This is a genomic window from Flagellimonas algicola, assembly GCF_005937185.1.
GTDB classification, from domain to species: Bacteria; Bacteroidota; Bacteroidia; order Flavobacteriales; family Flavobacteriaceae; genus Flagellimonas; species Flagellimonas algicola.
The window spans coordinates 922741-980411 of the sequence record NZ_VCNI01000002.1 but is presented as its reverse complement, the minus strand read 5'-3'; the positions used below and the strand labels follow the sequence as shown (position 1 = coordinate 980411).

The 57671-nt window shown below is 41.6% G+C and carries 54 protein-coding genes and 1 tRNA gene (2 of these 55 only partly in view); 43 read left to right on the top strand and 12 right to left on the bottom strand.

Features of this window, described 5'->3' with window-relative positions; genetic code table 11:
* The 15 genes from FGG15_RS13285 to FGG15_RS13215 all read left to right on the top strand — a co-directional run.
* Window positions 1-106, top strand: partial view of a glycoside hydrolase family 16 protein gene (locus FGG15_RS13285; protein ID WP_138837011.1) — the 3' end only. The gene continues 902 nt to the left of window position 1, outside the view; the window shows 106 of its 1008 coding nt (coding positions 903-1008); the start codon falls outside the window, past its left edge; its stop codon occupies window positions 104-106.
* Between the two features lie 19 nt (window positions 107-125).
* Window positions 126-1679 carry a sugar porter family MFS transporter gene (locus FGG15_RS13280; protein WP_138837009.1) on the top strand — a complete coding sequence of 518 codons (1554 nt, stop codon included), beginning with the start codon at window positions 126-128 and terminating at the stop codon, window positions 1677-1679.
* Window positions 1676-3295: a glycoside hydrolase family 43 protein gene (locus tag FGG15_RS13275; RefSeq protein WP_138837007.1), complete on the top strand. Its 1620-nt coding sequence runs from the start codon at window positions 1676-1678 to the stop codon at window positions 3293-3295. Before FGG15_RS13280 ends, FGG15_RS13275 begins: the two co-directional genes overlap by 4 nt.
* A complete protein-coding gene (locus tag FGG15_RS13270) occupies window positions 3282-5171 on the top strand; it encodes a right-handed parallel beta-helix repeat-containing protein (protein ID WP_161991969.1) in 1890 nt (629 codons plus the stop codon). The genes FGG15_RS13275 and FGG15_RS13270 overlap by 14 nt, the downstream gene beginning before the upstream one ends.
* Window positions 5168-6295, top strand: coding sequence for a glycoside hydrolase family 26 protein (locus tag FGG15_RS13265; protein WP_138837004.1), 1128 nt, complete (start codon window positions 5168-5170; stop codon window positions 6293-6295). Before FGG15_RS13270 ends, FGG15_RS13265 begins: the two co-directional genes overlap by 4 nt.
* A 12-nt stretch (window positions 6296-6307) precedes the next feature.
* Window positions 6308-7009, top strand: coding sequence for a phytanoyl-CoA dioxygenase family protein (locus FGG15_RS13260; RefSeq protein ID WP_138837002.1), 702 nt, complete (start codon window positions 6308-6310; stop codon window positions 7007-7009).
* Window positions 7010-7018: 9 nt separating this feature from the next.
* A complete protein-coding gene (locus FGG15_RS13255) occupies window positions 7019-8005 on the top strand; it encodes a Gfo/Idh/MocA family protein (protein ID WP_138837000.1) in 987 nt (328 codons plus the stop codon).
* Between the two features lie 6 nt (window positions 8006-8011).
* Window positions 8012-9034: a LacI family DNA-binding transcriptional regulator gene (locus tag FGG15_RS13250; protein ID WP_138836999.1), complete on the top strand. Its 1023-nt coding sequence runs from the start codon at window positions 8012-8014 to the stop codon at window positions 9032-9034.
* A 281-nt stretch (window positions 9035-9315) separates the two neighbouring features.
* Complete coding sequence (locus FGG15_RS13245; RefSeq protein WP_161991968.1) at window positions 9316-10638, top strand: TolC family protein; 1323 nt, start codon at window positions 9316-9318, stop codon at window positions 10636-10638.
* A gap of 18 nt (window positions 10639-10656) precedes the next feature.
* The gene (locus tag FGG15_RS13240; RefSeq protein ID WP_138836995.1) at window positions 10657-11670 is read left to right on the top strand and encodes an efflux RND transporter periplasmic adaptor subunit; all 1014 of its coding nucleotides are present in this window, start codon (window positions 10657-10659) and stop codon (window positions 11668-11670) included.
* Window positions 11671-11682: 12 nt separating this feature from the next.
* Window positions 11683-14796, top strand: a complete 3114-nt coding sequence (locus FGG15_RS13235; RefSeq protein ID WP_138836993.1) for an efflux RND transporter permease subunit — start codon at window positions 11683-11685, stop codon at window positions 14794-14796.
* Window positions 14777-15022 carry a hypothetical protein gene (locus tag FGG15_RS13230; protein ID WP_138836991.1) on the top strand — a complete coding sequence of 82 codons (246 nt, stop codon included), beginning with the start codon at window positions 14777-14779 and terminating at the stop codon, window positions 15020-15022. The genes FGG15_RS13235 and FGG15_RS13230 overlap by 20 nt, the downstream gene beginning before the upstream one ends.
* A gap of 153 nt (window positions 15023-15175) precedes the next feature.
* Window positions 15176-16288 carry a helix-turn-helix domain-containing protein gene (locus FGG15_RS13225; protein WP_138836989.1) on the top strand — a complete coding sequence of 371 codons (1113 nt, stop codon included), beginning with the start codon at window positions 15176-15178 and terminating at the stop codon, window positions 16286-16288.
* 138 nt (window positions 16289-16426) lie between these two features.
* A complete protein-coding gene (locus FGG15_RS13220) occupies window positions 16427-16828 on the top strand; it encodes a hypothetical protein (protein WP_138836987.1) in 402 nt (133 codons plus the stop codon).
* 6 nt (window positions 16829-16834) lie between these two features.
* On the top strand, window positions 16835-17740 hold the full coding sequence (locus FGG15_RS13215) for an ABC transporter six-transmembrane domain-containing protein (protein WP_138836985.1): 906 nt from the start codon (window positions 16835-16837) through the stop codon (window positions 17738-17740).
* A 164-nt stretch (window positions 17741-17904) separates the two neighbouring features.
* On the opposite strand, the gene FGG15_RS13210 is transcribed toward FGG15_RS13215, so the two are convergent.
* The gene (locus FGG15_RS13210) at window positions 17905-18198 is read right to left on the bottom strand and encodes a T9SS type A sorting domain-containing protein (RefSeq protein ID WP_138836984.1); all 294 of its coding nucleotides are present in this window, start codon (window positions 18196-18198) and stop codon (window positions 17905-17907) included.
* 803 nt (window positions 18199-19001) lie between these two features.
* On the opposite strand from FGG15_RS13210, the gene FGG15_RS20215 reads away from it, so the two are divergent.
* From FGG15_RS20215 to FGG15_RS13200, 3 genes are all read left to right on the top strand, one after another.
* Window positions 19002-19163, top strand: coding sequence for a DUF5777 family beta-barrel protein (locus tag FGG15_RS20215; protein ID WP_202619581.1), 162 nt, complete (start codon window positions 19002-19004; stop codon window positions 19161-19163).
* 22 nt (window positions 19164-19185) lie between these two features.
* Entirely contained in the window at window positions 19186-19443 is a 258-nt protein-coding gene (locus FGG15_RS13205; protein WP_138836982.1) for a hypothetical protein, read from the top strand.
* A gap of 86 nt (window positions 19444-19529) precedes the next feature.
* The gene (locus FGG15_RS13200; protein WP_138836980.1) at window positions 19530-21467 is read left to right on the top strand and encodes a hypothetical protein; all 1938 of its coding nucleotides are present in this window, start codon (window positions 19530-19532) and stop codon (window positions 21465-21467) included.
* Between the two features lie 585 nt (window positions 21468-22052).
* Here the strand turns inward: FGG15_RS13200 and FGG15_RS13195 are convergent.
* The 7 genes from FGG15_RS13195 to mce all read right to left on the bottom strand — a co-directional run bounded on the left by FGG15_RS13195 (window position 22053) and on the right by mce (window position 27619).
* The gene (locus FGG15_RS13195; protein WP_138836978.1) at window positions 22053-22961 is read right to left on the bottom strand and encodes a helix-turn-helix domain-containing protein; all 909 of its coding nucleotides are present in this window, start codon (window positions 22959-22961) and stop codon (window positions 22053-22055) included.
* 9 nt (window positions 22962-22970) lie between these two features.
* Complete coding sequence (locus FGG15_RS13190; RefSeq protein WP_138836976.1) at window positions 22971-23456, bottom strand: SRPBCC domain-containing protein; 486 nt, start codon at window positions 23454-23456, stop codon at window positions 22971-22973.
* Window positions 23453-24331 (bottom strand): alpha/beta hydrolase, encoded by an 879-nt coding sequence (locus FGG15_RS13185; protein ID WP_138836974.1) that lies wholly within the window; start codon window positions 24329-24331, stop codon window positions 23453-23455. The genes FGG15_RS13190 and FGG15_RS13185 overlap by 4 nt, the downstream gene beginning before the upstream one ends.
* A gap of 1008 nt (window positions 24332-25339) precedes the next feature.
* Complete coding sequence (locus FGG15_RS13180) at window positions 25340-26596, bottom strand: tyrosine-type recombinase/integrase (RefSeq protein WP_138836972.1); 1257 nt, start codon at window positions 26594-26596, stop codon at window positions 25340-25342.
* Window positions 26597-26690: 94 nt separating this feature from the next.
* On the bottom strand, window positions 26691-26966 hold the full coding sequence (locus tag FGG15_RS13175) for a hypothetical protein (RefSeq protein WP_138836970.1): 276 nt from the start codon (window positions 26964-26966) through the stop codon (window positions 26691-26693).
* Between the two features lie 113 nt (window positions 26967-27079).
* Window positions 27080-27153 (bottom strand) — tRNA-Ile (locus tag FGG15_RS13170).
* A gap of 58 nt (window positions 27154-27211) precedes the next feature.
* A complete protein-coding gene (gene mce, locus FGG15_RS13165; RefSeq protein ID WP_138836968.1) occupies window positions 27212-27619 on the bottom strand; it encodes a methylmalonyl-CoA epimerase in 408 nt (135 codons plus the stop codon).
* 103 nt (window positions 27620-27722) lie between these two features.
* Here mce and rbfA point away from each other — a divergent pair, with 103 nt between their 5' ends.
* Window positions 27723-28115 carry a 30S ribosome-binding factor RbfA gene (gene rbfA / locus FGG15_RS13160; RefSeq protein WP_138836966.1) on the top strand — a complete coding sequence of 131 codons (393 nt, stop codon included), beginning with the start codon at window positions 27723-27725 and terminating at the stop codon, window positions 28113-28115.
* A 2-nt stretch (window positions 28116-28117) separates the two neighbouring features.
* Window positions 28118-29326 carry an FtsX-like permease family protein gene (locus tag FGG15_RS13155; RefSeq protein WP_138836964.1) on the top strand — a complete coding sequence of 403 codons (1209 nt, stop codon included), beginning with the start codon at window positions 28118-28120 and terminating at the stop codon, window positions 29324-29326.
* Here FGG15_RS13155 and dusB read toward each other — a convergent pair.
* Window positions 29323-30315 (bottom strand): tRNA dihydrouridine synthase DusB, encoded by a 993-nt coding sequence (gene dusB / locus FGG15_RS13150; protein ID WP_138836962.1) that lies wholly within the window; start codon window positions 30313-30315, stop codon window positions 29323-29325. The two genes, FGG15_RS13155 and dusB, sit on opposite strands and share 4 nt — an antisense overlap.
* A 51-nt stretch (window positions 30316-30366) precedes the next feature.
* Window positions 30367-32784 carry an outer membrane beta-barrel family protein gene (locus FGG15_RS13145; protein ID WP_138836960.1) on the bottom strand — a complete coding sequence of 806 codons (2418 nt, stop codon included), beginning with the start codon at window positions 32782-32784 and terminating at the stop codon, window positions 30367-30369.
* Window positions 32785-32938: 154 nt separating this feature from the next.
* Here FGG15_RS13145 and lepA point away from each other — a divergent pair, with 154 nt between their 5' ends.
* Window positions 32939-34735, top strand: a complete 1797-nt coding sequence (lepA, locus tag FGG15_RS13140; protein WP_138836957.1) for a translation elongation factor 4 — start codon at window positions 32939-32941, stop codon at window positions 34733-34735.
* Between the two features lie 6 nt (window positions 34736-34741).
* Here lepA and FGG15_RS13135 read toward each other — a convergent pair whose 3' ends face one another.
* On the bottom strand, window positions 34742-35062 hold the full coding sequence (locus FGG15_RS13135) for a hypothetical protein (RefSeq protein WP_138836955.1): 321 nt from the start codon (window positions 35060-35062) through the stop codon (window positions 34742-34744).
* A gap of 155 nt (window positions 35063-35217) precedes the next feature.
* Window positions 35218-37044, bottom strand: a complete 1827-nt coding sequence (locus FGG15_RS13130; RefSeq protein ID WP_138836953.1) for a cation:proton antiporter — start codon at window positions 37042-37044, stop codon at window positions 35218-35220.
* Window positions 37045-37160: 116 nt separating this feature from the next.
* On the opposite strand from FGG15_RS13130, the gene FGG15_RS13125 reads away from it, so the two are divergent.
* The 22 genes from FGG15_RS13125 to dcm all read left to right on the top strand — a co-directional run.
* The gene (locus FGG15_RS13125; RefSeq protein ID WP_138836951.1) at window positions 37161-38015 is read left to right on the top strand and encodes a universal stress protein; all 855 of its coding nucleotides are present in this window, start codon (window positions 37161-37163) and stop codon (window positions 38013-38015) included.
* A 29-nt stretch (window positions 38016-38044) separates the two neighbouring features.
* Window positions 38045-40234, top strand: a complete 2190-nt coding sequence (locus FGG15_RS13120) for a SulP family inorganic anion transporter (RefSeq protein ID WP_138836949.1) — start codon at window positions 38045-38047, stop codon at window positions 40232-40234.
* Window positions 40235-40321: 87 nt separating this feature from the next.
* Window positions 40322-41188 (top strand): MBL fold metallo-hydrolase, encoded by an 867-nt coding sequence (locus tag FGG15_RS13115; RefSeq protein WP_138836947.1) that lies wholly within the window; start codon window positions 40322-40324, stop codon window positions 41186-41188.
* A 29-nt stretch (window positions 41189-41217) separates the two neighbouring features.
* Window positions 41218-42867, top strand: a complete 1650-nt coding sequence (locus tag FGG15_RS13110) for a S8 family peptidase (RefSeq protein ID WP_138836945.1) — start codon at window positions 41218-41220, stop codon at window positions 42865-42867.
* Between the two features lies 1 nt (window position 42868).
* A complete protein-coding gene (locus FGG15_RS13105) occupies window positions 42869-44713 on the top strand; it encodes a M1 family metallopeptidase (RefSeq protein ID WP_138836943.1) in 1845 nt (614 codons plus the stop codon).
* Between the two features lie 66 nt (window positions 44714-44779).
* Window positions 44780-45163, top strand: a complete 384-nt coding sequence (locus FGG15_RS13100) for a ribonuclease P protein component (protein WP_138836941.1) — start codon at window positions 44780-44782, stop codon at window positions 45161-45163.
* Window positions 45144-46769: a S41 family peptidase gene (locus FGG15_RS13095; RefSeq protein ID WP_138836939.1), complete on the top strand. Its 1626-nt coding sequence runs from the start codon at window positions 45144-45146 to the stop codon at window positions 46767-46769. The genes FGG15_RS13100 and FGG15_RS13095 overlap by 20 nt, the downstream gene beginning before the upstream one ends.
* Window positions 46770-46772: 3 nt before the next feature.
* Window positions 46773-47963 carry an alpha/beta hydrolase gene (locus tag FGG15_RS13090; RefSeq protein WP_138836937.1) on the top strand — a complete coding sequence of 397 codons (1191 nt, stop codon included), beginning with the start codon at window positions 46773-46775 and terminating at the stop codon, window positions 47961-47963.
* A 44-nt stretch (window positions 47964-48007) separates the two neighbouring features.
* A complete protein-coding gene (locus tag FGG15_RS13085; protein ID WP_202619560.1) occupies window positions 48008-48343 on the top strand; it encodes a 7(1) septoil knot domain-containing protein in 336 nt (111 codons plus the stop codon).
* Between the two features lie 56 nt (window positions 48344-48399).
* Window positions 48400-48978: a Crp/Fnr family transcriptional regulator gene (locus tag FGG15_RS13080; RefSeq protein WP_138836935.1), complete on the top strand. Its 579-nt coding sequence runs from the start codon at window positions 48400-48402 to the stop codon at window positions 48976-48978.
* Window positions 48979-49051: 73 nt separating this feature from the next.
* Window positions 49052-49591, top strand: coding sequence for an NADPH-dependent FMN reductase (locus FGG15_RS13075; protein ID WP_138836933.1), 540 nt, complete (start codon window positions 49052-49054; stop codon window positions 49589-49591).
* A 12-nt stretch (window positions 49592-49603) separates the two neighbouring features.
* Window positions 49604-50017 (top strand): nuclear transport factor 2 family protein, encoded by a 414-nt coding sequence (locus FGG15_RS13070; protein WP_138836931.1) that lies wholly within the window; start codon window positions 49604-49606, stop codon window positions 50015-50017.
* A 4-nt stretch (window positions 50018-50021) separates the two neighbouring features.
* Window positions 50022-50747: a GNAT family N-acetyltransferase gene (locus tag FGG15_RS13065; protein WP_138836929.1), complete on the top strand. Its 726-nt coding sequence runs from the start codon at window positions 50022-50024 to the stop codon at window positions 50745-50747.
* A 17-nt stretch (window positions 50748-50764) separates the two neighbouring features.
* On the top strand, window positions 50765-51316 hold the full coding sequence (locus tag FGG15_RS13060; RefSeq protein WP_138836927.1) for a DUF7010 family protein: 552 nt from the start codon (window positions 50765-50767) through the stop codon (window positions 51314-51316).
* Between the two features lie 108 nt (window positions 51317-51424).
* Window positions 51425-52384: a DUF2157 domain-containing protein gene (locus FGG15_RS13055; protein WP_138836925.1), complete on the top strand. Its 960-nt coding sequence runs from the start codon at window positions 51425-51427 to the stop codon at window positions 52382-52384.
* Complete coding sequence (locus FGG15_RS13050) at window positions 52363-53427, top strand: DUF4401 domain-containing protein (protein ID WP_138836923.1); 1065 nt, start codon at window positions 52363-52365, stop codon at window positions 53425-53427. Before FGG15_RS13055 ends, FGG15_RS13050 begins: the two co-directional genes overlap by 22 nt.
* A complete protein-coding gene (locus FGG15_RS13045) occupies window positions 53424-53912 on the top strand; it encodes a GDYXXLXY domain-containing protein (RefSeq protein WP_138836921.1) in 489 nt (162 codons plus the stop codon). Before FGG15_RS13050 ends, FGG15_RS13045 begins: the two co-directional genes overlap by 4 nt.
* A gap of 27 nt (window positions 53913-53939) precedes the next feature.
* On the top strand, window positions 53940-55289 hold the full coding sequence (locus FGG15_RS13040; protein ID WP_138836919.1) for an amidohydrolase family protein: 1350 nt from the start codon (window positions 53940-53942) through the stop codon (window positions 55287-55289).
* A 67-nt stretch (window positions 55290-55356) separates the two neighbouring features.
* Window positions 55357-55659: an ArsR/SmtB family transcription factor gene (locus FGG15_RS13035; protein WP_138836917.1), complete on the top strand. Its 303-nt coding sequence runs from the start codon at window positions 55357-55359 to the stop codon at window positions 55657-55659.
* Window positions 55660-55700: 41 nt separating this feature from the next.
* Window positions 55701-57098: a pyridoxal phosphate-dependent decarboxylase family protein gene (locus FGG15_RS13030; RefSeq protein ID WP_138836915.1), complete on the top strand. Its 1398-nt coding sequence runs from the start codon at window positions 55701-55703 to the stop codon at window positions 57096-57098.
* A gap of 2 nt (window positions 57099-57100) precedes the next feature.
* Window positions 57101-57628, top strand: coding sequence for a DinB family protein (locus FGG15_RS13025; RefSeq protein ID WP_138836913.1), 528 nt, complete (start codon window positions 57101-57103; stop codon window positions 57626-57628).
* Window positions 57629-57646: 18 nt separating this feature from the next.
* On the top strand, window positions 57647-57671 hold the start of the coding sequence (gene dcm, locus FGG15_RS13020) for a DNA (cytosine-5-)-methyltransferase (RefSeq protein ID WP_138836910.1). Its footprint extends 1208 nt past the window's final position; only the first 25 of its 1233 coding nucleotides appear in the window; its start codon is at window positions 57647-57649; its stop codon lies beyond the right edge, outside the window.

Genomic DNA, 57671 nt, shown 5'->3' with positions numbered 1-57671 from the left:
TGCACTATCAGTTGGTGGAAATTTGCCTAATGTGGCCCCAGTTCCTTCAAATTTCCCGGCATTTTTGCTAGTGGATTACATTCGGGTTTTTAAAGCAAATGAATAATTTATAAGACTTCCCAATTATGACAGGCACAACAAAAAAAACATGGTTTATCGCTTTTGTCGTTTCATTGGGAGGCTTTTTGTACGGTTTTGATGCTGCTATCATTTCTGGGGTCATGAACTATGTGACGCCAGAGTTTGACCTCAACACATCAGAACAAGGATGGGTGCCCAGTTCACCCTTGTTTGCCGCTATGTTTGCTATGCTTGTTTCGGGAAGGGCAAGTGATGTTTTAGGAAGGAAAAAGATGCTTTTGATCATCGCTTTTACCTATGCTTTGTCAGCTTTGCTTTCCGCATATGCAACCGGATTTCATATGCTTTGGATTGCACGTATGATTGGAGGTGTTGCTTTTGGAGCAGCCCTGATCATTGCGCCTGTATATATTGCGGAGGTTTCAACGGCCGAAGCCCGCGGAAAATTGGTCTCTATCCAGCAACTGAATATAGTTTTAGGGTTTTTTGCGGCTTTTTTAAGCAATTATTATATCAATAGTGCCTTTACTTCTGGTGCTTCATCTTTCTTGACGGTGTCCAATGTTTGGCGTTCTATGTTGGCCGTAGAACTCATTCCGGCGCTACTGTATTTTAGCTTATTGTTCTTGGTGCCCCGAAGCCCAAGATGGCTGTTTATCAAGGAAAGAGATCAAGAAGCGGAAATGGTTTTGGCATCAATCCATGGTTCGGAAAAGGCATCTTTGGAAGCCTCCCATATTGTTAAAAGTCTTTCTGAAGCCAGAAAAAATAAGGACAAGGTTCATCTGAAGAGTTTGTTTAAGAAATCCTTGCGGTTTGTTCTTGGTGTGGGAATTGGGCTGGCAATTTTGCAACAGGTCACAGGGATAAATGCAGTTTACTATTACGCAACTTCCATATTTAAACAAACTGGAATTGGAACCGATGCCGCTTTTGCCTCTGGAATTCTTCTAAGCCTTACAACGGTACTTTTTACCTTCGTAGCCATTTTTCTTATTGACAAGATTGGAAGAAGACCGTTACTTCTGGTGGGCGTGGGAGGTATTGCCATTAGCATGCTGCTCTGCGGCTATGGTTTTCAACAGGCCACTTACACCCTTACTTCGGATAAGCTGGTCACTTTGGAACAATCAATCCAGCCTAAGCTAGCGCATTATGTTTCCAAGGAATACCACAATGATATAGATTTCAAAAATGATATGCTCGCAGCCCTGGGATCTCGTGAATATGCAAATAACGAAGGTCCAATCCTGGAGGCGGCAACACAAATGAACCCCACTTTGGTTCTTATTGGTATCCTAGGCTTCATAGCCTGCTTTGCTTTTTCTTTGGGACCGGTCATGTGGGTTATGCTCTCTGAGTTGTTCCCAAATCGGTATCGGGGTTTGGCCATTGGATTTGTGGGTTTTTTGAATGGCCTATCCAGCTGGCTGGTGACCCAGGTTTTTCCATGGGAATTGGCCACTTTAGGGAATGCAGCGTCTTTTTACATCTATGGTGTAATTGCCCTTGTGGGCTTCTTTATTTTCCTAAAAACACTTCCTGAGACCAAGGGAAAATCCCTTGAAGAATTAGAAAAAGATTTGATTACGCAATGAGTTACATACAAAATCCAATATTAAAAGGCTTTAATCCCGATCCATCCATTTGTCGTGTTGGTGATGACTATTTTATCGCCACTTCAACTTTTGAATGGTTTCCGGGGGTTCAAATCCACCATTCCAAGGATTTGAAAAATTGGCGTTTGGTTGCACGACCACTTAACCGGACCTCTCAACTACAAATGAAGGGCATTCCAGATTCTTGCGGAGTCTGGGCCCCCTGTTTAACTTATGACAATGGCGTTTTCTATTTGGTTTACACCAATGTAAAATCCTTTGATGGTGTGTGGAAAGATACTCCCAACTACATGGTCACCACAACGGATATCTATGGAGATTGGAGTGAGCCCATTTATCTGTCCTCACGCGGTTTCGACGGTTCCTTGTTTCATGATAGGGGTAAAAAATGGTACGTCAGCATGTTGGTGGACCATAGAAATGGAAGGTTTTTTGGAGGAATAGAAATGCAAGAATACGATCCGCTCCAAAAAAAGCTGGTCGGAGACGTTCATTACCTAACGGAAGGAACCGACTTGGGGTTAACAGAAGGACCACATCTATATAAAAGAGGTGATTATTACTATATAGTGCTTGCGGAAGGCGGCACGGAATACGGCCATGCAATGAGTATCGGTAGAAGTTCTTCCATATTTGGCCCATATGAATTTCATCCCAAACATCCTTTTATCTCGGCTGCGGAAAGCGAGGGAAATCCTTTGCAAAAATCAGGACATGGGGATTTAGTGGAGACCCAAAATGGGGATTGGTATGCGGTGTTTTTGGTGGGCAGACCGCTGACTACTAGAGGTAATTGCACCCTAGGCAGGGAAACTGCTATTGAAGAATTGGAATGGAAAGATGGGTGGCCGTGGCTTAAAAGTGGAGGTCGGGTTCCTAGGGAACGAATTCCCAAACCCAATTTGCCAGAACACACTTTTTCGCACAATGGAAGTATGGTCAATTTTGATGCCCATATGGTCCCTATTGAATTCCAATCTTTAAGGATACCCATGACGGAAGATTGGTGCAGCCTTACCGCAAGAAATGGCTACCTGAGATTATACGGTAAAGAGTCATTGACTTCACTGCATCAACAGAGTTTGTTGGCAAGAAGAATACAGGATTTTCATATTGTGGCGAGTACCGAGGTTGAGTTTCAACCCCAAAACCTGCACCATATGGCAGGCCTGGTCTTTTACTACAATGCAGGTCATTACCATTATGTTTGCATCACGTCCAACCCAGACGGTTCCAAAAAAATGCTTAACGTGATCTCTTCAGATAACTATAAAATGAGTTTTCAGGAAGAATTGGAAGATGTCACAGGGGTAGAATCGGTTGTTTTAAAAGGAGAAATGAACAGGGAAATACTTCAGTTTTCTTGTAGCACTGATGGTAAAACCTTCAAAAAAATTGGTCGAGAGCTAGATGCCAGTATTCTGTCTGACGATCATGTGAGGGATGGAAGAAGTCGTTATAGACCTGCTTTTACTGGAAGTTTTGTTGGCATCTGTTGCCAAGACCTAGCTATGAATGAGCATCATGCCGATTTTAAATGGTTCGATTATCAAGAAATTAAATATTTACAGAATCAATCAAATGAAAAGAAATAATTATAGCATACAATTCATCCTTGTTGTTTTAATGTGCATACAGTTTTTCCATTCAAATGCCCAAAGCTCCAATCAAAACTTTGATTGGGACAGTTATTCGGCATGGGCAAACGAAACGGAATATACCAGGACCTATGTGGTTGATCAAAGGCACCCGAATGCATCAGACAGTAATGACGGTAGCAAAGAAAATCCTTTTGAAACCATCAACAAGGCGGCATCCGTGGTAAAATCTGGCGAACGGGTTTTAGTCTATGGGGGCATATATAGGGAAACCATTCATCCTTTGCAAGGTGGTACATCCATTGACAAAATGATATCTTATGAAGCTGCCCCCGGTGAAAAGGTTGTGGTAAAAGGCTCAAGAATTTTAAATGCCGAATGGAAGCAAAATAAGGTGTATACCGATGTGTTGTCAGACCCGTCCCTTCAGTATACCTGGTCCAGAAAAATTTGGGTGACCACAGTGCCAGACACTTTTTTTGATGGCAGGTACTATCCGTTTCAACTTCCCAATATCTTACCGGAAGAACATGCATTGATGCCCTGGGCCAATTTGGTAAAAGAAATTGCACCTTACACTTCCAGACGTGCCTTGGTATTTCAAAATGGTAGACGAATGACCCAACTGGAGGATTACGGAGATTTGGCGAAAATCCCAGGTTCATTTTGGGTTGATGTGGATGGAAAGACGTTGCACGTTCATGGTTTTGATGGCAAGAACCCAAACACCTCGGTCATTGAGATTGCTACCCAGCAACATTTGTTCAAGCCTTCTAAAGTTGGGCTTAATTACATTCAGCTCCGTGGTTTCACTTTTGAACACTGTGCCAATGGGTTCTTACGAACCAGTACCGGAGCGGTAACGGCTTTGGGCGGGCATCATTGGATTATTGAGGATAATACCATTAGACAAATAAATTCCTCTGGGCTGGAGTTTGGTTATTTGGCTTACGAGACCAATGACCCAAATCCAGAGAATATTCGAAGAGATAGAAAAGATAGTCAAGGCTTTATGATCGTACGAAACAACCATATCCATGATTGTGGCACGGCCGGAATTCGAAGTTTCGTGGTTTCGGATGGCATAATCCAAAACAATCACATCCATCACATTGGTTGGCAAGATGCCGAAAATTACTGGGAATGTTCGGGGATTAAAATGTTGGTCACCCATAGAACCCTGGTCAAGGGAAACCATATCCATAACATTCAGGGTGGAAATGGAATTTGGTTGGACTGGGATATACGCTATTCCCGGACCACCCAAAATGTAATTCACGATGTACAAAACATACAAGGGGGAATCTTTGTTGAGGCCAGTCACTTCCCAAATTTGGTGGATAACAACTTTGTTTGGAACATAGATGGCAACGGCATTTATGCCAACGATACCGATTACTTAAAGGTATATCATAACCTGGTGGCCAATACAACTGGTAATGCCGTACATGCTATAGTTCAGACAGACCGCTATCAAAATGGGCGAAAGCTGACGGCTGAGGAAAATAGAGTCTACAACAACATTTTTATAAATGTGCGACCTTTTAGATTTAGCTCAGACAGTAATACTGCCAACCACAATGTTTACATAAGTACTTCGGAACCCAATTTTATAGACCCGGGGACTTTTGGCAAAAGCAATTTGGATCAGAATAGCTCCTTTTTAAGAGTGCCTGTTGAATTCAATAGGGAAGCCCTGTTTTTATTTTGGAACAGTTCCAATACCTTGGAATTAGTGCCCTCCTTAAAAGAAGTCTCCATGGATTTCCATAATAATCCAAGAAAACAAGAAACCTTGCCAGGGCCGTTTGTTGAAATGCATACTCCCGGAATAAGTTTAAATGAAAATCAATCACTAAAAATAACTCCATGAAAAAGTTACTCATTTTGATCTTGGCCATCTTGGCATTTGGATGCAAACAACAGCCAGATGCAGAACAAGCAGTGGAATCCACACAAGAAGAAACTCCAAAAAGAAAGCTGGCAAAATTTGAACCCAAAGATGGTGAGGTATTACTGTTTGTAGGACAGGAGTTGGAAGCAGTGGGTGGTTTGGAGGCGTTTAATGATGGATATTTAGATCATTTTGACAGGCCGGCAGGTTGGACCACCTATTCAAATATCAATCCGGGTGAGAATTCATTTGGACGCACGCAAGAAGGTTTGGATGGACTTTTTGATACCCATGATTGGGGCGACAATGATTACAACGCCACCATGCAGCTCAACAGTCCCAACTATGAAAATATGGCACTGGCCATTGGTCTCCAGTTTGTAAACCACGAGGAAAAAGTGGCGGATGGCACCCATGATGCCCATATCAATAAATTGGCTGATTTTCTACTTTCCTTAGGTAAAAGACCCGTCTTCCTACGAATTGCTTACGAATTTGATGGTGATCCTTGGAATCATTATAATCGGGAAACTACTATTAAGGCGTATAAGCGCATTGTGGACATGCTAAGGGCCAAAGGTGTTGAAAACACAGCTTATGTATGGCAATCAACAGGATTTATTTCTGGACAAGAGCATTTGGAAGGGTGGTATCCTGGAGATGATTATGTGGATTGGTGCGGTGTTTCCTTTTTTAATAGATGGAAAGAAATTGAAATGTTTGAGTTTGCCCGCAAAAAAAGCAAGCCGGTCTTTATTGCTGAGGCCACCCCTACAATATCTGATTATGGCGGAAAATTGTATGGCCTGACCAAAGAAACGCAGCTAAGTGACCCAATACAGGCGGAGGAAGCTTGGGAAAAGTGGTTTATTCCCTTCTTCAGTGCCATAGATGATAATCCCGACGTGGTTAAAGCGGTACACTATATCAATTGCCATTGGGATTCCCATCCTATGTGGGTGAATAACCCAACATTTAAAGGAATCGATGCCCGATTGCACTTGAGTGATTCCATTAGTGAGCGATGGAGGAAAATTACCTCTCAATCGAAATACATCAAGTCCACTGCGGATTTATACGAAAAACTGTACAATAACAATTAAATACTTGGTTCTATGGATATTCATGGATTGACCACTAAATTTTGGCAAGAAGGATACATTGTACTGGAGAATTTTTTTGACGAAAAATTAATGGATGAGTACAATGATTTGATATTGGAACATTACGGGGTAAATCCTAATTGGGAGCATACAGATGAATTTATAGCGAAATCTGCCGTAGAGGTGATTCCTTGGTTTCCCTATCGTGAGGACAAACCTTATTTTGATGGGATTGACAAGGATAAAAAATTCAACGGTATTACAGATGCTATCCTAAGGGATGGTTGGCAAAATCTCTATTGTATGATGATGTTTTCCAAGGCCGGCTCCAAAGGACAGGCCTGGCACCAAGACTGCCCTCCGGAAGATGAGAAAAAATTCAATCTGAATAGATTGGTGTACACCCATGACATTACGGATGAAACAGGTGGGGAAATCGTAGTGATGCCCGAGGCCCACAAGGCCGGAGTACTTCCAGTGGGTAAACCTCATGACGATTTGGAAGGTCAATTGGTCTTTCAACCCAAAAAAGGTACTGTGATTTTCCTACATGGTCATTGTTTTCACAGAGTAATGCCCGTTAAAAAAGACAGGATATCATCCAATTTTAGGGCAGTTCCCCTAGGTACTCCTGAGGATATAACCGATGTCTGCGTTTATCGCAACATGCGTTACCGATTTTCGACATCAGAGGTTATTGAGGAGCGCAACTAATTTATCGCCATGAAAAAAAAGATTCGTTGGGGTATAGTTGGATTGGGGAGAATTGCCAAATTATTTGCCGAAGATCTTCAACTTGTAAAAGATGCGGAGTTGGTCGCCGTGGCTTCGAATAACATGGACAGGGCCAGAGATTTTGCAGAGATTTTCGGTGTTCAAAACTATTACGAGAATTACGAAAATCTGTTCAAAGATAAGCTTGTGGATATTGTTTATGTGGCAACATTACACCATACCCATGCAAGGGTAAGTATCGCCGCAATGAACCACGGAAAACACGTGCTTTGTGAAAAACCAGTTGCCATCAATCAAAGGGAGACCAAGGAAATGGTTGCTACTTCAAATGTTAACAGGGTATTTTTCATGGAAGCCTTTTGGACCCGCTTTAATCCTTCCATTTTAAAAATTAAGGAATTGATCGATTCAGGGGAAATTGGGAGGTTAAGATATATCAATGCAGAATTCACTTTTTATAAATTGGACGATGATCCTAATGCACGGTCATTGAATGTTGATTTAGCAGGTGGTTCCCTATTGGATATGGGGGTTTATCCTATATTTTTGTCTTATCTTATGTTGGGTGTGCCCAAGGACATAGTTGCCAAATCAAAGTTTTTTGATACGGGAGCTGAAATTCAAACCGCTATGATCTTCGATTATCCGGAAGCTCAAGCCGTTTTATACAGCGGCTTTGCCAACAATACGGATATGAAGGCTAAAATTTGCGGCGAGGAGGGAGAGATATTCATTCACCCTATATGGCATGAAACCCAAGGATTCACTCTGGTGAAAAACGGCTGGCAGAAAACGTATGACCTGCCAACTATTGGAAAAGGCTTTACCTATGAAATCTTGGAAACCCATAAGTGCATTGGCCAGGGTGAAATAGAGAGCAAGATATGGAGTCATAATGATTCCAGTTCACTTATGGAGGTGGTAGATTCGGTTAGAAAATTGGCGGGAATTGAATTCCCATTTGAGCATCAATAAAATGGTATGTCGAAATTGACCCTAAAGGAAATAGCATCACATTTTAATGTATCCATTGCTACGGTTTCAAAAGCCTTAAAAGATAGTCATGAAATTAGTGAGGAACTCAAGGTCAAAATCAAGTTATATGCCAAGGAAAACCACTATCGGCCAAATAAATTGGCTTTAAACTTGTTTAATAAAAGCACTAAGACCATTGGCGTTGTCATTCCAAATATTCTGAATTACTTTTTTGTTCAGGTCCTGTATGGTATAGAGAAAGTTGCCAATGAAAAGGGCTATAGTATAATTACTTGTATCACCAATCAGTCGTTGGAAAAAGAAACCAAAACCCTAGAGCTGCTCGGAACAGGATCGGTTGATGGTGTCATTATCTCCTCCGCAGCCGAAGAATCCGAACTGGTGGGACATGCAGAACATCTCAATGAACTTTCCGAAAATCAAATTCCATTAGTTATGTTCGATAGGGTTACAGATTTGGTGGATTGTGACAAGGTGATTGTAGATGATTTTGAAGCCGGTTATAAGGCCACCAAGTTTTTTTTGGATACCGGATGTGAAACTATTGCAATTATAACACCAATTGAGGATTCGGTTATCAGCAGACTGCGAATTGAAGGCTATAAAAAGGCGCTGGAGGAAAAAGAAATGGGGTATGATGAAAAATTGGTGGTAGCCACAGATGACAAGGAAGATTTGGATCTTACCTTATCTCTCTTGCTTAATTATAAGAAGATTGAGGGCATCATGGTATTGGATGAAATAACCGCGGTCAAGGTCATGAGCATTGTAAAAGCCAGAGGTTATCACGTTCCAAAGGATGTTTCCATTATAGGATTTACCAATGGTGAATTATCCAAATATGTAACACCTTCAATGACAATGGTAAGTCAGCACGGAAAATATATTGGGGAAACCGTTTCCAAAATCTTGATCGATAGAATAGAGAACAGTGGTTCTAACAGACCATTTGAGACCAAAATAGTAAAAACAAGCCTAGTTGTTCGAGATTCAACAATTAAGCTTTGAATTCCTGATTTATTTTCGGCCAATAATAGAATTTACTTGTGTCCCAAAAAATGTTCTTTTTATAAGACTGGGCACAAATTTTAGTAGACTTTGTTTAGAATTATCGCTAAACAACTCTATTGTACTCCAATGGTATAAGACTATGGTTCCCGTTAAATCTAGACATTTTTATCATTAATAATTATGTCCTGATTTATAGGGCAAGTCTTATACGGTATAAGGCAAAACTACATTTGCTTCTAAAAATGGGGGCTACCCTCCATCACGAAACAACGAAGCAAATGAAGTATCTATTTCGCTCTTTATTCTTTTGGATCTTTTGTGTCATCATAGGAATACGCGCCCCATTGTATTCCCAAAAACTGGATCTGCAATCGTATATCGAATTGGTCAAACAAAACAATATCGATTTAAAGCAGAGTGGAAAACAGGTTTTGATAGCAAAGGAGGAAACCAAAATGGCCAAATCCGCGCTATTGCCGAATGTGGGCATCAATGGGTTTTATCAGCGAGACTTCAATAGAAATTTCCTTTTTATAAATGATTTTGATGGGAGCATTACACGCTTACGCACCAACTTCAATAACAGTGTCAGTGCCAACGCTACGCTGAACCAAACCCTTTTTGATCCGGCCATTTTTTCCGCTGCAAAAATCGCAAGGCTTGCCGAGGAAATCAGAGGACTACATGACGAACAGCTTCAAGATGAGCTTGTTGCCCAAGCTTCCACGCTGTACTGGCAGGTCATTTTTACCAAAGCGAGTGTTGCCGTACTCGATGAAAATTCGAGCTTGGCCGAAGCCCAATTGGCCCAGATCAAGAAACTGCACACCAAGGGCACGGTAAGTGATCTACAGGTACAACAGGCCGAAGTTTTTCATAAAAAAACACTCCCTCCCCTTAAAAATGCCAAAAATCAATTTGAAAAATTGCTGAACGATCTTAAAGAACTGGCCAATATTCCTTTGGAAGAGCGCATCATATTAACGGATAATCTTGAAACCATGGGCCTTAACAATGTCATTCATACAATTGAAGCCAATCTGGAGGAACGGCCGCAGCTTAAGAACCTAAAAAAAGAGGTCGAGATTGCCGATAGGCATATCAACATCAACAAAAAGTTCTGGTATCCAAAGCTCAATCTGACTGCAGCGTACAATTATGACGCCCAGGCCAATGATCTTAATTTCAGAGCCAACGAGAACAAATTGTTTCTTGTGCAGTTGGGAGTCAGTGTGCCCATTTTCTCCGGGGGGAGCAACAGGGCCAAAATTGCCAAGGCTTCCATTGAAAGGGAAACGGCGGCACTCAAGCTTGTAAAAACCAAACAGCATTTGCTCAACCAACTACGTACGGCCGAAAACAACTATAACAGTGCCGTGACCAATATTGAAACGTATCTGGAGACCATAGTACTGAATGAAAGCGAACTGGAAATTTTCAAAAAGCAGTTGAGCCTGGGCGTGGTCACTACCGTCGAATTCAAAGAAAGTCGTTTGAGGTTCACACAATCCAAATTGGAATTGCTCAATGCGTATTTGGACCTACATATCGCCCAGCTTCAAATTTCACGGATCACAGGTCAATCCAATGGCAAACAATAAAATGTAAAGTAGCAAAAAATGAAGACAATAAAGCGTTTATCGATGTTGCTGGTTTCAAGCATACTCCTGTCGGCCTGTTATTGGCCGGAAACCTCAAAGGAAACCACTAAGGAAGAACAGATCAATGTAAAGTCAATCACCTTAAAAAAGGAGCCTTACAATGAAACAAAGGTCTATCATGGGGAACTGCAATTTTCCAAATCGGCAAGTTTTGTCGCACAACAGTCAGGAATAGTAACCAAATTAAATGCCATGCCCGGTCAAAAAGTACGGCAGGGTGCGGTTGTAGTCGTGTATCCTCCCTTAAATCACCAATTACGGATCGAGCAGGCACGGATTGAGCAGAACAAGATGGCCAAAGATTATGAGCGGCAACAAGAATTGTTCAAGGCAGGTGCCGTCTCCAAGGTGTCCGTCGATACATATAAAACCCAATTGGATGTTCTGGACAAAACGACCCAGCAACTACAAAATATGAACACTGTTAGGGCCCCATTTAGTGGAACCATTACCCAAGTTCCGGTCAAGGTCGGTAAGGAAGTGGGCATGGGGCAAGCCCTATTCAGCATGGCGGAAATAGCTGCCGTGGAGGTGAATTTTTACGTAACTCCACAAGACATTGCCCCTATAGCGGTAGGAGCAGCAACCTATTTGATTCTTCCCCATAAAAAGATTGAAGGAAAAATCACAAGAACATCTATCCAAATGGACCCAAAACGAAAGGCATTTCTGGTCACCGCTTCATTTAAGAACGAAGGTGTATCGTTTGCGGGCACCCATGTTGAAATCGAGTTGGAAACCGGAGTGTCACTTCCAAGTATTTGGATTCCTGCGGAATCGTTGAAACAAATCGGGAACAAGCACTATGTGTTCGTCATCGAAGATAGCAAAGCCATTGAAACCGATGTGAAAATAGGGCAGCGAAACGAAACTTCAGTGCAGATCATTGAGGGACTGGAAGTTGGACAGCATTTGATTACCGCAGGCTCGGAAAAAGTAGAAAGAAATAGCCCCGTTTCAATCATTCAGTAAAATACAACAGCTATGAAAGTTACCCATTTCGCAGTATCAAGACCGGTTACCACCTCAATGGTCTTTTTGGCACTATTGTTATTCGGATTTATGTCCTATTTAAAACTGCCGGTAAACCTGATGCCCGAGGTCAACCTACCGGCCATGGTCATCATCACGGACTATCCCGGGGCAACCCCAGGTGAAGTGGAAACCGAGATTACCAACCTACTTGAAAAAGAAGTGGCCACCATCAATGGGCTGAAACTTATGCAATCGTACTCCATGCCCAATATGTCCATGATCATCGTTCAATTTGAATTGGACAAAGACCAAGATAAGGCCATGGCCGAACTGCGCAACAAGATAGATCTGGTGGTTTCCTTTTTACCCAAAGAGGCCAAGTTGCCGTTCGTTCGTAAACGTTCCAAACCCCTGTTGGCCCCTTTTAGCATGAACAGTGGTTCCGTGGTCGATCTGATCATTACCGGAAATGTCGATGCCAACAAACTCTACCAGCTATCGAGAAGGGAAATCAAGGATAAACTATCTCGCATTGATGGGGTCACCAAAATTGAGTTCAATGGTGGAAAATTACGTGAAATACATGTGGAGGTCGACAAGAACGGCCTTTACGGTCTGGGCATGAATATCACCGAGGTCGCCACACAGCTAAAGGACAACAATGTGGATATGTCAGGCGGTGATATCGTAAGGGAAGACCGGGAATCCATCATCAAGACCGGAAATAAATACAATTCTGTTGAATCCGTCAAGAACACTTATATCGCAACCCCTTACGGGGAAAAGAAACTGACCGATTTTGCCACGGTAAAAGACACTTTCCAACTTTCAAAAAATGATGCCTTCTTTTACGATGGCATTGAAAAAAAGGAACTGAACAATATTGTGGGCATAAGCGTGCAGAAAAGCAGTACTGCAAACGCCGTGTCCATAGCCAAGGAGGTAAAGAAATTGGTTCCAGAAATCCAAAAAAACCTGCCAGAAGGGGTTACACTGAGCTTGCCATTCGACTCCTCGGAATATATCGAAAGCTCGGTGAACGATGCTATGATGAACGTTATTCTGGGAATCATTGTCACCGGTTTGATCTTATTTCTCTTTGTAAACAATATCAAGGCCACAGTAATTGTGAGCATCTCCATTCCCGTATCGCTCATTATCAATTTTTTGGCCATGAGGCTCTTTGATGGGTCGCTCAATATGCTGTCGTTGATGAGCTTTGCTGTGGCCATTGGGGCCTTGGTTTCCAACTCCATCGTGGTCTTGGAGAACATTCTTCGCCTCAAAAGAGAGGGTTTGCCCATGAAGGAGGCCTGTGTCACTGGTACACAAGAAGTCTTTACGGCGGTCTTGGCATCCACGGGAACCAACTTGGTGGTGTTCCTACCCATTGCCTCCATGAATTCCATAGTCGGTGCATTCTTTAGGGAATACGCCCTGACCATTTCATTCGCGACAATTTTTTCGCTTCTGGTCTCCATTACCTTGACCCCGATGCTGGCATCAATTTTATTGAAGAACGATCCAAAACCCTCCAAGTTTTCCAATTGGATCATTAAATCATTTGACAAGCTTCAAGAAATCTATGAAAGGTCATTGCGCAGGTTAATGTCAAGAAGACGCAATCCCATCATCCTGTTTGCCGTGATGTTCTTCTTCTTTATCATGAGCATGGGATTGTTGGGGGAAATCGGGTTTGAATTTGAGCCGGAATCCGATAATGGGGATTTGTTCGTGGAGCTTGAAATGCAGCCGGGCACATCAATGGAGAAGAACAGGGAATTGACCAAACTGGTCGAACAGAAGATTGCCTCATATCCTGAGGTAAACGCGATATTAAGTATGTTGGGCAGTAAAAACTCCTTTACCACCGGCTCCAATTATACCAATATCTCACTGAAGCTCAACAAACGGGTGGAACGCGAGTTATCGAATGCGCAAATTGGCGAGAAACTATTGAACGACCTCAAGGAAATACCAGAAATAAAACCCGTGGTGGCGACCATAAATTCTGAAGAAAGTGGTGGCGATTTGGGATTTTCCCTAAAATCAAATGATGCCGTACAACTGTCCCAAGCTAACGATCAAGTCATGAACCTTTTAAAAGATGTGGAAGGATTAATTTCTTTCGAGTCTAGCCTACGAAATGGTCCGCCCTTGCTTCAGTTCAAGCCCAAGAAACGTTTGTTGGCCGAACTGGGCATCTCGGTCAATGAATTGGCATTAGTCATTCGCAGTGCCATTACGGGTATCAAGGCCACAGTGATGAGTGAAAACGATGTGGAGTACAACATCAACATCAAGGTTCCCGTTTTCCAGACCAATACGGTCGAAGATATCAAACAGCTCCCTGTCCATACTGAGACAAGTATGTTCACTGTTGGGCAGTTGGCCGAGGTATCTTATGAAAACGCCCCTGCCCAAATACTCCATAAAGAAAAGTCAAAGACCGCCGAATTCAGTGCCACCTTAGCCCCTGGTCATATATTGGGAGATGTCAGAACAATCATCGATGCAAAGTTCAACGAAATAAATCTGCCTGCCGGGGTCGATTTCCAATGGAGCGGCAATGTAGAGGAATTGGACAATACGGTGACCGATATGACTATTACTTTTCTATTGGCACTGGTGTTGATGTACATGCTGCTGGCCTCGCTGATGGAAAGTCTATGGCAGCCCTTGGTCATTTTCACTACCGTGCCCATGGCCTTGATAGGGGTTTTTGTCATCATGTATTTTGCTGGAACCACTATGAACATTATGTCGCTAATGGCCATCATCACCCTACTGGGTCTGGTGGTGAATGACGATATTTTGATCCACGACTATACCGAACAGTTGATGCACAAGAAGAAAATGGACATTCTTAGTGCAACCATTCTTTCGGGGAAGACCAAAATGAAGGCCGTTATAATGACCACGGTTGCCATTATATTCGGAATGCTGCCCAACGCCATTGGCCTGGGCGATGCGGGAGCGGAATACAGAATCCCCATGGCCATAGTGACCATTGGGGGGATGATCACCTCCACTGTGCTGACCCTGTATTTGATTCCTTCTTTGTTTTATGTCATTAGAAGTAGAAGGCAAAAAAGGAAGTCGGATGAAACCATCAAAAATTGAAATTGTAAAGTTTTTGGCCGTAATGATCATTTTCTTGATAGGAATGGTCATTATGCTCATCCATCAAGTGCAAAATACTTGGATTTGGATCGGATACATCAGTGCATGGTGGTGGGTAGAAGTGAAAGTGGCCAAGAACTTTCATGTAAAATTGTGGGTCTGGGTACTTATTTTGGCATTGATTCTGACGATAGATGTGTTGGTGATTCTTTTCTTTGTCCAATGATTGCGAGCCTATTATTTACAAATCCGGAGGAACACCCACTCTTTTTTTAATGCGTTAGTTGTGCGGCATTAGCAGTAAGTCACATAACGCCATTCCATAGGAAACGGGGGCAATGCCACATTTTTTATGGGCATTAAATGCTACATTTGCCCTATGGATGCTTTAAACATAGCTCCCTTATTAAGTCTCACCGTAGGGGTATTTTTGTTTGTTTTCATTTTGTTCCGAAAATCAGGTCTGGGCAGGGATAAAAGACTTCGCTATGTTTTAGCGGCACTGGTCTTTTATTTTGCATTCGTATCATTTGATTACTATACCACCCTGAGCGAGCATGGGAGCAATTGGTATTTTGGAATATCCTATATATTCCACCACCTGGTAGGGTTTCTGTTCTATTACTTTATCGCCCTATTGATAAAACTACCCGTAGCCTTTAAAAAATGGGTGTTTATCGTTATAGGTCTTACCCTTCTGAGATGGTTGTTCTTTTACCCCCTTTTTGAACATGAAAATATAGATGAGTTTTTTACAGTATTACGGACTTCAGAGTATGCCGAGTGGTTGTCATTGGAATACCTCCTGGTGACCTTGCTCAATATTTTCTTCTTCTTCCTGGCATTCTATCGGTTCAGAAAGGCGCCGATGGCATTGGTGCTTACAAAAGATGAAAGGCTCAAGTACAAATGGGCCAAATTAATATTGATTGCACTTGTCATTTTGCAACTTGGCATGTTCATCAACCTTGTTGTCAACGGTTATACCCTGGACACCTATCAAATCTCCATGAAGTTTGAATCGCTGTTGATTGCTATTTTCTTTTTCATTTTTGCCTATTCCATTATGCATTTTCCCGTATTTGCCTTTTCGGGTGATTTTGAGGACCTACCGGAAGAAACCAAAATGAAATATGCCAAATCTTCATTGAAAGATTCGTCCGAACTCTTTGAGCAAATAAGTACCTTGGTAAGGGAAGAACAATTGTATCTGGATTTCGATTTAAAATTGAATACATTATCTGAAAAGTTGGGAAGTTCCGTTCACCATGTTTCACAGGCAATCAATCAGAGTTCGGGCATGACCTTTCCTGATTTCATCAATAGCTTTCGAATTGAGGAAGCCAAAAAACGACTGCTCAAGCCAAAACCGGACACCATCTTCGCCATTTCTCTCGATGTGGGATTCAATAGCAAAGCGGCATTTTATACCGCTTTTAAAAAAGTGACCTCCCAGACCCCCACAGAATTTAAAAAGGCCTCCAAAAGTTAGCTCCAATAAAAATCGTATCACTGTCCAAAGTGCCTTGGTCATGATTCTAGGCATTTTTTATGTTCAGTATTATAGGGAGCGGCATTCTTGCAAATCGCCAAGGCTACTTTTGACTACAATTCTTTAAAAAGTAGTCGTATGAAAGCATTAAAAATAATAACTGTCCTAGTGGCAGTACTAGTGTCAATCACAAATTTGACTGCCCAAAGCAATCCTTTGACTGGAAAATGGGAAGCGGAGTATGAGGAGAACAACGAGAAAATATATGTGACCTATGAATTCAGAAATGAAAACGGAAAGCACACCTGTTATACCACCTACATCAAAGATGATAAAGGTCGTGGTGAAGAACACGAATCACTGGCACTAAAGGACATCGTTTTTGGAGGGGGAAAAGGTACTGGAAAGTTCATAATTGACCATAAAGGGAAAAATTATGAAGTCAGGGCGAACCTTAAGTTAAGGGATGACAATACCTTGATAGTAAGCTATTCGGCATGGGGCTATTCCGATAACGAAACTTGGATACGATTAAAATAGTTTCCAATGCTAAACGGACAGCATATGTTTGATAAGGAAAGAATCTGGAAAGGTATCAGAAAACGACTCGATTCTGAAAGGGTGACCTTACGGTCTGTGCTCTTGGAGTTCAAGTGGAAGCTTAGCTTTGTACTCATCTTGATCTTGGTCGAATCAGCTATCGAATTACTGATTCCCTTGTTCATTGGTTTTGCGATAGACAGTGCCATTAACGGAAGCTATATTGGTGCCCTTCAGCTTGGAGCATTGGGAGTACTTATTATTCTGATTGGCGGGGGACGCCGATTTTTCGATTCAAGAATTTATGCCAAGATATACCGAAGGCTGGGGAATGCAATGCTCTTGAAAATAGATGGGAACCGGTCGTCAATAAAAACCGCAAGATTGGGAATGATCAATGAGATTGTCGAGTTTTTGGAAAATTCCCTTCCGATACTAGTCTCCACTATTATAGGAATGATAGGAGTGGTTATTATCATCGCAAGTCTGAATCTTAACGTATTTTATGTAGGCCTTGTTGCCACATTTTTGGTCTTTCTCATTTATTTTTTGACCAGTAATAGGACCACAAATCTAAATAGTGCCTATAACAATGAGTTTGAAAAGCAGGTAGATGTTATCACAACAAATGACAGTACATTGCTAGCGTCCCACTTAAAAAATATGATGAAATGGAATATCAAACTATCTGATCTTGAGGTATTCAATTTTTCCATGTCGTGGTTGGTCTTGATGGCCTTTTTGGTACTCTCCATCGTCTTTTCGGTAAGTACGGGCAATGTAGCATACGGAGCTTTATTTTCGCTAATCATCTATGTTTTTCAATACATAGAATGCATAATCGCTTTACCCGTGTTTTATCAAAATTGGTTGCGGCTGAAAGAAATAAAAGGGCGATTGGAAAAGTTGTAGGTATATTGGAAGTAAAAATGAAGAAAAAACTAAACAGATGGTAGAGCATTATTGATTTCCGCATAGTCTGGTTATAAGGCTAGTTAATCGAACTCATTAAAGAAGAAGGGAAAGTCTTTAAAATTGTTGGTTTTATGAAAACACATTGGAGCAATGTGTTTCGTTTACTCAAGAATAATCTTTTTAACTTGAACTTTAATTCCATCGCTAAACCATAATTGGTAAATTCCTTTTGGAAGGTTTCGTTTAAGTTCAACCTCGGTTACTTTTTGGCTTAATATGATATCGCTCATGACCACTCTTCCCGTTAGGTCCAAAACCTGTATTTCCAGTGGAGTGTTGGTGGTTTTTGTTACATTGAATATGCTTTTCGTGGGAAAGGAGTATATTAAAAGTTCATCCATTTCATTGGCCTCATTGATTATCTCTGTTCCGTTTGCATGATTTTGGAATTCCAAGACATTTACCTTAAAAGAGGAACTTGTAGATTCAAATTTCCACTTGAAATTGTCGTAACCAAAGTAGTCCTATTGGACAATATCGTCTCCATTGGATTGTCAGAACCAGTTATAGCTAAGACTTTACCGAAGTTATGTTTTGGAGTTATTCTGTATTGACCGCTCCCTAGGTCCACACTTCTTTTTTGCTAAAACCCAAATGGTATTCAACCACCTGAAGTGCACTTGATTTGATCAAGTGGAGTAAGGTGACACTCGCGATAACTGTATAAATATTAGCCATGATAAAAAGAGTAAGAAAATAGAGTTTATCCTTTCCCATTATAATGAATGGCAATTTTATCCGAATAGAATAATTTGATTCCCATTTTAAGGTTCTAAAAATTCCCTATCAAACCTGATAATACTATTCTTACGGACTTCCATTTCCATTTAAACCCCATTTTTCCCTGTCAAGGCTGTTTTTTCCCTTTCACTAAACTTTTGTAGTCAAAACCTAAAGATTAGGTGTTGCTTTGATTACATCAAAATTGAATTCAACAAAATTACCGTCCGTTAAAAACAAGTTAACCATTTAAAACAATGCCCCATGAAATAGAACGCAAAAATTATCTTATGGCTACTTACAGCTTTTTTATTGCTTGTTCCAGTGATAGCGCGGGTGATTAACCGATAGTAAAAACCCTAATGGGGATATCTTCTGCTCTGCTAATATACGAGGTGTTAAAAACGGTGGCTGTCTTGGTTGTCATTGTAACCCGACATTAAACGGAGCCCCCTTTTTCCTAACCCCATTTGCGCTGGTGATCACACTTGTGAAAATAGTTGGTTTTGATTTGGAAACAGGGGGACATGTTTTTCAATTACATTTTACTAGTGCACAACCCATGAACACCAATACTTTTCTTGGTCAGGCAACCGGGGATTGGAGCAAAGTGGATGTGTTTTTCGGATTTAATCTTTAAAGAATATTTTAAAATGAGCCCTATGAAACTTCGCTTGGCTAAAATCCCTGTGCAAAATAGGTTCTGTAACAACAGTTCAGCGCAAATTAAGTCCGAACTACTTAAGATCAAGGATATTTCCAACGTACAGCTATACCCAACAGATTCCTTGGTCGTATTCAGTTTTATAAAGGCAAACGAACTCTCCAGGGCGCTCAATATTTTAATGGCTTTGGGTTGTCCTCCGCAAGGAGATAGAATGGAAAGAGACATAATTTCCCCATTATGCTCCTGTATATAAAATATTCACAACAGCATAAGCAAGAACCGTAAAGACTCCTGAATGGGATCTTAAAAGACAACTACTAACGATTAAAAAAATTGAAAATGAAAAAACTTCTCTTATTATCAATGACATTTTTAGCCCTTCTGGCTTGCAAGAGTGATGACAACGATATGGGTACCGATGATACTCCACCACCACCGGACCCCAATACGGTTCAATTAAGAAACAATGCCAATTTTGGCAATATCCTAACCGATGCCGAGGGAATGACCCTGTACTTCTTTTCCCTTGATAGCAAAGGTGATTCCAATTGTGTTGATGGCTGCAAGGCAAGCTGGCCTGTTTTCTATGCCGAAGACCTTACACTTGATGATGGACTCGAGGAATCGGACTTTGGAAGCATAACCCGAAGTGACGGGGACATGCAGACCACTTATAAGGGATGGCCGCTGTACCGCTATGCCAGCGACAATGCCGCTGATGATGTAAATGGGGATGGAGTCAATGATGTTTGGTATGTAGCAAAACCCGACTATTCCGTAATGATGACCTTGGCGCAATTGGTGGGAAGGGATTCAGGCGGTGTGGAAACCAACCTTACCAGCACCTACGAACCTGGTGATGAGCAGACCTTTTACATGACTGACGCAAATGGGAACACCCTGTACAGTTTTGTCAATGATACCAACGGGGTCAACAATTTTACCAATGAGGATTTCTCCAACAATCCGGTTTGGCCCATTTTTGAAGAGCAACTCCAGAATATCCCCAGCATATTGGATGCCAATGATTTTGGTTCCATTGATGTTTTTGGAAGAACACAACTCACCTATAAGGGATGGCCGATATACTACTTTGGACAGGATGCACAGCGTGGCGACAACTTTGGTGTGGGATTCCCGGTGGCAGGAATATGGCCTATTCTTAACCCGGACATTGAAATTGCACCTGAGCCCGAACCTAATGCGGTAAGGCTAAGGGATAATACAACTTTTGGAAATATCCTCACCGATGCTGAGGGAATGACCTTATACTTCTTTTCTCCGGACAGCAAAGGAGACTCCAATTGTATTGATGGCTGTAAGACGAACTGGCCTGTTTTTTATGTCGAAGACCTTACACTTGATGATGGACTCGAAGAATCGGACTTTGGAAGCATAACCCGAAGTGACGGGGACATGCAGACCACTTACAAGGGATGGCCGTTGTACTATTTTATTAATGACAATGCCGCTGATGATGTTAACGGAGACGGTATAGGTGATGTCTGGTATGTGGCAAAACCAGACTATTCTGTTATGATGACCTTGGCGCAATTGGTGGGAAGGGATTCAGGTGGTGTGGAAACCAACCTTACCAGCACCTACGAACCTGGTGATGAGCAGACCTTCTATATGACCGATGCAAATGGGAACACCCTGTACAGTTTTGTCAATGATACCAATGGGGTCAACAATTTTACCAATGAGGATTTCTCCAACAATCCGGTTTGGCCCATTTTTGAAGAGCAACTCCAGAACATCCCCAGCATATTGGATGCCAGCGATTTTGGTTCCATTGATGTTTTTGGAAGAACACAACTCACCTACAAGGGATGGCCGATATACTACTTTGGACAGGATGCCCAACGTGGCGACAACTTTGGTGTTGGATTCCCCGAGGCGGGAATATGGCCCATACTCAATCCAGATATCGACGTAGCGCCACAAGCAGATGGAGCAACCTCATATGACGTTACCAATCAGGGTGCCACAGAATACATATTCAATGGTTCTGGACTCAGTGATGCGAGCAATCCGGACCTTACGCTAAAAAGGGGTGAAACCTATGAATTTGTGGTAGCGGCGCCAGGACACCCATTTATTATAAAGTCCGTACAGAGCATCGGGACCGGGAATGCCTATAATGATGGTGTTACCAATAATGGTGCAGCAACAGGCACAGTGGTGTTTACTGTTCCAAACGATGCCCCGGACACCTTGTATTACAACTGCGAGTTCCATAGTCCTATGACTGGAACCCTTACAATAACAGATTGAAAAAGAAGATTACATTTTTATTAGTTTTGAACCTAGGGCCATCTGTCCCTAGGTTTTCTTTTATTTCAAGTCTTACAAATTTATAAGGCATATGGGGATATGAGGCGGCCTTTTTTCAGTTGGCTCTTCTAGCTGGCTATTTCTCAATATGGGTATTTTTTAAAGTTGACCATCTGAACATAGCAAACGTAAAACCCCAAGTTTATCTTGATGCCAATACCCTAATTTCTCATTTAAAACTGGGGATGAAACTTTCTCAAAAGCGGAGAGTATAGTGAAAATTGAAGATACCATCAAAGAAATCAATACCATTAACAATCGCTTTACCATATTGTTGAAAGGAAAAGAAAATGACTCTTCCAGCATATTTGTGATATGCAAACCAATCAAAATGAACACCTCACAACCTTAAAGCCAGATGATACATTAAGTTGAAAGATGTATTCAAAGGTTTTATAAACGTTGGTTTTAAGGAAGGGCTGGAAATTAACGCCTCAGGTGTATTCGACATTATCGCTCTAATGTATGAGTAGTAGCCGATTTCCACTATCTAATTTTTCAGTTTGCACTGGGTTTTATTTTCATTCAGTTCAAATTTCTATATTGACTAGGACTTAATCCAACTTTAGACTTAAAGAGTTTATTAAATCCTTGCGGGTACTCATAGCCTAGAGAATATGCTATTTGGCTGACATCTTCACTAGATCCCAATAGTTTGGTTTTAGCTCTTTCAATTACATATTCTTGAATGTGCTCCTTCGCACTTTTTCCTGTTTCTGATTTGATTAGGTCTCCAAGATAATTCACAGAAAGATTTAATTGGTTTGAACATTCCTTTACAGTTAAAACTCCATTAAGTAACGGCTCTTCTGAATTATAATAATTTTTTAGAGATCGGTTGAATTCAGTCAGAATGTCCTTGTTCAAGTTAGTTCTTGTGTAAAACTGTCTATCATAAAAGCGTTTACTGTATTTGAGTAGCATTTCTATGTTGCCAACTATCAACTCTTGGCTGTGTTTGTCAATATTTTGATTGTATTCTTCTTTAATCTTTAATACTAACTCAGTAATTGATTTCCTCTCCTTTTCTGATAAATGAAGTGCTTCATTTAGGTCATAATTAAAGAATGAATAATCTTCAATCGTTTTTCCCAGTTCAGATTTTCGAATTAAGTCTGGGTGAAAAAGTAAAGTCCAACCTGAGCTTCCCTTAATTTCTTCTTGGTTTTCAACTTGAATAGTCTGATTGGGTTTAATAAAAGTCAATGTTCCCTCATCAAAATCATAAGAGTTTCTTCCGTAGTTCATTGAGCCCGAAAATCCTTGTTTCAAGTTTATTTGGTAGAAATCAAATACATATTTTGTATCTCCATAGTCAAAATTGGTAATGCTATCGTCAATTTCAATTACTGAAACCAAAGGGTGCTTAGGTTTTTCTATTCCTAAAAATTTGTGTACTTCGTTTATTGACCGAATTCGAACAATATTGCTCATTTCTATCTGTTATTTCTTGGTTTCAACTCTTACTTTTAATGCCATGTTAAGTTTACCGTAAGCTTCCTCAACACCTTTTGGGTTCCAAAAGTTAACGCCAATTCCTTTGTAATCCTCATGAATTGTCACCTTTGTTGAACTGCCCGTCGGCTCTAAAATATACTTGTGGTTGAAAGTGAGGACTAATGGAATTCCACCTTTTTGATTCAGTAGCCTGTTCGGTGTTATTTGAACAACTGTTGCACCTATTTCACTGATGTTGTCCGCATCTTGAGTAAATCGGTATTTTACCTCATTCCCTTCTTTTACTTCTCCTTCCAACAATTTCATTACAGGATTCCAGTTAGAATAATCATTCATGTCTGTTAAAACCTTCCAAACTTTTTCGGGAGAAGCTTTAATAGTGATTTCATGGTGAGCCGACTTCCTGCCCGTAACAGTCAGAATCAGCATTATTGCAATTACCCCAATAGCTATGTACATCGATTTTTTCATTTTACATATTTATCAAACCAACCAACAATAGGCTGAGCGTTTTCACCTAACCAAGCATAAGCTGCCCCTCTTTTTTTCGCTAAATCCAACCACATGATTTCTTTGTCGGATTGAATATCATTGTAAAAGCCTTTGACCATATCCATATTGGTCATTGGGTCGTTTTGGTTTTGAATGACCAAAGTAGGTATTGAAATGTCTTTTGCATAAGGTAGAAAAGAATCTCCAGTTAGGTCTGTAGCTCTTTTCTCTTTGTTGTATTTGTTTCCTGAGTTGATTAGAAAATTGGGTAGTCCCATTGCCTTAACAAAGTAATCATAGGTCAACGGTTGAACTGAAATCATGGTTTTTAAATTTTTGAAAGTTTTCATTTCCTCTTCCAATCCAAAGGCAAAAACGCTAGCTCCTTGTCCCATGCAAATAGATAACAAGCCAATACTTGCATTTTGATAGTCTTTGTGTTCCGAAATGAACTTGATAGCACCTACCACATCTTTTCGCTCGTCTTTCCCCCACGATACCCAGCCTGTTTGTTCACTATTGCCATGGTTACGCATATCATACATGAGGACAGAATATCCCGCTTCGACCAGATACTTGGCTTGGTCAAGAAAATGAATGTCACTTGTCCAAAGTGCATTTTTCATCATTCCTTTTCCTTCTTGCGTAAAGCCACAACGAGAGCATTGTACCCCAAAGTGTGATTGTATTATCACCTTATCTGTTCCTCCTTTTACTAGCCAACCTGATAGAGCAACGCCATCAGAGGTTTTGAAGGTAACATCTTCATATGACAAGGAATACTTGTCTGGTGTCTCAAACACAGGTGATTTTCCTGGTTTGATCATTAAATCTGAAATTTGCTTTCCGAACATTTTAATTGCTTTTTGCGATTTATTATGCAAAGCTATCGGCAATTAATATGTTCAACTTATCCAAATTCCTGAATGGCTTATCTGTTTTCCTGTTTTACATTGTGTCCGATATAGAAATATAGCTATTAACTATTATTAGGAAATGTAGATAATGATTATATCCAACTCATACGAGTCATAGGCGCCATAGTCTAAGTATCAAAAAACCGCCATTTTAAAAGACACTTTTACTATTGGCAGGAGCTTTTGATTAGGAAGTCCCATTTGTGGTCTTTTTTAGTATTCTCGTTAATTCACCTTATATGGGACAGTTCGATACCCATATTCAGTTTCTTATAGCATTTTGATTTCAATTAAGGTTAAACAGATTTATATTTTATTTCTAGTGATCTGATTTTCTTTGGATTTTATGAATCAGTGAAATTTGGAGTGTTTTGGTAAAATATGATTGAGGTGAAAGGCACTTAGTGTTTACATTTTTTGTCCTGCCAGCAGGACGAGGAATGTAAAGCAAGAGGGTAACACGCTAACGCGATGTTACGTTTTTTAGTTGTTTGATTTTCAGTATATTATGTAGACATAGAATTTGAAGAAGAAAATTTTTTACAGTAAAAACCTTAGTAGGCCCAGTAAACATTGGAATTTTTTACAGTAAAAAATATTATTTGCTCCGTAATGTAGGTTTTTGGGGCACCTTTTTTCACGGATATAATTAGAAGTTTGTTGTTGCTGTTTGAATAGTGTGGAACCAAGATAGTCCTAAGATGAAACAACGACTCTAAGATTTGGTAGGTGCGCCCTATTCCGATTTTACTTGACGCTTATCTTTCTGAACACTATAAAATCGGAACAGGATCCATGCGCAAAGTTAAACGGTAAGAAATGGGGCCAAAATGTTCGATAAATATGGAGTTTCCATACTTCCAGAAATAAAGCGAGCGAAACCTTGTTTCGCGCTGCAAGCCCAAATCTTACTAAAACTAATACTACTGGGCGAAATATTTTCAACTAGGCAACTATCATTTCATTTGCATCATCTAAAGTAGAGTTATCGAAACGTTTCAAGTAAATTTCTGTTGTCTTTAATGAGCTGTGTCCAAGCCCTTCGCTTATAATAGCTGTGGAGATTCCCATATGTTTTGCTATAGTTGCCCATGAATGGCGTATTGAATACGTGGTAAAATGCTCCTTTATACCTGCATCTTGAGCAATTTGTTTTAATCTTTGGTTAACTCGTCTCCGAATAGTTTTGTATTTCTCATATTTCAATGTACTTCCATCGTAGTTCGAGGGAAAAAGAAAACCGTCATTGTAATCATGCTTTAAATAGTATGTTAATATTTGCTTTAATTCTGGTGTTAGCTTTACAGATAAGGGATCTCCCGTTTTACTTCTACCATAGAACAACCTATCCTGATTAATATTGGATTTCTTCAACTTGACCAAATCAATCAAGTTCATTCCTCTACAATTAAACATTATCAAGGCATAGTTTTTTGTGTGCCACAATGCAGAACCCTCTGGATATTCTACATTTCTGATTCTTAGAAAAGTTTCTTTTGGTATTGCTCTTTTCTTTGTCGGGTTTGACGAAGGTATTTTATATCGTTTAAAAGGATTTTTAACTACTTCTATTTTATCCTCGTAAAGAGCAGCATTGTATAGTGCTCGCAAGGCTCTTATATGGGAGTTGATGCCGTTTGGTTTAAGGCCTTTACTTTCTTTATAAACTTCAAAGTCTTTTAAAATGCTTACACTAAGTTGGTCTAATGGAAAATCTTTATTGTTGTTGAATCTTATGAAGTCCTTTATTGCATAGTGATACCAATCTGCCGAACCCGGTTTATTTATTTTTCTTTTACGCTCTATTATGACTTTACCCCATTCAGATAACATTAAACCATTAGACATTTTACTTTTTAGTTTAGGACTAATTTTATCCTCCCATCTTTTCTTGATCTCATTAACCAAAACGTCTACATCCATATATTGAATAGCACCACCTAACTCATTAATAAGGTTTTTGGCTTCATGAAGTTTATTATAAAGTATTTGATTTACCTTATCACAATCCAACGACTTATTTGTAGCAGCGGATTTCTTTAAAGTTTGAGCATTATCATTCCAGCCAGCTCTTGATGTTTGGTATGGCAAACGAATCAATCTTGGTTTAATATGATACACTCGTAATGCTATTGGAAATAAATCTGAATTTGCACTTTTGGATGACTTTCGAGTGTCTAAAATGAGCCTAACTTTTGCCAATTTTGATGCTTTATTTACATCAAGTTAGGAATAAAAATGCACAGTTTGTGCACACTTTTTATTGAAATCAGATGATATTGAATGATTTCAAATTTTATGAAAAACGATGTAACTTATTGAAAATAAGACAAATAAAATGATTTTTAGATTTAAGAAGAATGCTAATTCGGAAACTGGCAGGCAAGAGGCCACCGGTTCGAATCCGGTATTCTCCACCAAGCACCTCATAACGGGGTGCTTTTTTTATGGGATTTGTGGTCAACATAATACTCATCAAGAGTGCTGATAGGTATTTCCGTTGGTCGTGGGCTGTAGCGTTCCGATGGACATCGGAAAGGCCACCGGTTCGAATCCGGTATTCTCCACTCAAGGGATAATAAGTTGTTTGGACTTTTTATCCCTTTTTTAATTTCTACATTTAGAAGAGAATTTCCCGAGAAAAGAAAAACCTTGTCCTATATGAACAAGGTTTATTAGTGTTTGTGGTCCCACCTGGGCTCGAACCAGGGACCCCCTGATTATGAGTCAGGTGCTCTAACCAACTGAGCTATAGGACCCGCAAATTGCGGATGCAATATTACTACTTATTTTTCTTCGTCGCAAGATTTTAAACCGCTACTCTTCCTTTATCTCCTGACAAAGTTCCACCAAAACCCCATTGGTTCCCTTGGGGTGTAAAAACGCAACCAGCTTATTGTCGGCCCCTTTTTTGGGTGTTTCATTCAATACTTTAAAGCCTTCTTTCTTTAACCGTTGTATTTCCGATTTAATATCTTCCACAGCAAAGGCTATATGGTGGATTCCCTCGCCTTTCCTATCCAAAAATTTGGCAATGGGACTATCCAAGGTAGTGGCTTCCAACAATTCCACTTTATTGGGCCCCGATTGAAAAAAGGAAGTTCTTACGCCTTCAGAGGCAACCTCCTCCATTTTATAGGGTTCAACGCCCAACAGTTTTGCAAACAATTTGTTTGACTCCCCAATATTTTTAACGGCTATTCCAATATGTTCAACTTTATCCATATTCCTTGCTTTTTTGAATCGTTTGCGCGTATTTCTTTCCAAAATTAAGCACTGTCTTCTTATGATATCATGAGGTTCGTCATTTATTCCGTTATTTTGCAGTATGGAAACACAGCGGCAGAAGAAAATTGCGGGAATTATTCAAAAGGATATTGCGGATATCCTTCAACGGGCCGCAATAGATGGAGGTCTAAAAGGAACATTGATTTCGGTTTCCAAGGTCTATGTGACTACAGATCTTTCTATTGCCAAAGTCTACCTCAGCATATTCCCCAATGATAAGGCCAATGAATTGTTGGATGGGGTCAAGTCCAACCAACCCCTGATCAAGCACGAACTTGCACAACGAACCAAAAATCAATTGCGCCGAGTTCCAGAACTTAATTTTTTCCATGATGATTCCTTAGAATACATCGATCAAATTGAAAAATCATTAAAGGGAGAAGAAAACCCAATTGAGAACAGGGACTTGCTGGCCAAACGAAAGAAATCCTGATTTTGAACTTCCCTTTTTATATCGCAAAGCGCTATTTACGGTCAAAAAGCAGTCAAAATGCGGTAAACATTATCAATTTCATCACTTTTTTGGTGATTGTTATCGGGTCTGCAGCATTATTTATTGTGCTTTCGGCCTTTGCTGGGCTAAAGACCTTTAGTCTTTCCTTTACCAATACTTTTGATCCGGACCTTAAGGCACTTCCCGCCTATGGAAAGCACTTTTCCATTACTCCAGGGGAAGAAAACAGCCTGCAACAAGTTCAGGGTCTGGCCAACTATTCCAAAGAACTGGAGGAACGGGTTTATCTCACATTTAGGGACAAAAGCCACTTTGCCTATATAAAAGGTATAGATGGAAATTACCGATCCGTAACCGGTGTGGACAGCACGCTGTATTTTGGCAATTGGGGAATTACAGAATACAACGGAGTGGTGGGCATCGGAATTTACAATTTGCTGAATGTTCCTTTGGATAATTACCAAACTCCATTAACTGCCTTGGTGCCAAAGCCCGGAAAAGGTTCCATTTCGCAGCAGAGCTTCAGCTCGAAGCCTTATAATGAACTGCCTTTGGTCGTAAGCGGGGTGTACGCGGTTGAAGAGAATTTGGATAAAAAATATGTGTTTGCCCAACTGCCCCTTGTGCAGACTTTTTTGGAAAAGGACAGCACACAAATTTCCGGAATCAATTTTAAATTGGACGGTCAACTTCCTTTGGAAGACGTGCGAAGTCAACTTAAAACAATTATGGGCGATAAAGTGTTGGTGTTAAATCGACAGGAGCAGAATAGTACGCTATACCGGATGCTCAACACCGAAAATCTTGCAACTTATTTGATATTTACACTTGTTTTGATTATCGCTTTGTTCAATGTGGTTGGGGCCATCATAATGATGATCTTGGACAAGCAGCAAAACTCCAAAACCCTATTTAGTCTTGGGGCCACCATTAAAGAGCTACGCTCTATTTATTTTACCCAAGGTCTTCTTGTTACTACATTAGGTGGGTTTATTGGAGTGTTAATAGGGTCACTTTTGATAGGGTCACAACTCGCTTTCGGTTGGCTAAAAATTACTCCTTCCCTGGCCTATCCTGTAGAATATAATTTGATGAATGTTGTGGTAGTGCTTGGCACCATAGTAGTGCTTGGGTTTATTTCTTCCAAAATAGCCAGTAGTAGGATTAGCAAACGGTTGATTGCCTCCTAAACAAACTGAAAATCCCCGAATTTTTCTAAAACCTCATCGAAAGCGGCAAAAACATCTGAGGAATCATCACTGGTCACCATTTTCATACGGTATTCCTTAAAGTGGGGGATTCCCTTAAAATAATTGGTGTAATGTCTTCGGGTTTCAAAAACGCCCAATTTCTCGCCTTTCCAGTCAATGGCCATTTGAAGGTGTCTCCGGGCAGCTTCCACACGTTCTTCCATGGTAGGTGGCGCTAAATGGGTTCCCATCTTAAAGTAGTGTTTCACCTCCTTAAAAAACCACGGATTGCCAATACTTGCCCTACCTATCATAGCTCCGTCAAGGCCATATTCATCTCTCATTCTCATAGCCGCTTCCGGAGTGTCCACATCCCCATTTCCAAATACAGGGATATGCATTCTCTGATTGTTCTTTACCTCAGCAATAGGTTTCCAGTTTGCCTCCCCTTTGTACATCTGTACCCGTGTTCTGCCATGAATGGCGATAGCCTCAATTCCTACATCTTGTAATCGTTCTGCAACTTCTACGATTTTAATGGAGTCCGAATCCCATCCTAATCGGGTTTTTACCGTAACTGGCAAATGGGTACGTTTTACCATTTCCTCCGTGAGTTTCACCATCAAAGGAATATCTCTGAGGATTCCGGCACCAGCATTTTTGGAAACCACCTTTTTCACAGGACATCCAAAATTAATGTCGATAATATCTGGATTGGATTTTTCAACAATATCCACCGCCTGCAACATGGAATCCAGTTCAGCGCCAAATATCTGGATTCCAACCGGGCGTTCCTTTTCATAAATATCCAGCTTGATCACGCTTTTGGCCGCATCCCTGATAAGACCTTCGGAAGAAATGAACTCCGTGTAGACCACATCTGCACCCTGTTCTTTGCACAGGGCTCTAAAGGGGGGGTCACTTACATCCTCCATAGGAGCAAGTAGTAATGGGAAATCAGGGAGTTCTATGTTTCCAATCTTTGGCAAATCCTTCTTTTTTAGGATTGCAAAAATACAAAATACCGGAAAATCAGTAGGTTATTCGTCTTCCAATCGATCACGCTCTTTTTTCTCGATGGCCCGCTCGTTATCCTGTAGCTTGAAGTTTCCGAAATTATACGTGAATCCAAATCGGATAAACTGGGCCTCTGGTCTGCGTCTGTAGAAATTGTCCTGATTAAGGTATCTTGAGGTGTACGTAGTAAGATATCGCTCCAGCAGATCCTCTGCGGCAACAGATATACTTGCTCGATTGTTCCATAGAGATTTACGTAGTCCCAGCGTAAGGTTCAACTGCTCATCGGAAATGTATGATCCAAACAAAAATTGGGATATGTAGGTCATGGTGACCTCTCCTGTAAAGGTCCCATCTTTGGAAAGGGTCAAATAATTTGCCAAATAGCCATATATCCCATCCACTTCGTTGGTGTATTCCTGATTGTTGCTTTCCACCGCAAGAAATGTTTCCTCTTCATGAAAGAAAGAGGTGAAGGCGTACATAAACCAAAATGGAGCTATATTTTTGCTCACCGTAAAATCCAAACCATAGGATTTGCTGGCCAACATGTTCTGTTTGAGCTCTACCAAAGTTTGATCATCATTGTCCTGAAACACCAAGTATCCAATGTTGCGGCCATTGTCTCGATAGTAGATGTCAACGAAGAACTCGCTATTAAGGGTGTAATTAAAATTGAAATTGTTGCTAAAACTTGGTTTTAACCCGGGATTCCCCTCCTCAAAATCACTTTCGTTGAAAAAAACCCGAAAGGGGTTTAAATCATTGTATTTGGGCCTGTCCACATTTCTTCCATAATCAAAGGCAAAGCTATGCTTGTCTGATGGAGAGTACAGAACATAAACGGAAGGAAAGGGCTCAAAAAAATCCACGGTATTGGTCTCATTTAGGGTTTGTGATGTGCCATTGGCTTCTGTAAGTTCTCCTCTAACACCCAATTTCATGGACCATTTATCCCAGCTTTTAACCCAGCTCAAATATCCTGCATAAACCTTCTCATCATAGGAAAACACATCAGATAACGATGGGCTTACGGTATTGTCCGAGCCTATAAAATTCTGAAAGTCCACAGTGCTTTCAGAAGTAATGGATGACATCTTAAGCCCGGTTTCAAATGAGCTGGTCCCCAACGGCGTTGAGAAATCTGCCTGTCCCGTGAAAATTTGTATATCCTGTTTAGAATCCGTGTCAAAGCCAAAGTTTCGTATGAACAGCGCATTGCTGTCAAAATAATTAGAGTTCAAATTTTGAAACGACTCCCCGTTATAGTTGGTAAAATGCCCATTAAAAGTGAGGCTGGCACCAGGTTTCTTCAATTTATGCACGTATGAAAGGTCAAAGGCCAAGTTGGAATTGTCCAAATTGGCAATGTTCCTGGTCACAAAGGTGGAGTCCAACTGCTGCTGTCCATCCCTAATTTCCGCATTCAAGTCAATTTCCCGTTCCTGTCCAAAATTAAAGGCCAAATTGGAAGTGAGGTTAAGGCTGTTTCTTTCATCAAAATCATAATCTAGTATCAAACTGGCATTCTGTGCTTGGGAAGACAGTGTTTCATTATATAAAGTAGACCATCTCGAAAAAATCGAATTGCTGTCATCCATATAATTTGTTCCCTTTCTTGTTTTGCGCAGTTCTTTTTTCGGATTTATGGAATAGTTGGCAAACAAGTTTAGTTTGTCCGTCTTAAAATAGTGGCTCATCCCAGCGGCAAATTTTGGGAATGAGGCCTGGGTATAGCTCCCGTTGATACTTCCTTTATATCCTGGTGTAATGTTTTTGGAGGTAACAATATTCAATATAGGTCCGCTCTCTGCGTCATAGCGCGCCGGCGGGTTGGCAATTACTTCCACGGATTTAATATTATTCCCTGAAAAGCCTTCCAGCAGTTCCTTTACTTCTTGTCCAGAGAGCTGCACTTTACGGTCATTCAGATAAACGGTGGCACTTTGCCCCTTTATCTGTAAGTCTTCCTGGTTTACAATGACTCCGGGAGTGCTTCTTAAAATGTCCCAAGAACTTCCTTGTGAAACGATGGTGTTTTCTACAGAAAAGACCAGTCTGTCTGGCAATCTTTGCAGTGTTGGTCGCTTTGCGGTCACCACTACCTCATCCAGATTGTTTGCTTCCAACGGTATGATCAATGCTCCCAATGACACATTGCCGGCAATATCCAATGCCCTGGGCTCGGATCCCCTTCCCACATAGCTGGCCTGTAGCAAATAAAGGTCTGCTTCAACTTCCTCCAAAGAAAAGTAACCAACCTCATCCGCTGAAGTTCCCATAACAAAGGTGGAATCAACAGCTTGTAACAAGAGGATGTTGGCATATGGAATTAAATTATTATGCTGATCTACAACCTTTCCGGTAATCTGGTAAGTCTGTGCATGCAAGCCCATGCAGGTGAAAAACGCCAATAAAAAAATAAAGGCAAGGTGTCTCATTTAGTCTTGGGGTTGGATATCAAATCTAAGAAAATAATTTAGAGCCGTAGAAGTCCATCCGTAGTCATATTTGCAAAAAACAGTGAGCTAGGCAGCTAAAAGAGCTATATTTGCAGATGCTTAAACGCCCCAGATTCTGGGGGCTCATACGAATATGGAGAAGATTAGAAATTTTTGCATCATTGCGCATATAGACCATGGCAAAAGTACCTTGGCAGATCGGTTGTTGGACTTTACAGGTTCTGTTACCGATCGGGAAAAGCAAGATCAATTATTGGACAATATGGATTTGGAGCGGGAGCGTGGTATCACAATCAAAAGCCATGCTATTCAAATGGAATACGTCCACGAGGGAGAAACTTATGTGCTCAACCTTATAGACACCCCCGGGCACGTGGATTTCTCGTATGAGGTTTCCCGTTCCATCGCTGCCTGTGAAGGCGCCCTTTTGGTGGTGGATGCCGCTCAAAGCATTCAAGCTCAAACCATTTCAAACTTATACTTGGCTCTGGAGAACGATTTGGAGATCATTCCCGTGCTGAACAAAGTGGATCTCCCCAGTGCCAATCCAGAAGAAGTCACAGACGATATTGTTGATCTCTTAGGTTGTACTCCAGAAGAAGTCATTCCTGCCAGTGCAAAAACGGGTATTGGAATAGAAAATATTCTCACAGCCATCATAGAGCGGGTTCCCGCTCCCAAAGGAAACCCAAATGAATCCCTTCAGGCCTTGGTGTTTGATTCTGTTTACAATCCGTTTAGAGGCGTGGAAACGTATTTCAGGGTCATCAATGGAGAAATTAGGAAAGGCCAGAAAATCAAGTTCGTGGCCACCAATAAGGACTATTTCGCTGATGAAATTGGTACCTTAAAATTAAATCAGGTTCCCAAGCCCATTATTTCCTCCGGGGATGTGGGTTACCTCATTACTGGAATCAAGGATGCAAGGGAGGTCAAGGTTGGGGACACCATAACTGATGCCAACAAACCCACCCAAAATGCCATTGAAGGTTTTGAAGACGTTAAGCCTATGGTTTTCGCTGGAATTTATCCTGTGGATACCGAAGATTTTGAGGAACTACGTTCCTCCATGGAAAAATTACAGCTGAACGATGCGTCTTTGGTGTTTACACCAGAAAGCAGTGCCGCGCTTGGTTTCGGCTTTAGATGTGGATTTTTGGGAATGTTGCATATGGAAATCATCCAGGAGCGATTGGAGCGGGAGTTCAACATGACCGTGATTACCACAGTTCCCAATGTTAGCTATCACGCATTCGCTACTAAGGACAGGGAAACAGCAATCATAGTTAACAATCCTTCGGATTTGCCAGATCCTTCTACCGTAGATCGTGTGGAAGAACCGTATATAAAGGCTACCATTATTACCAAGGCCGATTTTGTGGGTAACGTCATGTCTCTGTGTATCGAAAAGCGGGGTCAAATCACCAATCAAACCTATTTGACCACGGAACGTGTTGAGCTTACTTTTGATATGCCCCTGGCCGAAATCGTTTTTGATTTTTACGACCGGTTGAAAACCGTTTCAAAAGGGTATGCTTCTTTCGATTATACCCCAATTGGAATGCGAACCTCCAAATTGGTCCGGGTGGATATTTTATTAAACGCACAACCTGTTGACGCTTTATCCGCATTGGTTCACTTTGACAACGCCCATCATATTGGTAAAAAGATGTGCGAAAAATTGAAGGAGCTTATCCCAAGACAACAGTTTGACATTCCAATCCAAGCGGCCATTGGTTCCAAAATCATTTCCAGGGAAACCATTAAAGCGCTTCGAAAAGATGTGACCGCCAAATGTTACGGGGGTGATATTTCCCGAAAGCGAAAGCTGTTGGAAAAGCAGAAAAAGGGGAAAAAGCGCATGCGCCAAGTAGGGAATGTGGAGATTCCACAGCAAGCTTTTATGGCGGTTCTAAAACTAAACGACTAAACTCCCTTAATCCCCGAAATCCAATTCATCGAGCTGACAGCCCTCTGAAACAAATTCCTTAGGTGTTTTGCCTTCTAAGCCTTCGGTGTTTATGGTTTTCATTTTAACTCCTCCATAAAATATAGTATAGGTGCTATCCCTATTCATGCAAATTTTTAGTTCTAATTTTTTCACTGCAGTGCAGGAAAAACATTCTGTCGTAGTAACTTCCGAAGTATCCTCCATATTTGATAGCACTTCGTCTTTAAATTGTTGTTCGGCATCAAATGAGCAGGCCATAAATACTCCAGTTGACAATAATCCAATTGATAATAGAAGCTTTTTCATTTTAAAAAGATTTAGGTTATTAAATAAACTGAGGTAATGTACCTCCGAGTGAGGCCTAAATCTTGTTCCCAATTGACGAATGGCCGTTTTCAATTGACGGATGAAGGGATTTTTGCTAAAAATGTGCTTTTTGGAGAAATCCTTAGGTTGGAATTTTAGTCAATATCGATGGTTTTTCCCATATAAACCAGCTTATAGCCGTCCCCATTTGGAGAAAAGTCCTTGCTATTTGCCGGGATAATATCGATGACCCCGGTTGGAGCCTTTGTGAAAACCGGAATGATCTCACTATCCTTTTTGGCAAGATCGATCAAATCATCATAATGTGGCTTGTCCCTCAGGTCAATTTCCTGAATGGCTGGATATTTCCGAACCACTTCAATCAATTTGATAAAGTCGTCCGTATGGGAGAACAGTCCCTCTTTTGGATTGTTGTTGGGGTCGTTCATCTCATCGGAGTTTACCAATCTGAACGCTCCGTTTTCGCCAAATTGCCGTTGGAATTTTTCTATCGCAAATTCATTAATGTCCGAATTTCCCGTTAAGGCCAACAAAAACCCCATGTCGTTCAGCTCAATATTATCCGTAAGTGAGTCCGAAAAGATATCCGCTGTCATGGCTTCCAGTCCTAAGCGTTGGGCCTTTTCAATATTGGCCTGGTTGTTATCTATCAACACCACATGACGGTTATTGTTTTTGAGATAGTTCCCTATGAGACGGGATACTTTGGAAGCGCCAATAATCAACACTCCTTCTGACTTCTTTAAGAAAACCCCAACAATTTTGGCCACAAAACGGGCTGTAGTTGCATTCAATAGTACAGTTCCCAGCACTATCATGAACACCAAAGGCGTAATGTATTCAGCTCCGGGTTCTCCCTTGCTCAACAACTTGGAGCCAAATAGCGAAGCTATTCCCGCCGCAACTATACCCCTGGGGCCAACCCAGCCAATAAAAAGCTTTTCATTCAGTTTTAAATCGGACCCCATGGAACTTAGAAAAACCCCCAATGGCCGTATCACAAAAACAACCACAGCAAACAGAATGGCAGTGTTCCAATTAAAAATGAGTTCGAGATCGCTAATATTAATATTGGCCGCCAACAAAATAAATAGGATCGAAATCAACAAAACGCTGAGCGATTCCTTAAAATAAAGAAGCTCCTTCAAATTGGGCAAGTTCATGTTCCCCATGACCATCCCCATGACCACCACGGCCAGTAAACCGGATTCATGGGCAAACACATCTGATTCTACATACACCAACAACACCACCGAAAGTGAAACCACATTGAGAAGATAGTGCGGCACCAGGTTTTTCTTGATTACAAACCCCAAGGCATGGGCAAATGTAAATCCAAAGGTAGTCCCGAACAATAAGATCTTTCCAAACTCGATCAATGCGGTTTTGGTAAATGCCTGACCCTCTCCCACACTAATAAACTCAAAAACCAAAACGGCTACCAAAGCCCCAATGGGGTCAATTAAAATACCTTCCCACTTAAGCACTGCGGAAACATCTTTTTTTAATGGGATGTTTCTTAGAATTGGTGTTATTACCGTTGGCCCTGTTACAATGATCAATGCAGAAAACAGGAATGAAATTTGCCAAGTAAGTTCAAAAATGTAATGAGCCGCCACTCCAGCTCCAAAAAAAGTGACCACAGTTCCCACAGTAATCAACTTGGTGATTACCGGACCCACATTCTTGATTTCGGCCCGTTTAAGGGTAAGTCCTCCTTCAAACAGGATGATGCTAATTGCCAAAGACACAAAATAGTAAAGGCCCTCCCCTGGGAAAAGTCCCTTTTTCCCATTCCAAATGGGCTCTATTAGTTTACCTCCATCCTCCGTGTACAAAGTGGCGATGGGACCCACCAAAAGTCCAATCAAAATCAATGGTAAAATTGCGGGAAGTTTAAAGCGCCATGCCACCCATTGTGCAATGATCCCCAAAATTATGATGCCCGCCAGCTCTACCATGAGTTAGTTTTCTTGAAATTTAACGTTTTTCTTTTAGAATTTTGTCAAACTTCTGACATTGAGTACTTCTTTCTTCATATTGTGTTATATTGAAGCCCCATTCTTAAAAAGCTTCATTGAACGCACCTTTTAAAACCGTTTTGTTCGGGTTTGCTTTCTCTCCAACTTTGAGGGCCAATATTCTGGAAACTTCCAGGATAGCCCATTTCTTTGGAGCCAAACTAATTTTACTTCATGTAGGTGAGAAGACGGCCAAAAAAGAAGCTCGGATCAAGGATATTCTGTCCATTATGGAACACCAGGAATTGGAGGTCTCCATCCAGTGGAAAACCGGAAAACCGGATGAGGTTTTGTTGGCCACTTGCCAAGAATCCAATATTGATTTGTTGATTTTGGGAGCAATGCAACATGAAAACTTGTATCAGTTCTATGTGGGTTCCATTGCAAGAAAGCTCACCAGAAAAGTATGCTGTTCCGTTTTGTTGTTGATAAAACCCTCGGAAGAACGGGTGCCCTGCCAGCATGTGGTGGTAAATGGTTTGGAAGATGAAGATACGCCTTTGGCCATTTCAAACGCTTGTTACGTCTCACATGCCCTAGGCGCAAAAAGATTGACCATTGTGGAGGAAATTGGACAAAAAGAGGTGGCTGTTGAAATCACTGATGACAAATCCTTAAAAAAGGCCACCATCCAAAAAGAGCGTTTGAAGCATCGGGAAGATTCGCGTGTTCGAAAAATTCTGAAGTCCGTTCCAGGTGAGCATTTAGAAAACCTAAAGGTGAAAACCCAGAGTATTTTTGGAAAGCACGGGTATTCCATCGGGCATTATGCCGAAGTGATCCGTGCAGATCTTTTGGTGATGAACGCCCCAAAGAAGATCGGGCTACTTGACCGTATTTTTCCACATGACATTGAATATATTTTATCCGATTTACCAACCGACCTACTAATTGTTAGAAAAACCAGTTGACGCCCAAAACCAGCAATACAAATAACTTTATGAAGGACTTGCCCAAAAACCTGTTTTCGGGTTTTGTGGTGTCCTTGATTGCCCTTCCCCTTGGGTTGGGTCTTGCCATAGCCAGTGATGCCCCGCCTATTTCAGGTATCATTGCTGCCATTGTCGGGGGAACGGTTGTTGCCTTACTGGGAGGCTCAAATGTTACCATAACCGGACCGGGTAATGGTCTGGTTATTGTACTTCTTGGAGCCATAACCACTCTTGGTGCTGGTGACCTATATCAAGGCTACCTTTTTACTTTGGCGGCCATTGTGGTTTCAGGGATTTTGATGTTGCTCCTAGGCTTCCTAAAAATGGGTCGCTTAGCCGATTTTTTTCCGGCCTCTGCCATAGAAGGCATGTTGGCCGCCATTGGATGGGGAATTTTCGCCAAACAGTTTCATATCATGATTGGCCACAACAACGAACATGGCAGCATCGTAAAACTACTGGCCCAAATACCTGCTGGGCTTACAGACTTGGTTCAAAACTCAACAACTGAAGAGATGGTTGCTGCCGGAATTGGAATCATAAGCCTCTTGATCATGGTTTTTTATTCCAAAATCAGGAATCGCTTTTTCCAGCTGATTCCTGCTCCCATGTGGATACTGATTCTATCTGTTGGATTTAGCTATTCCTTTGGTTGGTTGGATTTGCCATTTCCATTAGACCCTTCATACTTGATTTCCATTCCGGAAAATGTGATTTCCAATTTAGCCTTTCCTGATTTTTCCAAGTTGCATCACAAAGAATTTATAATCAGTGTTTTTGCCATAACACTTATCGCTAGTATCGAATCCCTGCTCAGCATAAAGGCCGTGGACAAACTAGACCCTCAAAGTAGGAGGTCCAACGTAAATAAAGACCTAAAAGCGCTCGGCCTAGCAACATCTTTAAGTGGTTTGGTTGGGGGGTTAAATGTGGTCACCGTAATTGCGCGTAGCTCGGTGAACGTGAACAATGGCGCCACCAATCGATCGGCCAACTTCTTCCATGCCACATTTCTGGTGGTGTTCATCTTATTGTTCCAAGAGCAGTTAAAGAAGATTCCGTTGGCGGCATTAGCTGCTATTTTGGTCTACACCGGCTATAAACTGGCGACCCCAAAAACTTTCAGGAAAGTGGCCAAAATTGGCAAAGAGCAAATTGTGATTTTCCTGACCACTTTGCTTACCACCTTGTTCACCAACCTCATTACTGGAATCAGCGTAGGTATATTAACCACCTTGATATTGCATATTGTCATAAACAAAAGTGTTGTATTGTTTTTAGGCAATGTGTTCAAACCCAATGTTCTAATGTTTCAGGAGCCCGAGGACAAGAACTACTACGTTAGCGTTAAATATTTCTGCAGTTTCCTGAATTTTTACAAGCTCAAAAACAAGCTGGATGCTATTCCAGAAGACCAACAGGTGGTGGTAGACCTATCTATGTGTGGCTTTGTAGACCATACGGTTATGGAAGGATTGGAAACGTACATGGACACTTTTGCAAAAAAGGGCGGAAGCATGGAAATTGTGGGCTTGGACAAACACGGTGCCGATTCCAAACATCCCTTTGCCATTCGTAAAATTATACCCCTGGAAACGCTAAAGCCCATTGAAAAGTATTTTACCAAAAGACAGGCGCGGCTGAAAGAAACTGCCCTAGAATTTGATTGGGCGTATGATGCCAAAAAAAATACCGAGACCCATTTCCTCAACGACTTTGTCTTTTTTAGAACACGTGAGATAAGCTATTTATATAACCATCTTTCAGAGCAAACTGGAAATTGTTCTGTTTTTGATGTGGAATTTACGGAGGGGGCGTTTGTGGCCAAGGAAGTGATTAAATCAACCATGATGCATATAACACTTCCTGAAGAAACTCCGGTATTTACCTTGGACAAAGAGGGGCTTTTGGAGCGGATATACAAACTGGCAGGTTTTCAGGACATTTCCATAGAAAACCATCCTGATTTTAACCGTCGCTTTTTCCTGAGTGGAGAGAAAACCGGGGAGATTCAACATTTGTTCCACCATGAGCTTATTCTTTTTTTGGAAAGCAACCCGTATTATCATGTGGAATCCAACGGGCGCTCCTTATTGATTCTAAAAAAAGAACGATTGCTGAGTGTTCAGGAAACCAAGGCCATGATCTATTTTGGACAGCAGCTCACCAAATTTTTGAGGCAATCCGTGCCTGTTTGATTTTTGTTAAAATAGGGCCAATAAACCTATGTTTTTTAATCATTTAAGGTCTGCTTTTCTTATTTTGCACGCCATTTGCTTTTCTGAATGACTGTTTATCCCGTTGAGACCGGAAATTTTAAATTGGATGGTGGTGCCATGTTTGGAGTGGTTCCCAAATCCATTTGGAACAGAACCAACCCGGCAGATAACAACAATATGATCGATTTGGCCGCGCGCTGTCTACTCATTGAAGATGGCGACAGGCTAATTTTGGTTGACAATGGCCTGGGGAACAAGCAATCAGAAAAATTTTTCAGCTACTACTATCGTTGGGGAAACCACAGTTTGGATGCCTCTTTGGAAGCATTGGGATTTCACAGGGATGATATCTCAGATGTTTTTTTGACCCATCTCCATTTTGACCATTGTGGGGGAAGTATCCAATGGAACAAGGATAGAACAGGATATGAACCCGCTTTTAAAAATGCACGATTTTGGTCCAATAAAGATCATTGGGAATGGGCAACCCATCCAAATGCACGGGAAAAAGCCTCTTTTCTAAAAGAAAACCTTTTGCCCATGGAAGAAAGTGGGCAACTTCATTTTGTAAATCGAAAAGAAGGCGTATTTCAAGAGAGCTCAGAATTGGGGTTCGGCATTCTTTTTGCAGATGGACATACGGAAAAACAAATGTTGCCCCATGTTACCTACAAGGGCAAAACCTTGGTTTTTGTTGCAGATTTGATTCCAACAGTTGGGCATATTCCCTTACCTTACGTTATGGGTTATGATACCAGACCCTTACTAACCTTAAAAGAAAAGGCTAATTTTTTGAATACGGTTGCCGAAAACAATTACCTCCTCTTTTTTGAGCACGATGCACACAACCAATTGTGCACCCTCAAAAAAACTGAAAAAGGCGTGCGCCTGAATCAATTGTTTTCCTTTTATGAAGTATTCAATTCACAATAAAGTTTTACATTTCAATTAAAATCATCTATATGAATCGCAGTTATTTCAATCTTTCTTTCTCCATGGTCTCCGCCTCTATTTTCCTAATGGGATGCGGTGCTACTACCCTTGTTTCAACTCCCGTTGAAAATATAGATACCATTCCTCTTAAGGTGTCGGAATTGTCGGAATCCCAGAAAAAAACCTGGGGGCACGCTGACCTCATCTCAGATACCATACCCGGAATGAGTGTGGACAAGGCCTACCGAGAAATCATCAAGAACAAAAACGGAAAAACGGTTATCGTAGCCGTTGTTGATTCCGGAATCGATATTGAACACGAGGATTTGGACGGGGTGTTGTGGACCAACAAAGGTGAGCGACCCAATAATGGCAGGGACGATGACGGAAACGGCTATATAGATGACATTCATGGCTATAATTTTTTGGGCGAAGCCTATAACGAACAATTGGAGTATGTCCGCATGCTCCGAGTAGGTGTGGGGGATGCCTCTGCAAGAGCCAAAGCTCGCCTAAAACTGGACGAAGCTTACCCAAAAGCATTGCAGAACAAACAACAATACGAGCAGATTTTCCAAGTGGTTAAGGGTGCCGATGAGGCCGTGAAAAAGGAATTAGGCAAGAGCTCATACACAAAAAAAGAGTTGTTGTCCATTGAGGCTAAAACAGAGGAAATGCAGCAGCATGTAGCCGTACTCACCCAAATGTTCACCTATGGTGAGAGTATTCCAAGTGTAATGGAAGAACTCAACGAGGGCATTACCTATTTTACAGATCAAGTCAACTATAACCTCAATAAAGACTTTGACGGAAGACAAACCGTTGGGGACAATCCTTATGACTTTAGTGACATAAAGTACGGGAACGGTAACCCGAAAAATAGAGTGGATACCGAAAGCCACGGAACCCATGTCGCTGGAATTATAGCTGCGGAACGTAACAACGGAAAAGGGGTGAACGGAGTTGCCAAAAATGTGAAAATCATGAGCGTACGTGCTGTCCCAAATGGCGATGAATATGACAAAGATGTCGCCTTGGCCATTCGCTACGCTGTGGACAATGGTGCCAAAATTATCAACTGTAGTTTTGGAAAATCCTTTTCTCCCAACGCACAATGGGTGTATGATGCCATAAAATATGCTGCTTCCAAAGATGTTTTAATTGTACATGCCGCAGGAAACGATGGCAATGACCTGGACAGTCCTGAGAATCCAAACTACCCTAATGATCACATGTTTGGAGCTATGGAAATTGCCAATAACGTAATCACGGTTGGGGCATTGACCAGTAGTTATGGTTCCAAAATGGTAGCAACCTTCTCCAATTACGGCAGTCAAAATGTAGATGTTTTTGCGCCTGGAGATGCCATTTATTCCACCTTGCCAAACAATAAATATGATTTCATGGGAGGTACTTCCATGGCCGCCCCAGCAGTTGCAGGCGTTGCGGCTTTGGTACGATCGTACTACCCGCAATTGTCAGCGGTACAAGTAAAGCAGATTATTATCCAATCAGGGTTGGGCACCAAAGCTTCCGTAATTGTTTCGGGAGATCCAGCCAACGCTTCAACTTTTGATAAAATTTCCAAATCAGGGAAAATGGTGAATGCCTATAACGCCTTGCTACTGGCAGAAAGCATCACCAAAGGAAAAGCAACCCTTAGCAACAACACCAAATAATATGAAAAAGGCCTGGTTTTTCTTTTCTATGGCTTTTGCCGGTATGCTTTCGCTAGCCGCGCAGAACACTTCGTATTGGCAACAGCATGTAGATTATACCATGGATGTTGAAATGGATGTAAAGACATTTCAATATACCGGTACCCAAAAATTAGTATATACCAATAATTCTCCTGACAAACTGGACAGGGTTTATTACCATTTGTTTTTCAATGCCTTTCAGCCCGGGAGCCAGATGGACGCCCGCTTGCAAAGCATTAAAGATCCAGATGGTCGGATGATGGAAAATGGGAAAAGCAGGATTGCTTCCCTTTCCGAATCTGAAATGGGTTATTTACACGTGGAAACCCTTACCCAAGATGGTCAATCCGTTTCCTTTACGGAAGAAGGAACCATTTTGGTAGTGGATTTGGCCCAACCCATTCCCTCGGGTGGCAAAACCACTTTGAATATGGCGTTCAAGGGTCAGGTGCCTGCACAAATCAGAAGGTCTGGACGCAACAGTAGTGAGGGCGTGGCCCTTTCCATGAGCCAGTGGTATCCCAAATTGTCAGAATACGATTTTGAAGGCTGGCATGCCAACCCCTACATTGCCAGAGAGTTTCATGGGGTTTGGGGAGATTTTGATGTAAAATTGACATTGGACAAAGACTATGTGGTTGGGGGTTCCGGTTATCTTCAGAACCCACAAGAAGTGGGACATGGATATGAGGCACCTGGTACCAAGGTCAAGACCAAAGGCAAGACCTTGACATGGCATTTTAAGGCTCCCAATGTCCATGATTTTATGTGGGGTGCCGACCCAGAGTACATTCATGATACCTTGCAAATGGAGGATGGCCCAACCTTGCACTTCTACTACAAAAACAATCCGGAAATCATAGAAAACTGGAAAAAATTGCAGCCTAAAACAGTGGATGCCATGCGTTTCTTTAGCAAGAACATTGGTAAATATCCGTATGATCAATATTCCGTGGTCCATGGCGGGGATGGCGGAATGGAATATGCCATGAGTACCTTGATCACCGGTAACCGCGCTTTTGGAAGTTTAGTGGGCGTAATGGTGCATGAGATGGCCCATTCTTGGTTTCAACATGTGCTGGCCACCAACGAATCCAAGCATGAGTGGATGGATGAGGGTTTTACCACCTTCATCAGCAGTCTGTGTATGAATGAGATTATGGAGCAGGGTAAAGAAAATCCGTTTGAGGGGTCCTATAAAGGGTATTACGCACTAGTCAATTCAGGTCTGGAAAAACCGCAGGCCACCCATGCCGATCGCTATAGTACCAACTTTGCTTATGGTATTGCTGCCTATAGCAAAGGTTCCATTTTCCTTTCCCAATTGGGTTATGTTATTGGACAGGATAAGCTTATGGAATCGGTGCGGAAATACTATGAAGAATTCAAGTTTAAGCATCCTGTTCCCAATGATATAAAGCGCGCTGCCGAAAAGGTCTCAGGAATGGAGCTTGAATGGTATTTGGTGGATTGGACCCAGACAACCAATACCATTGACTATGCCATCAAAAGTGTTGAAGCAAATGGAAACCAGACCAAAGTAATCTTGGAAAGAATTGGGGATATGCCCATGCCAATTGATTTGTTGGTTGCCAATACGGATGGCTCCCAGGAAACGTATTACATCCCTCTACAAATGATGAGAGGTGAAAAGGACAACCCCTATCCCAACCTCAAAAGAACAGTGGCAAAAGATTGGGCTTGGGCGCATACCACCTATGAGTTGATTATTGATACGCCTTTCGTTGAAATCCAAGCTTTGGTCATAGATCCATCGCAACTTATGGCCGATGTAAATGGGGAAAACAATGTTTGGCAACCCTAATATTGGGGTGTCCTCCGTTTTTGGACGAAGATCCTTCCGAAGCGAGTTAATTTAAGTAGCACTAAAATGGCCTCCTTTAGCAAAAAAGAAAAACTCAAGAGCAAAAAGCTAATTGAGCAACTTTTTGTTGAGGGAAAGAGCATAAAGGCCTTTCCCCTAAGGCTGCTCTACACCAAATGCGAATTCGATGATGTTCAATTCAAGGCAACTGTAGCGGCACCTAAGAAAAAGTTTAAAAATGCCGTTGATCGGAACCGGGTAAAGCGCCTTCTTCGGGAATCTTATCGGCTGAACAAGCACCTTCTTTTTAACAATGTAGAGGGAAACTTTGCGTTCCTATTTTTATACCTTGGTAATACGATGCCAAACGCCAAGGAGGTTGACAAAGCCATGACTCAGCTTTTGCAAGCATTCATAAAAAAAGAATCCCATGAAAAATCTGATCAATAAAAGAATTTGGGTTCCGGTTGTAGCGCTCACCATTTTGGTTGCCTCTTCCGGATTTAAAAGCGATTTCTTCGAGATAGCGAAACAAATCGAAATCTTCACTACGCTTTTCAAGGAGCTCAACATGAATTATGTGGATGAGACCAATCCTGCAGAACTGATGGATTCGGCCATTAAGAACATGTTGGAGGAATTGGATCCCTATACCCGTTTTCTGAATGAACAAGATGTAGAGGCCTATAAAATCAACAATGCAGGGGAATATTCCGGTATTGGAGCCTTGGTTCGATCTTATGAGAGTAAGTTGCTCATTGTAGAACCTTACAAAGGGTATCCAGCCGACAAGGCTGGATTGAAGGCCGGGGATGAAATCATAAAGATTGGCGACATTACGATTACCGATTTTGACGACAACGCAAGCGAATTGCTCAAGGGGGCCAACAACACCTCCGTAGATGTCACTTTTGTTAGACAGGGAGAAACCAAGATGGCCACCCTAAACCGCGAAGGTGTGGAGGTGGATGCTGTTCCGTTTTATGACATGATTGACGAAAAAACAGGCTATATCGTTCTTTCCCGTTTCAATAGAAAGGCTTCCAGTCAAACTAAATCGGCGCTGCAGGATTTAAAAGGCAAAGGTGCGGAGCGACTGATTCTTGATTTGAGGGGAAATCCAGGAGGACTTCTCACAGAAGCTATCAATGTTACCAATTTGTTCGTTCCCAAAGGAGAGCTCATCGTAACCACAAAATCCAAGGTCAAAAAGTTCAATCAGGAATACAAGACCAAAAATCAGCCAGAAGACCTGGATATCCCTCTGGTAGTGTTGGTGGACGGTAGGAGTGCCTCGGCAAGTGAAATTGTTTCTGGGGGATTGCAGGATTTGGACCGTGCCGTGGTTATGGGCGCCCGTAGTTTTGGAAAAGGCTTGGTGCAGCGTCCGCTCAAGCTCACGTATGGTACCCAGCTTAAGGTAACCATTTCCCGATATTATACTCCATCCGGTAGGTGTATTCAGTCCTTGGATTATTGGAACAGGGATGAAGAAGGTAAGGCCGTCAGGAACACCCAATTCAAGGAGTTTACCACAAGAAATGGCCGTAAGGTACAGGACGGTGGAGGGGTAATGCCCGACGTGGAAATTGCGACTATAAAAACCAACAGTCTCATTGACGCATTACAGCAAAACAACATCCTTTTCGATTTTGCCACGGACTTCTATTTTGATCACTCCTTTGGCACTGTGGGCGATTTCACTTTTACGGATTCCGATTTTGGGGCATTCAAAAAATATGCGCAAACACAGGATTTTTCATTCCAGACAGAAACCGAGGAGTTATTGGAACAAACTATGAACTCAGAAGATCACCTGTTGGGTTCCAATGTTCAAGAAAAGTACAAGGACTTGCTGCTGGCCATCAACAACGGTAAAATTTCCGCTTTGGACACCTATCAAAAAGAAATCAAGAAAAATCTTGAAGACGAAATCATCAAACGATATTTCTATAGGGAAGGTCTTTATCAATATTACCTCACGCATGATGATGCCATTCTCAGTGCCACGGCCTTGCTTGGAGATGCTTCCAAATACAACGGCATTCTACGGTAGGTCATGAAAAGGTGTTGTTCGTGCCTGTTCCTGATACTGCTTTTCAACATTACCCTATTTGGTCAACAACGCTATGAAAAAGGGGAAATACATGATTCCATCCCGGTCAATGGAGCCCATGAAGAAACTTTCGCGCTCTATTTGCCACAGAATTTTTCCAGCCAGGGATTGAGTTCCATTGTTTTTATTTTTGATCCTGCGGCCAGAGGAGCGGCTGGCATTCAACCATTTATTCCGGCTTCTGAAAAATATGGTCATGTCCTAATCTGCTCCAACAACTCCAGAAATGCCCCTTATGAAAGAAACTTTGCCCTGGCCAACAACTTGTTCAACCATGTTTTTTCTCATTTCAATATAAAAGAGGATGAGATGTACGCTTCCGGTTTTTCCGGAGGTTCTCGTTTGGCAAGTGCCATCGCATCCTTGACCAACAAATTTGCCGGAGTCATAGGTTGTGGGGCTGGATTCTCCGGAATCAAGGAGCATATGCCCGCGGCCCATGACTATGCCTATGCAGGTCTCTGCGGAAACAGGGACATGAACTATAAGGAAATGGTAGAGAACAAAGGCTTCCTAAACCTCATCAATTTCAACAGCACCCTAATTACTTTTGATGAGGAGCATAAATGGCCACCAAAAGAACAAATCCTGCGCGCCTTTGATTGGTTAAATCTTCAAAAGCTCAAAAAGGAAAAGCCCGTCCCAACAGATAAGTTACGGGCTCAATATGTAAAAGACTATGCGCTGGTAAAGCAATTCAGAGCGGAAGAACGGCTTTTGTTTGAAGCAGAACAACTGGAACGTATCATAAAAGACTACAAAGGGATTTTGAACATTGATAGCATTGAAAATCAATATACCACGCTTCTCAAATCCAAGCCGCTCAAAAAGAAATTGGCCCAGTTGGGAAAAACACTGGAACAGGAACGAAAATGGGTGATGGCTTGGGATAAACAACTACGGGAGGACTTCGCACAACCGCAAAAAGTGAATTGGGAATGGTGGAAAAAAGAACTAGGAAAACTGGATAAACTCAAGGATACCGAAAATGCAGAAGTTCAAAATATGGTCTATCGTGTCCGCTTTGATCTCTTTGTCCGCTTGTATTCGAGGAAAAACGAGTTGATTCATGCACAATCCAGCGCCCAGTCGGTCTTTATAGATGAGTTTATTGACTTGTTAAAATCCAATTAGACCGCTTGGCATGGTTTTGGTTTCCAAAGAATAAACCAAAAACCATGAAAACGCAATTTTCTTTTCTGATATTTCTTTTTTGCACATACTTCATGCAAGGCCAGAAGGTTTTTGCTGTGGACAGGGACTATAAAGCCGATATAAAAGTCTTTGTTGCTGATCACGATTACAAAGCAGATCTGTTGGTTTTCAAAGTTGATAGGGACTATAAAGCCCAAGGCAATGAGGGTCTTTGGTTTTTTACGGATAGGGATTACAAAGCTGATAAAAAAGTCTATTTCGTGGATGCCGATTATAAGGCTGATCTGATCATTTATGTAGTGGACTCGGATTATAAGGCCAAATGGAGAGACGCTTCCCTGCAGCATTGGATGTGGTAGTGTAAGCTGGCTTCAAATTGCCTATCTTGGAAGTCTCCTTCTTAATTAGCACCTAGGTGAATCCTGTTGAACATCTTTTAAATCATTTTAGAAGCTCAGTAGCCATTTCTTTGGAAGAGGCACATCTTATAAAACAACACTGTAAGGTTATTGAGCTTGGAAGAAAAGATGTTTTGCTTTTTGCTGGAGATACTTCCAAACACATGAGGTTCATATCCAAAGGATGTTTGCGAGCTTATTATATGGATTCCGAGGCTAAAGAACATGTGGTCCAATTTGGAATAGAGGGTTGGTGGATCAATGACCTATACAGTTACCTTACCCAAACACCTGCCAGGCAATTTGTTCAGGCTCTTGAGCCCAGCACCGTGGTTCAAATATCAAAAAACACCCTTGACCAATTGTTTCATAATATCCCTTCACTTGAGCGTTTTTTTCGGTTGAAGTTTGAAAAAGCTTATGTGGCTTTTCAAGAGCGTACCATGGATACCATGAGCAAAACGGCCGAGCAGCGATATCAGGAATTCCGTTCTAAGTACCGTGCCATAGAACAACGTGTCCCTCAATACATGGTTGCCTCTTATCTGGGGATTACCCCCGAATTTTTAAGCTCATTGCGGAAAAATTCTCCTTAGCCCCTCTTTCTTAAGATACCTTAAGATTCACGCCTTGGGAGTTTAGAAACTTTGTGCCATAAATCACGGTACAATGAAGAAGATACTTGCTTTAGCGGGCAGTAACAGCCCAAATTCCATCAATGAAAAACTAATGACGGCTGCCTTGGAGGCGCTTCACTCGTCCCAAATCAAAAGGATTACCTCAACCACATTGGATGTGCCTCTCTATAGCCCTCAAGAGGAGGAAAAGGGATTGCCAAAACCCATTAAATTGCTTTTCAAGGAATTTGCGCTGGCAGATGGTTTTATTGTTGCATCTCCAGAACACAATGGGCTTCCCACAGCATTTTTGAAGAACCTAATTGACTGGATTTCGAGAATTGATCAAAAATTCTTTGGTGATAAGCCAGTTTTGCTCCTAAGTACATCCCCAGGATACAATGGTGGGGCTTCCAATCTAAAAGTTTTGGAAAAACTCCTGCCTATTTGGGGCGGCAATCTTACGGATTCGTATTCCCTTGGCAGCTTCAATCACAACTTTGACCCTGTCAATCATAAAATTACAAATGAGGAAGTGGCTGCCACGTTTGACGGTGTCATCCAGAACTTTTTACAAACGCTTCATTCATAGAAAAATCAAATCATGGAAAAATCAAATCGAAACATTCAGGTAGTTAACGACTACTTTACCGCCTTTCAAAATGGAAATACAAATCAGGTGCTGGATTCCTTTCACGAAGACTGCCTTATTGTAAGTGTAAAAGAGCAGCAAAGACCCAAAGAACAATTGCACGGTATTTACAAGACCAAAAAGGAAGCCGAACAATTTATCGCCAACATTCTTGCCTTATTCAACACCAAAAGTTTTGAAGTGGAACGAATTGTGGCTCAGGACAACGTGGTATTTGCCAATGGTTCTTTTAGCCACGAACTAAAAGCAACAGGAAAAATGTTCGTCAGCGATTGGGTCCAATTGAGCATTATTGAAGATAACAAAATCAAGGAGTACAGGTTTTATGAGGACTCCGCGGCCTTTGTAGAAGCTTCAAAGGTCTAGTGCTATGAATACTTTGAACCAAGAGATAGTGGCCCATCTCTTTGAGTTTTGGTCCGAAATTGGGAACCAAGCCGAATTCACCAAGACGGGGCAGGGATATACCTCCACCCTTGCCCCTTCCAATTCTTGGCCAAGTAAAGTTTTTATAACCGATTCCTCCAAAACGGACTTGGAATACATCCAACGAAGTATGCAGAATGGTATTCTTCCCAATTCTCTTTCCATAGGGGAGGACGAAAAACTGATTGAAAAATTAAAGCTTACCGGCCTTAAGGAAACCTCCCGGGTCAAGGCCATGTGTCTTTCATCAGATCAAGATTATCCCCGCGCGTTGCCTGATAATATCGTTGTCGTCAGAAACTCAAAACATGCCCTTGAATTTGCCTCCGTGGCTTCCAAGGCTTTTGGTTATGCCATTCATCCAAGTACAATAAATGCATTGCTTGGACATCAACAGTTTCATTTATATTTGGGCGTGCATTTAGGAACCTACGCCGGTTGCGGCATGGCCTATTTTGATGGTGACGAAAATTCAGGTATCCATATGATCGGGGTACTTCCCATTTACAGGGGATTGGGACTGGGCAAAAGATTGACACAGGCCTTATTGTCTAAAGCTGGGGCATCAAGAACCAAGAAGGTTTATCTGGTCGCTTCCAAATTGGGAGAACCCATTTATGCAAAACTGGGTTTTGAAACCCACGGTTCATTGGTCAGTTTTAGGGCCTAAGCAAATACATGTCTACTATGGAAAACAAGGGAGTTTCTTTGGAAAAACAACACATCGCTTTTGCAAGCAGTAAATTCTTGGCAACCCCTTTGGCAGGTGCTATTATATGGGCCTTGGTAGGCATTGCTTCCCTTTTCCTTTCTACCAAGGCCACAGTTTGGGTGCTTTTCATAGGAACTGGGAGTATTGTGTATTTGGCCATGTTCATTTCCAAGTTTACGGGCGAGAATTTTTTTGATAGGAACAAGGCCAAAAACGAGTTTGATGCTTTGTTTTTTTATACCATTGGCCAGGCGGTTATGGCCTATGCCATTGCAATTCCCTTTTTTCTGGTGGACTACACGTCCCTTCCCCTAACAGTTGGAATCCTTTTGGGAGGTATGTGGATTCCCTTCTCTTGGATCATTAAACATTGGGTTGGGATATTCCATGCGGCTACGCGAACCCTTTTGGTCCTTGGTCTCTGGTATGCATTGCCAGAACATCGGTTTGTGGCCATCCCTTTTGGGATTGTGTTGATTTATCTAATTACCCTCTTGATTTTACGGCAACGAAGAACAACAAATTAGGCTTTCTCCTTCCCAAGTTATAAAGCCAAATGAGCGATCCATCAATTTGAAGGAGTCATCCATCAATTTAGTGAAAAACAGACCTACTATTTTGTTATCTTTCTGGATATGGAAAAAATCTGCCGGGAGGAAATTCGAATCATTGCAAAAAATAGCAGCTGGTCTACTTCTTCAGTGTCAAGGGCTTTACATGATCATATTTACAATACGCCTGGAGACTGGTTAAAATTCTTGAAAGTCTTCTTCTTGGGCCTAGGAGTCTCCTTCACGGTGGCAGGTATCATCTTTTTCTTTGCCTATAATTGGGATGAGCTGCACAAGTTTGTCAAGCTCGGCTTAATCAGTGGCCTTTTTGTAGCCACTACCTTAACAGCGGTATTAACCCAATTGAATCCTTCGGTTAAAAAGGCCCTTCTTACGGCAAGCGCTGTTTTGGTTGGGGTATTCCTGGCCGTTTTTGGACAGGTGTATCAGACCGGCGCCAATGCTTATGACCTATTTCTCAATTGGACTTTGCTAATTGCCCTATGGGTAGTCATTGTAAATTTTGCACCCCTTTGGACAGTTTTCATCACTTTGATAAACATTACTATTGTTCTTTACGCAGAGCAAGTCGCACATGGGTGGTCAGATGTCTTTGTTTATGCCATACTGTTTGGGGCCAATAGCTTTATTCTCGTAGTATTTCTATTAGGTTCCCAATGGGTTAAAAATATAGAGCCCCCGTCTTGGTTTACCCATTTGATTGCGCTGGCGGCCATTGTTTATGCCACCATGGGCGTCTGTATCGGAATTTTTGACCCGCCAGAGACTGCGTTTTATATGCTCCTTTTTACTGTACTCCTACTTTACGTGGCAGGGGTGTTGTACGGCTTGCAAAACCAACGTGCCTTTTACCTTTCCATCGTTGGTTTTAGCTCGATTATTATGTTTTCCGCATTTTTGATCAAACTGTCGGATGATGCCGGAATGTTTCTGATCATCAGCTTATTTATTATAACCAGTGTGACCCTATTAATCATGTGGCTCATAAAACTTCACAGAAAATGGAACGCACAAATCGGGTAAAGACTTTTCTTGAAACCATCCAAGAAACGGAAGGTGAGCACTTTCAATTTGATGAAAGCGCCATTTTGGAAGCACTTGGTCAGGATAAGAGCGAGACTTCCAGTTTGGCCATCAAGGTGCTTTCCATCTTTGGTGGTTTTTTGGCCTCCTTGGCATTTTTGGGCTTTTTGTTCATTTTAGGGGTCTACGAATCCGAGGTTGGAATGATAGTGCTGGGTGCGCTGTTCATTTTGGGAGCCCTGATTTTGAACAAAACCTTCGACCGGCTCATCATAGACACTTTTAGTATTTCCATATACCTTATCGGGTTTGCCTTGGTTATAATCGCACTTTTAAATTTGGATGTAAATGAAGATGTGGTTACTCTTTTGGTCTTGATTACGGCCTTGGGCAGTTTGTTTGTTACACAGACCTACATGTTGTCCTTCCTCTCCATTCTTGGTGTTGGTGGCTGCTTCCTGATATTGATCATTTCCAATGACCAGTATAATTTGATTCACCTGTACCTAGCAGTTTATGCGTTGTTGCTGGTATATTGTTTTCTCAACGAGGCCACGTTCTTTACATCGGGCAAAAAGCTTTCCAAACTGCACGGCCCCATAAGAATTGGATTGCTGTTTTCCTTTTTAATTGGATTGATTGCCTTGGGCAAGCGGGGTCTGTTTCCTATTGATCAAAACTATATCTGGCTCTCTTCTGTTGTCTCTTTTTTTGCTGTGCTTTATTTGGTAAAGGATTTGATCAAGGTGGTTGGTGTTGTCTCTGGAAACACCAAAAGCTTGATTTATATCCTTAGCGTGGCCGTGTTGTTGCCTGCCGTCATGGCGCCCGCAATCTCAGGTGCAATCCTAATTATATTATTGAGTTTTAATATAAATTATAGAACGGGTCTGGCCATTGGAATCATTGCCCTTACCTATTTTGTTTCGCAATATTACTACGATCTCAATTTGACACTTCTGACAAAGTCCATAATCCTATTTTCATCTGGAGTGGTATTTCTACTTTTTTATTTGTTCACCCTTAAAATGACCAAGAAATGAACCGCTTGCAGAAGATTGTAATATTGGCAAATTTGGTCTTGATACTGGTGCTGTTCAGCAATTCTGTTGTTGAAAAGGAGCAACTGTTGGAAGACGGGCAGCTCATCCTTCTAGAACTAGCCCCTGTGGATCCCCGGTCCCTAATTCAGGGGGATTACATGCGCTTGCGCTATGGCATCTCTGGTGATATTGATTATGATAAAACCTCCAAAACCGGTTTTTGCGTAGTTACCCTCCATTCAGACAACACTATTGATCAGTTTAGGGTACAACGCAAAAAATTGCCATTGAATCCGGAAGAGTTTTTAATCAATTACACCAAAAAAAGCTGGAACAACATCAACATTGGGGCCGAATCCTATTTTTTTCAAGAAGGTGAAGGTGAGAAGTATGAAAATGCCAAATATGGTGGTGTCAAAGTCGATGGAAATGGGAATAGCCTCTTAATAGGCCTCTATGATGAAGACAAGAATTTGATTGAATAAAGTTTCCCCTTTATAAAAATCAAGACAATGAAAAATTTACTTAGGTGGATTCTTTTCCCGGTTCTACTTGCCTGCAATTCCACTCCTTCAGACGAACTAGATTTAATCATCTCTAACGTAAACCTAATTGATGGTACTGGAATGCCAGTACAAACCGTATCCATTGGAATAAAGAATGGGAAAATAAGCGCAATTGAGCCTTCAATATCCATTGCAAGAGCAATAACCATTGACGGGTCAAGAAAATATCTCATCCCAGGATTGTTTGATTGTCATGTCCACACTTCAAATTTTGAAAGGGATTTTCCACGGTTGGTTCATTATGGAATTACCTCCATTTTCATTCCCGGGGGAGGCACAACAACAAATCAATATTTTAAAGCCATGAGAGAAAGGGGCAATAAGGATACAATTCCCGCACCCTATGTGTTCCATACAAGTCAACATTTTTCCATGGAAGGTTGCCATCCGACCAAAACCTATCCAAGTCCAGTTTGGCGCGAGGGCGAGACCATTTTCTATTTAAAGGATACCTTGCAGATTGAAAAACTGGTAAAGCAAGTGGCGCAATATCCCATTCAAGGTATAAAGTTGACCATTGAGGATGGGCCTGCTCCTCCCTTTGTTGAACGGATTCCACAAGAATTCATAAACAAGGTCACCAAGGAAGCTTCAAAACACGGGCTGGAAATTTTTGCACACGTTAGTGACAATAAAGAGTTGGAAATGGCCATCACTGGTGGCATCCAAAATTTGGTTCATTTCACAGGAGTAAACATTGACCAACAAGACAAACGTCAACTGGAGCTCTTGAAACAGTTCAAACAAAGGGAACCCCATTGGGTCACGACCTTAATGATCGATAAATCTTTTCTTTATCCATTGCATCCTGAATGGTTCGAAGTTGAAGCCATGCTCCCAGCCTATAGGGATAAGGTACAGGAGTTAACACCTATGCAGGTCAAACTTGGAAACATGTATGTTTCAAATCTAATGGAGGAATATGGCTTAACCGAAAATAGCCTTAGTGCATTTGTGGTTCCCCAAGTGGAGGATATCAAATTTTTAAGAGAGTTAGGCATCAATATGGTTCTAGGAACTGACGCAGGCAATAAATTTAATTTTCATGGGTATAGTCTTCATGAAGAAATGCAGCTTTTTGAACTTGGGGGTATGGAGCCATTGGAAATTATTAAGATGGGAACTTTAAACGCCGCCAAAATGGTGAACGCCCAAGATAGTTTAGGTTCCATCGAGGTTGGGAAAATCGCAAATATGGTTTTACTCAATAAAAGCCCATTGGTTTCCATCAACAATACGTTGGAAATTAACACCGTGATTAAAAAGGGAGTTGTCCAAAAGCGATTGGGTGAATAATCCCTATCATGTTAGATTGATACAAAATGTTATATCGACATATTTCGATATTTACTATATTTGCATTGTGAATGTCATTGAAATAAACAAAGTACTCTCCAACAAAACCCGAGTGGATATCCTTAAATGGTTGAAGGAACCTTCGAAGGAATTTCCGCCACATAAGGAATTGGGACATTTTAGGTTTGGGGTTTGTGGTCAATATATTTTTGAAAAATCAGGACTGTCGCAGTCCACCATTTCCAATTACCTATCGCAGCTTCAGAATGTTGGGCTTATCACCCCTACCCGAATTGGAAAGTGGACTTACTTTCAACGTAATGAGAAAAACATTAAAGCCTATGTAAAAGAAATTAGCAAAGAACTCTAAAATTTTTGTCTTTATAAATCGATAATTTCAAATATATCAATATGAAAAATCTACAAGAACAAATGCTTCACGAGTTGGAAACCAAATCCGACTTGACAGCGGCCCACGACTATGCCAAATCATATATTGATACTGTATTCGACCGCAACATATATCCCTCAGAAGAGGCGCTGGAAAACCTAAAACATTTTGAGGAAGGCTTGCCTGAGCAAAGAGGGGATTCCTCCGAAATTTTGGAATTGTTGAACACCCATGGCGGTCCCGCAACGGTAGCCACTCTTGGCGGCCGTTATTTTGGATTCGTCAACGGCAGCTCCCTCCCCATTACCCTTGCAGCCAAGTCCCTGTCAACGGTTTGGGACCAAGCTCCAGCCATGCAAGTGTTGTCGCCCATTGGAAGTAAGCTCGAGGCCGTTGTTGAGAACTGGTTACGGCAGCTGTTTAATCTTGCCGATAATACCGCTGCTGGATTTGTAAGTGGCACTTCCTTGGCTAATTTTTGCGGTTTGGCGGCTGGTCGATTCCATCAACTTGAAAAATTGGGATGGAACGTGAACGAAAATGGCCTGAACAGCAGTCCAAAATTGCGAATCATTACAGGAAACCAAGCACATTCAACGGTAATCAAAGCTATTTCCTTGCTAGGTTTTGGTTATAAAAATATTGAGTGGGTAGACACGGATGATCAAGGCCGAATCATCCCGTCCCAAATCCCGGAATTGGACGATAGCTGTATTCTAATTCTTCAGGCTGGGAATGTAAACTCGGGGTCTTTTGACGATTTTAAGGCCATTTGCCAATCCGCCTCCAAAAAGGGAGCTTGGATTCACATTGATGGTGCCTTTGGGCTTTGGGCCGGGGCCACAAAAAGTCTATCCCACCTTACCCATGGAATGGAACATGCCCATTCTTGGGCTGTGGATGCCCATAAGACCCTAAACACTCCCTATGATAGTGGTATTGTCCTTTGCAAGCATCCTGAAGCGCTAAAATCGGCTTTGCACATGACCGGCAGTTATATTGTTAAAGGCGAAGAACGTGATGGGATGTTCTACACTCCAGAAATGTCCAGGCGAGCGCGGATTATTGAACTATGGGCCGCGTTGAAATACTTGGGCAAGGAAGGAGTATCCGACCTGGTTGAAACCATGCACCACAGGGCGACCATGTTTAAGAATGAAATCTCAAAAGTAGAGGGTTTTGAAGTGCTGAACGATGTAGTTTTCAACCAAGTTTTGGTTCAATGTGAAACGGATAAACTGACCCAGCACGCCATGTTCAACATTCAACAAGAACGGGTCTGCTGGGTTGGAGGTTCACAATGGAAAAACCGAAAGGTTATCCGTGTGAGCATTTGCTCCTGGGCCACTACGGAAGATGATATTTCCAAGGCCGTAGCTTCCTTTAAACAATCACTGGCCAAGGCCAAAAAACAATGATCATGAATTTCAATTTAGACAAATCCATCAAAATTTTGGAGCGGACTCCGGCGGTTTTTAAGACCCTTTTCTACGAACTGGACGCCAACTGGGCCAACATAAATGAAGGCCCTCGTACTTGGAGCGCCTATGATATTTTGGGCCATTTGATCCATGGAGAGCAAACCGATTGGATTCCTAGGGCGGAAATAATTCTAGGGGATGGTTCCGACAAAACCTTTGAGCCTTTTGACCGTTTTGCGCAGGAAAAATTATCCCAAGGGAAAACCATGGAAGATCTGCTGGAGGAATTTGCCAGCCTTCGGGAGTCGTCATTGAACCAGCTTAAATCCTGGAAATTAAGTGAGGAGGATTTGGATAAAATAGGAGTGCATCCCGATTTGGGGGAAGTGAGTTTAAGACAGCTGCTTTCCACTTGGACCGTGCATGATTTGGCCCACATTAATCAAATGAGTCGGGTAATGGTAAAGCATTATGCCAATGACGTCGGTCCGTGGAAAAATTACATCAGAATCCTGAAGGACTTATAGAAAATCCTATTTTTGGGCATGCAGTTGACGGTATGTGAGCTTT

Excerpts from the sequence above, each read along its gene's own strand:
- FGG15_RS13025 (WP_138836913.1), top strand. The coding sequence starts at position 57,101 with ATGAATTTCAATTTAGACAAATCCATCAAAATTTTGGAGCGGACTCCG.
- FGG15_RS13200 (WP_138836980.1), top strand. The coding sequence starts at position 19,530 with ATGAAAAAACTTCTCTTATTATCAATGACATTTTTAGCCCTTCTGGCT.
- FGG15_RS13085 (WP_202619560.1), top strand. The coding sequence starts at position 48,008 with ATGAAAACGCAATTTTCTTTTCTGATATTTCTTTTTTGCACATACTTC.
- FGG15_RS13145 (WP_138836960.1), bottom strand. The coding sequence starts at position 32,784 with ATGAGACACCTTGCCTTTATTTTTTTATTGGCGTTTTTCACCTGCATG.
- FGG15_RS13245 (WP_161991968.1), top strand. The coding sequence starts at position 9,316 with ATGAAGTATCTATTTCGCTCTTTATTCTTTTGGATCTTTTGTGTCATC.
- FGG15_RS13030 (WP_138836915.1), top strand. The coding sequence starts at position 55,701 with ATGAAAAATCTACAAGAACAAATGCTTCACGAGTTGGAAACCAAATCC.
- FGG15_RS13195 (WP_138836978.1), bottom strand. The coding sequence starts at position 22,961 with ATGAGCAATATTGTTCGAATTCGGTCAATAAACGAAGTACACAAATTT.
- FGG15_RS13095 (WP_138836939.1), top strand. The coding sequence starts at position 45,144 with ATGAAAAATCTGATCAATAAAAGAATTTGGGTTCCGGTTGTAGCGCTC.
- lepA (WP_138836957.1), top strand. The coding sequence starts at position 32,939 with ATGGAGAAGATTAGAAATTTTTGCATCATTGCGCATATAGACCATGGC.
- FGG15_RS13235 (WP_138836993.1), top strand. The coding sequence starts at position 11,683 with ATGAAAGTTACCCATTTCGCAGTATCAAGACCGGTTACCACCTCAATG.
- FGG15_RS13105 (WP_138836943.1), top strand. The coding sequence starts at position 42,869 with ATGAAAAAGGCCTGGTTTTTCTTTTCTATGGCTTTTGCCGGTATGCTT.
- FGG15_RS13260 (WP_138837002.1), top strand. The coding sequence starts at position 6,308 with ATGGATATTCATGGATTGACCACTAAATTTTGGCAAGAAGGATACATT.
- FGG15_RS13225 (WP_138836989.1), top strand. The coding sequence starts at position 15,176 with ATGGATGCTTTAAACATAGCTCCCTTATTAAGTCTCACCGTAGGGGTA.
- FGG15_RS13270 (WP_161991969.1), top strand. The coding sequence starts at position 3,282 with ATGAAAAGAAATAATTATAGCATACAATTCATCCTTGTTGTTTTAATG.
- FGG15_RS13240 (WP_138836995.1), top strand. The coding sequence starts at position 10,657 with ATGAAGACAATAAAGCGTTTATCGATGTTGCTGGTTTCAAGCATACTC.
- FGG15_RS13065 (WP_138836929.1), top strand. The coding sequence starts at position 50,022 with ATGAATACTTTGAACCAAGAGATAGTGGCCCATCTCTTTGAGTTTTGG.
- FGG15_RS13190 (WP_138836976.1), bottom strand. The coding sequence starts at position 23,456 with ATGAAAAAATCGATGTACATAGCTATTGGGGTAATTGCAATAATGCTG.
- FGG15_RS13230 (WP_138836991.1), top strand. The coding sequence starts at position 14,777 with ATGAAACCATCAAAAATTGAAATTGTAAAGTTTTTGGCCGTAATGATC.
- FGG15_RS13120 (WP_138836949.1), top strand. The coding sequence starts at position 38,045 with ATGAAGGACTTGCCCAAAAACCTGTTTTCGGGTTTTGTGGTGTCCTTG.
- FGG15_RS13115 (WP_138836947.1), top strand. The coding sequence starts at position 40,322 with ATGACTGTTTATCCCGTTGAGACCGGAAATTTTAAATTGGATGGTGGT.
- FGG15_RS13050 (WP_138836923.1), top strand. The coding sequence starts at position 52,363 with ATGGAACGCACAAATCGGGTAAAGACTTTTCTTGAAACCATCCAAGAA.
- FGG15_RS13055 (WP_138836925.1), top strand. The coding sequence starts at position 51,425 with ATGGAAAAAATCTGCCGGGAGGAAATTCGAATCATTGCAAAAAATAGC.
- FGG15_RS13185 (WP_138836974.1), bottom strand. The coding sequence starts at position 24,331 with ATGTTCGGAAAGCAAATTTCAGATTTAATGATCAAACCAGGAAAATCA.
- FGG15_RS13070 (WP_138836931.1), top strand. The coding sequence starts at position 49,604 with ATGGAAAAATCAAATCGAAACATTCAGGTAGTTAACGACTACTTTACC.
- FGG15_RS13040 (WP_138836919.1), top strand. The coding sequence starts at position 53,940 with ATGAAAAATTTACTTAGGTGGATTCTTTTCCCGGTTCTACTTGCCTGC.
- FGG15_RS13280 (WP_138837009.1), top strand. The coding sequence starts at position 126 with ATGACAGGCACAACAAAAAAAACATGGTTTATCGCTTTTGTCGTTTCA.
- mce (WP_138836968.1), bottom strand. The coding sequence starts at position 27,619 with ATGGATAAAGTTGAACATATTGGAATAGCCGTTAAAAATATTGGGGAG.
- FGG15_RS13045 (WP_138836921.1), top strand. The coding sequence starts at position 53,424 with ATGAACCGCTTGCAGAAGATTGTAATATTGGCAAATTTGGTCTTGATA.
- rbfA (WP_138836966.1), top strand. The coding sequence starts at position 27,723 with ATGGAAACACAGCGGCAGAAGAAAATTGCGGGAATTATTCAAAAGGAT.
- FGG15_RS13060 (WP_138836927.1), top strand. The coding sequence starts at position 50,765 with ATGGAAAACAAGGGAGTTTCTTTGGAAAAACAACACATCGCTTTTGCA.
- FGG15_RS13250 (WP_138836999.1), top strand. The coding sequence starts at position 8,012 with ATGTCGAAATTGACCCTAAAGGAAATAGCATCACATTTTAATGTATCC.
- FGG15_RS13100 (WP_138836941.1), top strand. The coding sequence starts at position 44,780 with ATGGCCTCCTTTAGCAAAAAAGAAAAACTCAAGAGCAAAAAGCTAATT.
- FGG15_RS13090 (WP_138836937.1), top strand. The coding sequence starts at position 46,773 with ATGAAAAGGTGTTGTTCGTGCCTGTTCCTGATACTGCTTTTCAACATT.
- FGG15_RS13130 (WP_138836953.1), bottom strand. The coding sequence starts at position 37,044 with ATGGTAGAGCTGGCGGGCATCATAATTTTGGGGATCATTGCACAATGG.
- FGG15_RS13275 (WP_138837007.1), top strand. The coding sequence starts at position 1,676 with ATGAGTTACATACAAAATCCAATATTAAAAGGCTTTAATCCCGATCCA.
- FGG15_RS13265 (WP_138837004.1), top strand. The coding sequence starts at position 5,168 with ATGAAAAAGTTACTCATTTTGATCTTGGCCATCTTGGCATTTGGATGC.
- FGG15_RS13220 (WP_138836987.1), top strand. The coding sequence starts at position 16,427 with ATGAAAGCATTAAAAATAATAACTGTCCTAGTGGCAGTACTAGTGTCA.
- FGG15_RS13075 (WP_138836933.1), top strand. The coding sequence starts at position 49,052 with ATGAAGAAGATACTTGCTTTAGCGGGCAGTAACAGCCCAAATTCCATC.
- FGG15_RS13205 (WP_138836982.1), top strand. The coding sequence starts at position 19,186 with ATGAAACTTCGCTTGGCTAAAATCCCTGTGCAAAATAGGTTCTGTAAC.
- FGG15_RS13215 (WP_138836985.1), top strand. The coding sequence starts at position 16,835 with ATGCTAAACGGACAGCATATGTTTGATAAGGAAAGAATCTGGAAAGGT.
- FGG15_RS13255 (WP_138837000.1), top strand. The coding sequence starts at position 7,019 with ATGAAAAAAAAGATTCGTTGGGGTATAGTTGGATTGGGGAGAATTGCC.
- FGG15_RS13135 (WP_138836955.1), bottom strand. The coding sequence starts at position 35,062 with ATGAAAAAGCTTCTATTATCAATTGGATTATTGTCAACTGGAGTATTT.
- FGG15_RS13110 (WP_138836945.1), top strand. The coding sequence starts at position 41,218 with ATGAATCGCAGTTATTTCAATCTTTCTTTCTCCATGGTCTCCGCCTCT.